Genomic DNA, 55,031 nt, shown 5'->3' with positions numbered 1-55,031 from the left:
CGACGCTCGCTAAACCAGAACCCATAGGAAAGCCTTTCGGAACTCACACTCAACCCGTGCAGAAGGGCCGGCACAGGCGTGTCTCAGCGTCCTTTATCCTGCTTTCCGCGCGCTTTTGCAAGATACGCATATGCCGTAGCGGCGGGCCCATGAAATCGCTGGCGCAGGGGGGCAGCCCGTGCTAGAAATTGCGCAATCTCTGACCAGCCCAAGCGGCGCTGGCATCCTCGCCTCAAGGAGGCACCCATTGAGCACACCGAACGCCCCCGATACCCCCTGCTACCCGTTGATCGGCATCAGTGCCTGCAGCCAGCACACTGACGGTGAGCACCCGATTTTCACCTTCGGCGAAAAGTACAGCCGCGCCGTGAGCGAGGGCGCCGACGGCATACCGGTCGCCATCCCGGCCCTGGGGACGGGATTGCCATTGCAACAGCTGGTGGACCGGCTGGACGGCATCCTGCTCACCGGTTCCCCCTCCAATATCGAACCCCACCATTACCGGGACCAGGGCAGCGAACCGGGCACCGCCCATGACCCCAAACGGGACGCCACCACCCTGCCCCTGATCCGCGCCGCGGTAGCCGCCGGTGTACCCATCCTGGGCATCTGTCGCGGCTTCCAGGAAATGAACGTGGCCCTGGGCGGCACCCTGTACCAGAAGCTCCACACCACCGGTCGCTTCCGGGAGCACCGTGAGGACAAGGGCACGCCACTGGCAGAACGCTACGCCACCGGCCATGACATCCGGATCCTGCCGGATGGTCGTCTTGCCCGGATCTGGCCCCAGTCGGACTCGGTCTACGTGAATTCGCTGCACGAACAGGGCATCCGAGACCTGGCCCCGGGGCTGCGGGTGGAGGCTGTTGCCGAGGATAACCTGGTGGAGGCGTTTTCACTCATCAACGCACCGGCCTTCACCCTGGCAGTGCAATGGCATCCGGAATGGCAGTGGCATCCCTGCCATGATGTGGGGGATTTCCCCTTCTACCGCGCGCTTCTGGGCGCGTTCGGCGAGGCCTGTGCAAAGCGGGCCCGGGCCCGTCAACCCTCACAGGAAGCGAAAAGCGTAGCGTCTTTGCAGTGACACCGTTCGGATAAGCACAAATCACCATGCCGGGCGTTAAATTTTTGATAGCGCCCTGCAAAAAGTCGTGATAAATATCGCGAGAATTCGGCAGGTTCCCACCGCCGTTTCCAGGACAAGCCTCAAAGGAGTCTCGGGCGACTTCCCAGCCGCCAGAAGGCCACCCTCAGCAGACCTGCACAACACTGCGTACCTCCTGTACGTTTTGCATTAATCCCTTTTCTATGAGGGACAACACCCATGTTGAAGTTGTGTAAGCCCGCGGCCCTGGCGGCCGCTATTGCTGTATCCCTTGGTTCGTCTGTCGCTCTGGCGGCCGGCGAGGTGCGTGTGTACAACTGGTCGGACTACATTGCCGAGGATACCCTGGCGAAGTTCACCGAAGAGACCGGCATCAAGGTCATCTACGACGTCTACGACAGTAATGAGATCCTGGAAGCGGCGCTGTTGTCCGGCCGTTCCGGCTATGACCTGGTGGTACCGTCCAACCACTACGTGGCCAAGCAGATCTCCGCCCAGGCCTTTGCGCCTCTGGACCACGACAAGCTGCCGAACATGACCCACCTGAATCCGGACCTGATGAAGCAGCTGGAAAAGGTCGACCCGGGCAGTCAGTACGCCATCCCTTATCTGTGGGGCACCAACGGCTACGGCTATAACGAAGCCCGTATCCAGCAGATCCTGGGTGACGACGCCCCCACGGACTCCTGGGCCCTGGTGTTCGACCCCGAAGTGACCGGCAAGCTGGCCGCCGGTGGCTGCGGCATTGCCATGCTGGATTCCGGTGAGGAAATGGTGCGTGCGGCCATGGCCTATATCGGCCTGGACCCGAACAGCAATAGCGCCGACGACATCAAAAAGGGTGGCGAGGTGATCAAGGCTGTGCGCCCGAATATCACCTATTTCCACTCTTCCCGTTACATTGCGGATCTGGCCAATGGTGACCTGTGCGTGGCCGCCGGCTATTCCGGCGACATCCTGCAGGCCGCTGCCCGCGCCGAGGAAGCCGACAACGGCAACGTGATCCTGTACACCATCCCCAAGGAAGGCGCGGTGCTGTGGTTTGACATGATGACCATTCCCGCCGGCGCCCCCAACGTGGATAACGCCCACAAGCTGATGAACTTCCTGATGCGACCGGAGATCATTGCCGACATCACCAACTACGTGTGGTACGCCAACCCCAACAGCGCTGCCAACGAGTTCGTGGATGCGGAGATCCTCAGCGACACCAGCATCTACCCCACCGATGAGGTGATGAAGAAGCTGTACCTGATGGAAGGCCGGCCCCAGGACGCCCAGCGCCTGATGACCCGCACCTGGACCAGCGTTAAGTCTGGTCGCTAGGCGTGGCGAGCAGCATCGACACCTCCGCGCAAGCGGAGGTGTTACTCAGCATCGACGGTATTTCAAAAAGCTTCGACAGCACACTGGCTGTAGATAACGTCAGCCTGGACATCCACCGGGGCGAGATCTTCGCTCTGCTGGGTGGTTCCGGCTCTGGCAAGTCCACCCTGCTGCGCATGCTGGCGGGCTTCGAAAGGCCTGACACCGGTCGCATTGTGCTGGACGGGCAGGACATCACCGATCTGCCGCCCTACCTGCGGCCCACCAATATGATGTTCCAGTCCTACGCCCTGTTCCCCCACATGACGGTGGAGCAGAACATCGCCATGGGCCTGAAACAGGACCGGCTGCCAAAGGCCGAAATCCGCGACCGCGTTGAGGCCATGCTCAGGCTGGTCAAGATGGAGCCCTTTGCCAGGCGTAAGCCTCACCAGCTTTCCGGTGGTCAGCAGCAGCGTGTAGCCCTGGCCCGCTCCCTGGCCAAGCGCCCGAAACTGCTGTTACTGGACGAGCCCATGGGTGCCCTGGACAAGAAACTGCGCACCGAGATGCAGCTGGAGCTGGTGGACATCCTGGAGAAGGTCGGCGCCACCTGCCTGATGGTGACCCACGACCAGGAAGAAGCCATGACCATGGCCAGTCGTATCGCCATCATGTCCCAGGGCTGGATTGCGCAGGTTGGCTCACCCATTGATATCTACGAAAGCCCCAACAGCCGTATGACGGCGGAATTCATCGGATCGATGAATATTTTCGAGGCCAGCATCCGCGCGGACGAGGCGGACAGCATCACTCTCACCAGCGACCTGCTGGATGCACCGGTGTTCATCGACCGGGGCGTCACCACGCCTGCGGAAACCACAGACACCCTGATTGCCCTGCGACCGGAGAAGATTTACCTCACCACCGACAAACCGGAGGGTGACAGTAACTGGAGCCAGGGTACGGTGGACAACATCGCCTATTTAGGGGACATCAGCTCCTATTACGTGAAGCTGGCCAGCGGTAAGCGGGTGCAGGCCACCATGGCCAACGTCGAGCGTCGCGGCGAACGGCCAACCTGGGGCGATAGTGTGTTCGTCTCCTGGGAAGCCTCCAGCCCGATATTGCTGTGGAACTGATACCGTGAAGCACAGACTGACCCCGACGCCCGTCATGGAGCGTGTGCGCGCCGTGCTGCTTCATCGCCGCGTGGTGTTCGGCATCCCGTTCCTGTGGCTGCTGCTGTTTTTCCTGCTGCCCTTCGCGCTGGTGCTGAAGATCAGCTTCTCCAGCGCGGTGATGGCGATTCCGCCCTACGAGCCGGTGGTGCAGTGGGCGGATGATACCTTTTCCATTGTCCTCAACTTCGGCAACTACCTGTTCCTGGCCTCGGACAGCCTGTACATCGCCGCCTACTGGGGTTCGGTGAAAACCGCCTTCCTGGCCACCGTGTTCTGTCTGCTGATCGGCTACCCCATGGCCTATGCCATAGCCCGGGCGCCGAAGCACTGGCAACTGGTCTTCCTGCTGATGGTGATGATGCCATCCTGGACCTCGTTCCTGATCCGGGTCTATGCCTGGATGGGCATCCTCGGCAACCAGGGCCTGCTGAACAGCCTGCTGCTGTGGCTCGGCGTGATCAGCGAGCCCCTGCGCATGCTCAACACCAATTTCGCGGTGGTGCTGGGCATAGTGTATGCCTACCTGCCCTTCATGGTGCTGCCCATCTACACCAACCTGGTGAAGCTGGATCTGCGTCTGCTGGAGGCCGCCTCAGATCTGGGGTGCCGCAGCCTGACCACCTTCTGGCGTATCACACTGCCACTGTCAAAGGCCGGCATCATCGCCGGGGCCATGCTGGTGTTCATCCCGGCAGTGGGTGAGTTCGTGATTCCGGAACTGCTGGGCGGGCCCGATACGCTGATGATCGGCAAGGTGCTGTGGGAGGAGTTCTTCAACAACCGCGACTGGCCGGTGGCCTCAGCGCTGGCCATCGTCATGCTGGCCCTGCTGCTGATTCCCATCGTGTTCTTCCACCGGTTCCAGGCCCGGGAGATGGAAAAGCATGGGTAGAATCAGCTTCTCGAAAGCCATGCTGGGGCTGGGACTGCTGTTCCTGTACCTGCCGATGGTGGTGCTGATCGTGTACTCGTTCAACGCCTCGCGGCTGGTTTCGGTGTGGGCCGGGTTTTCCACCCACTGGTACGGCGAACTGTTCCGCGACCAGCAGATCCTGGCAGCGGTGTGGATGAGCCTGCGTATTGCCTTCTATTCCGCCAGTATGGCGGTGTGCCTGGGCACCCTGTGCGCCTTCGTGATGACCCGCTTCCGGCGCATGCGAGGGCGCACCCTGCTGTCCAGCATGATCACCGCCCCGCTGGTGATGCCGGAGGTGATCACCGGTCTGTCACTGTTGCTGCTGTTCGTACAGATGGCCCAGCTCGTGGGCTGGCCCCAGGACCGGGGCATGGTCACCATCTGGATCGCCCACACCACCTTCTGCAGCGCCTACGTGGCCGTGGTGGTGAGCGCCCGCCTGCGGGAAGTGGACCGCTCCGTGGAGGAAGCTGCCATGGACCTGGGCTGCACGCCCCTGAAGACCTTCTTCGTCATCACCCTGCCAGTGATCGCCCCGGCCCTGGTGTCCGGCTGGCTGCTGGCCTTCACCCTGTCACTGGACGACCTGGTCATCGCCAGCTTCGTCTCCGGCCCGGGGGCCACGACCCTGCCGATGGTGGTGTTCTCGTCGGTGCGGATGGGGGTGTCACCCAAGATCAATGCCCTGGCCACGATCATCATCCTGGCGGTGTCGGTGGTGGCGTTTATCGCCTGGTACTGGATGCGGCGGGCAGAGAAGCGGCGGCTTACCGACCGGAGCTGACATAACCCCCTGGAGACGGGGCCTACTCCTTCCCGAAACAGTTCTGCAGGGAGTAGAAGTAGGCATCAATCACCTGTTCCGACTCGTTCTCCATATCAAAGGTTTCCGGAATCAGCAGCCAGGTGTAGATCAGGCCGGTGAGCTGCACGTGCAGGTGCACCACCGCCCGGTCCACGTCCAGGTTCCCGGGTAGCTGGCCACGCTCGATGGCATTGCGAAGTACCATGGCCATACGCTCGGAGGCTTCCCGGAAGTTCTCCCGGCGGCGGCTGCCCAGGGGTTCGTTCTCTTCGGTGAGTTCACTCTTCAGGAACATGATCTCGAACACCCTGTGCCGTCGGGGGTCGCGGGCGATCTCCTGGGTCAGGTAGAGCAGGAACTCCCGGAACCGGCCCAGGGGATCGCTCTCGTCCGGATCTTCCATCAGTGCCTTGAGCATTTCCAGCGGCAGCTTCTGCCGGTCCATCATCGCTTCGAACACATCGTGCTTGTTCTTGAAGTGCCAGTAGATGGCCCCCCGCGTGACACCCGCCTCCGCCGCAATGTCATTGAGTGACGTGCGCGACACACCCTTGCGATAGAACACCACCTCAGCCGCTTCAATCAGCTGCTCCCGGGTTTTCTGGGCGTCTTCTTTGGTGCGTCTGGCCATGGGTGCTCCTGTAAATAACGCGTAAGGGCAGTAAATGTCACTATACATACATTCATGAATGTATGTATCATCGTGTTTACCGTTATACGTTGTTGTGCCTTGTGCGCCGGGGAGCCCCGCCATGGACCCCGGCGCCTTTTTATTGGATAGAGGTCACTACCCATGCGCCATTCTACGCAATCCCTGCTCCTGTTGCTGATTGCTTCTGCTCTGCTGTCCGCCTGTGGCCAGCAGCAAACCGGTTCCGCCCAGGCCGCCGGTCAGCAACCACCGCCCCAGGCCGGCTTTATCACCGTCGAAGAAAAGCCCTTTATCCTGGTCAATGAATTGCCCGGTCGCACCTCACCCTATCAGGTGGCCGAAGTCCGCCCCCAGGTCACTGGCCTGATCGAGGAACGCCTGTTCGAGGAAGGGGAAACCGTGGAAGCGGGTCAGGCCCTGTACCGGATTGATGCCAAGCGTTACCAGGCCGCCCTGGCCAGTGCCCAGGCGGAACTGGCCAACGCCCGCGCCAACCGGGACAAGGCACGCCTTACCGCCAACCGCTATGAATCCCTGATCGGCAACGGCGCCATCAGCCAGCAGACCCTGGACGAGGCCCGCACCACCCTCAGCGCCGGCAACGCCCAGGTGGCCGCCGCCGAGGCCGCCGTGGAAAGCGCCCGTATCGACCTGGACTACACCACCATCCGCGCCCCCATTGATGGGCGCATCGGTCGCTCGACGGTCACCGCCGGTGCCCTGGTCACCGCCAACCAGACCACGGCCCTGGCCACCATCCGCCAGCTTGACCCGATCTATGTGGACCTGACCCAGTCCTACGAGGAACTGAGCCGCCTGCGATCGGCCATGGCCAGCGGCCAGCTGGAAACCGTGGGCGAGGGCAAGGCATCGGTGACTCTGGCGCAGCAGGACGGCACCGTCTACCCCCACGAGGGCACCCTGCAGTTCTCGGAGTTCGCCGTGGGCGAGGCCACCGGCTCGGTCACCCTGCGGGCCCTGGTGCCCAACCCGGATGGTGCCCTGCTGCCGGGCATGTTCGTCCGTGCCCGCCTGCCCCAGGCGGAGCGTGACAACGCCATCCTGGTGCCCCAGAAAGGCATCTCCCGGGAACCCAGCGGCCAGGCCACCGCCCTGGTGATTAACGAGGACAGCACCGTGGAGAAGCGCAACGTCACCACCGAGAAAGCGGTCGGGAACCAGTGGCTGATCAGCGACGGCCTCAGGGCCGGTGATCGCCTGATCGTTGATGGCCTGCAGAAAGTCCAGGTCGGCAGCCCGGTCACGCCGGTGGATGTGAACGACGGGGCAACCACCGCCGCAACCGACAACGCACAGGGCTGACACCATGGCACGCTTCTTTATCGACCGCCCCATCTTTGCCTGGGTGATCGCCATCATCATGATGCTGGCGGGGGCCCTGGCCATTACCAACCTGCCGGTGGAGCAGTATCCCACGGTAGCGCCGCCGGAGGTGACCATCTCCGCCAACTACCCCGGTGCCTCCTCCGAGGCGGTGGAGGACTCGGTAACCCAGGTCATCGAGCAGGAAATGAACGGCATCGACAACCTGCTGTACATGTCCTCCACCAGTGATTCTTCCGGCAATGTCCAGATCACCCTGACCTTCGCTGGCGGCACCGACCCGGACATCGCCCAGGTGCAGGTACAGAACAAACTGCAGCTTGCTACCCCGCGCCTGCCCCAGGTGGTGCAACAGCAAGGTGTGCAGGTCACCAAGTCGTCGGACAGCTTCCTGATGGTGGTGGCCTTCACCTCCAGCGACGACAGCCTGAGCCAGTCGGACATTGCCGACTATGTCGCCGCCAATGTGCAGGACCCCATCTCCCGCACCCAGGGTGTGGGCCAGGTCCAGCTATTCGGCGCCCAGTACGCCATGCGCGTGTGGCTGGACCCTAACAAACTCAACCAATACAACCTGACTCCCGCGGACGTGACCGGCGCCATCGAGGTGCAGAACAACCAGGTGGCCGGCGGCCAGTTGGGCGGTGCGCCCTCGGTGGAAGACCAGCAGATGAACGCCTCCATCGTGGTGCAGACGCTGCTGGAAACCCCCGAGGAATTCGGCGAGATCCTGCTCAAGGTCACCGCAGACGGCTCCCGGGTTCGCCTGGCGGACGTTGCCCGGATTGAGCTGGGTTCGGAGTCCTATAACATCGTTGGCAGCTACAACGGCAAGGCCTCCGCCGGCATCGGCATCAACCTGGCCTCCGGCGCCAATGCTCTGGACACAGCCGAGCAGGTCAGGGAGCGTATCGGGGAACTCAGCGAATACTTCCCGGACAGCCTGGAAGTGTCCTATCCCTACGACACCACGCCGTTCGTGGAAATCTCCATTATGGAGGTGGTGAAGACCCTGTTCGAGGGCATCGCCCTGGTGTTCCTGGTGATGTACCTGTTCCTGCAGAACTTCCGCGCCACCCTGATCCCCACCATCGCGGTGCCGGTGGTGCTGCTGGGCACCTTCGGGGTGCTCTACGCCTTCGGCTTCTCGGTGAACACCCTGACCATGTTCGGCATGGTACTGGCGATCGGGTTGCTGGTGGACGACGCCATCGTGGTGGTGGAAAACGTCGAACGGGTGATGGCGGAAGAGGGCCTGGGCCCGGTCGAGGCCACCCGCAAGTCCATGGGCCAGATTACCGGCGCGCTGGTGGGTATCGCCCTGGTGTTGTCGGCGGTGTTCGTACCCATGGCGTTCTTCCCGGGCTCCACCGGCGCCATCTACCGCCAGTTCTCCATCACCATTGTGTCCGCCATGGTGCTGTCGGTGCTGGTGGCGCTGATCCTGACACCGGCCCTGTGCGCCACCATGCTCAAGTCCCACAAGGGCGACCACAACACCAAGGGCGGCTTCTTCGGCTGGTTCAACCGCAGCTTCGACAGTGCCGCCAACCGTTACCAGGGTCGTGTGGGCAAGATCATCGGCCGCTGGGGGCGCTACAGCTTCCTCTATGTGGTGATTGTCGGCGTACTGGCCTTCAGCTTCATGCGCCTGCCATCCGCCTTCCTCCCGGAAGAGGACCAGGGCATCCTGCTGACCCAGGTGCAACTGCCGGTGGGTTCCACCCAGGGGCAAACCCTGGAGGTGCTGGACAAGGTGGAACACTACTTCCTGGAAGAGGAGTCCCAGGCGGTGGAATCCGTCTTTACCGTGGCCGGCTTCAGCTTTGCCGGCCAGGGCCAGAACTCCGGCCTCGCCTTCGTGCGGCTGAAGGACTGGAGCGAACGGGATCTGGAGCAGGACGGGGTAAATGCCGTCATCGGCCGTGCCATGGGGGCCTTCTCCCAGGTGCGTGAGGCGGTGATCTTTGCCCTCAACCCGCCGGCCATCCCGGCCCTGGGCGTGGCCAGCGGCTTCAACTTCCAGCTCCAGGACCAGGGCGGCCAGGGTCACCAGGCCCTGGTGGACGCCAGCAACCAGTTGCTGGGCCAGGCCAACCAGAACCCCGCCCTGACCCAGGTGCGCTACAACGGCCTGCCGGACGCACCCCAGTACCGTCTGGATGTGGACCGCCAGAAGGCCCGCGCCATGGGCGTCTCCCTGGCGGATATCAACACCACCCTGTCGGTGGCCTGGGGCTCCAGCTACGTCAACGACTTTGCCGACCGGGGCCGCATCAAGCGGGTCTATGTCCAGGCGGACGCTCCCTTCCGCATGCTGCCGGAGGATATCGACAACTGGTACGTGCGCAACGGCGATGGCGAGATGGTGCCCTTCTCCAGCTTCGCCACCGGCGAGTGGACCTACGGCGCCCAGCAGTTGCAGCGTTATAACGGCGTCTCGTCCATAAACATCCAGGGCAATGCCGCCGCCGGCTTCAGCACCGGGGACGCCATGGCCGCCATGGAGGAACTGGCCGCGGAACTGCCCGGCGGATTCGGCTTCGAGTGGACCGGTCTGTCCTACCAGGAGATCCAGTCCGGCGACCAGGCGCCACTCCTCTATGCCCTGTCGCTGCTGGTGGTGTTCCTGTGCCTGGCCGCCCTCTATGAAAGCTGGTCGATTCCGTTCTCGGTGATGCTGGTGGTGCCCCTGGGCATTATCGGCGCCGTGCTGGCCGCCAATCTCCGAGGCCTGAACAACGACGTGTTCTTCCAGGTGGGTCTGTTGACCACCATCGGCCTGTCGTCCAAGAACGCGATCCTGATCGCGGAATTCGCCCAGGATCTGGAGAAGAAAGGCCGTAGCCTGCTCCAGGCCACCCTGGAAGCCACCCGCATGCGGCTGCGCCCGATCCTGATGACCTCTCTGGCCTTCGGCCTCGGCGTTACCCCGCTGATGCTCAGCTCCGGGGCCGGGTCCGGCGCCCGTCACGCCATCGGCACCGGCGTGTTCGGTGGCGTGGTGGCGGCCACCGTGCTGGCCATCTTCTTCATCCCGCTGTTCTATGTGCTGGTACGCCGGATCTCCGGCGTGCCCCTGCACGGTCACCGGGACGACACCAACGACGACCATCAGGTCCTGGAATCACAGGAGAATCCGTCATGAAGGCCCTGATACCCGCGCTGGCCGTGGCCCTGACCCTCGGCGGCTGCAGCATGATTCCCGATTACCAGACACCGGACGCCCCGGTGCCGCAAGCGGTGGGCGACGGCAACCAGGATGTGGATACGGTGGTCCTGCCGGGCTGGGAAACCCTGTTCCCGGACCCGCAGCTACGGGCCCTGATCCACACCGCCCTGGCCAATAACCGTGACCTGGAACTGGCCATGCTGGATGTGGCCGAAGCCCGGGCGCAATACGGCATCGAGGGTGCCGCCCTGTTCCCGGAAATCGGCGCCAGTGCCGATGGTACCCGCCAGCGTTTGCCGGCGGACCTGAGCGGCACCGGTGACAGCACCATCACCAGTCAGTACAGCGTGGGCCTGGGCGTGGCCGCCTATGAGCTGGACCTGTTCGGCCGGGTGCGCAGCCTGGAGGAATCCGCCCTGCAAAGCTACCTGGCCACCGAGGCCGCCCGCCGCAGTGCCCGGATCACCCTGGTGTCCGAAGTGGCCAACGCCTACCTGACACTACTGGCCGATGGCCAGAAGCTGCGCATCAGCGAGGACACGGTGGAGGCCCAGCAGGCCTCGGTGGACCTGGTCCGCCAGCGCTTCGACGCCGGGCTGGCCGCGGAGCTGGATGTCCGCCAGGCCGAAATTGCCCTGGAAACCGCCCGCACCAGCCGGGCACAGCTACGTCGCCAGGTGGAACAGGATCGCAATGCCCTGTCGGTCTTGGTGAGCGGCCCGGTACCGGAAACGCCGGAAGGCAATGTGATCGACCCGTCGGTGACGCTGCTGGCCGGTGTGCCGGCGGGGCTGGACTCCTCCGTGCTGCTGCAGCGGCCGGACATCCGCCAGGCGGAGTTCAACCTACGGGCCGCCAACGCCAACATCGGCGCGGCCCGGGCGGCCTTCTACCCGAGCATCACCCTGACCGGGTCCGCCGGCACCGCCAGCGCCGACCTGTCCGGGCTGTTCGAGGGTGGCTCCGGCACCTGGTCCTTCGCCCCCAGTATCAACCTGCCGATCTTCACCGCCGGACGGCTGCAGGACAGCCTGGATGTGGCGGAGATCCGCCGGGACAAGGCCGTGGTCCGCTACGAGCAGGCCATCCAGACCGCCTTCCAGGAGGTGGCCGATGCCCTGGCCGCCCGCGCCTACCTGGCGGAGCAGGTGGAAGCCCAGGCCAGCCTGGTGCAGGCCACCGAGCGTTCGCTGACCCTGGCCCAGGCCCGCTATGAAGGCGGTGCTGACGATTACCTGGCAGTACTGGATGCCCAGCGGGAACTGCTCAGCGCCCGCCAGGCCCTGGTGGACACCAAACTGCTGCGGCTGGCGAACCGGATCACCCTGTACCGGGCATTGGGTGGAGGTGAGTATGCGTCGGAGTCCCTGGTGATTGGTGAGGGCGGAGACAACGTTCAGTAGCCTCCCCCGCAATGTAGAAACCCTCGCTCGCAGCGGCTGAACGAGGGTTTTCTTTCTACCGGGCGGCCGTCAGTGTCGGCAACAGGTGTCAATTGCCTGGATGTGGCGGACATCGGTACCGCAGCATCCTCCCAGCAGGGTCAGGTGATCAAAACGTTCACGCAACGACGCGTACAGCTCTCCCAGTTCCGCCGGGTTGCCGTCGTCCAGTTCCGTACTGTTATCCAGCTCCTGATGACTCTTGCGGCTGGCATTGGCACGCAGCCCCCGGATGCGGCGGGTCCAGTCGGCGCCAGGCTCCAGCCCCTTGCTGAAGTGCTCGGGATGAGCGCAGTTGATCATGTAGTAGGCTGGCGCAGCGTCCGTTACCTCGTCCACGGTGCGGATGGCCTCCCCCAGACTGACACCACTTGGCAGCCGGCCATCGGTTTCCGTGGTGAATGACACCACGGAAGGCATGCCGGCGGACACCGCCGCCTGGACGATACCGATGGCCTCTTCAACCGTGTTCAGGGTCAGTGCGGCCACCAGGTCGGCGGCGGTGTCCCTGAAGGTATCGATCTGGGACTGATGGTAGGCCCGGGCCTCCTCGATAGTCAGCTCTCCGGACGGGGTGTAGCCATCGCCCTTCGGGCCGATGCAGCCACTGATTACCATGGGCGTTTCCGGGGTCTCATGGCGCTCACGGATGCGCACCATCAAGGCCACGGCCCGGCGGTTGGCGTCCGCCAGTTCCGCCTCGCTGTAGCCAAGCTGTTGCCCCCAGGCCTTGCTGGCCCGCCAGGTGGGCGTCTCCAGGATCAGCCCACGCCGGGACTTGCGGGCAATGTCCACATAGGGCTCGAAGTACGCCTCCAGCTTCTGTTCGCCCTCCCTGGTGGACAACAGGTCAAAGGCGGCAAACAGGGGCAGTTCCACACCGTCCAGAAAGATCAGCGTGGATTCCAGTCCGCCGTCCAGCAGGAAGATCCGGTTGTCCAGTTGTGGCAGGTGGTTTCGGTATTTCGCAGTCATTTCGTTTCACTCCTTGGCCATTTGCCATGACGCGGGGTACCACGCCCGGGGGCGTAACCGGTATGGATACATTCCCCTTCCCCGCACTAATCGTTTACTATTTGCACAATGTTGCAATTCGAAGTATCCGGCCGGACAACAGACAGTCTAGGGAGGCCCGCGCCGGAAAGCAGTGGACCGGGAGTACGGACTTTTTCATTATTTTTCTGATTTATAATCAGTGGATTAGGTTCATTAGCCCCGGAAGTATGACGATCGGTGACAGGACAGGGTCTTTTACTGGACCGGAGGTACAGTTAAGGATGGCTACACGCACCAACAGCAGCCGTGAACGGATTCTGGCCACCGCAGAGTCGCTGATTCTCCAGAAGGGCTATGTGGGCACCTCCATTGAGGACATCCTTGAGAAGGCGGCCATTACCAAGGGCGGTTTCTTCTATCACTTCAACGGCAAGAGTGCCCTGGCGGAAGCGCTGGTGGAACGCTACCTGGAGCAGGACCGGCAGGTCTTCGGTGAACTGCTTGAACGCGCCGACAGCCTCAGTGAGGACCCACTACAGCGACTGCTGATCTTCCTCAACCTGCTGGCGGAGATGGTCGGCGGAATGACTTCCACCCACCCCGGGTGTCTGGTGGCGGCCTTCACCTACGAAATGCAGCAGTTTGACGACATTGTCCGCCAGCGCATGAAGGACGGGTTGATGGAATGGCGAACCATGGTGCTCGACCGGCTGACCATCATCGCCGGGCGCTATCCGGCCCGGGTTCCGGTTTCCATTGAGGCCCTGGCCGATATGTTCAGCTCCTGCCTGGAGGGAGGCATCGTGCTGGCGAGAGTGCTGGACGACAATAAGGCGCTGATTGAACAGGTGCATGCGTATCGCACACATCTGCGGCTGGTGTTTGATCCGGCCGTCACGGTAGCGGTCTCTGACCGGGCCGCGTCAGCCACTACCTCACCCTGATCGCCCCCGACCGTTACGAACTACAACCACTTCTGCTTTCGACCCGCAACGGTTTCCGCCATCTGCCTGCGCAGCCAGGGCACCTTGCGGGAGAGGGGCAGTGTCAGGTCCCGCAGACCGGCGGCACCCTTGAGGTTGGACTGGAACAGCGGCGTCAGCCACCAACTCATGCGCTGATAGAAACGGATGGCACCCCGGCGCTGGTTGGCATAATGCGGCCACACCTCCTCCCAGCGACGACAGTCGGCCAGGGCCCGGGCCATGGCCACGGCGTCCAGCAGGGCCATGTTGGCCCCCTGGCCCAGTTGCGGGCTCATGGCATGGGCGGCATCGCCGATGACCCCGATCCGCCCCTCGCCCCAGTGATCCAGGACCACGTCGCGATACGTGGCGGGCACCAGGTCACTGGCGGAACCGATGCTTTCCACCAACGGGCCCAGCTCCGGCCACAGGTCCGTGACTTCCCGCTTCCAGTGGGTCAGGGGAAAGTCATCTTCCTGCCAGGAAGCCATGTCAGCCACCGGCAGGCTCCAGAAAAAGCTGACCATGGGTTGGCTGCCATTGCCGGGAACCGTGCCCGTAGGCAGCATGCCCAGCATGCGGTGAGCGCCCTGGTAACGCTGTTGCAGCAGCGGCTTCGAAAAGGTCGCCAGGCCATCGGTCAGCGGGCGGATCAGCCACATGGCTCCCCAGGGATACTGGCGGTTATAGCGGACCAGGGATCGCGGGCGCAGGGTGCTGGCACTGCCGTTGGCTACCAGCACGCCGTCGAAACGTTCCTGGCTGGTCTGATCCTGCTGCCGGAAGGCCACCATGGTGCCGGTGGCCGCGTCACCCAGTGAGAGTACTTCACAGCCGAACCGGCGCTCATGGGGCAGGTCCGCCAGTGCCTCATCCAGCACATGGCACAGGGCGGCACGATGCACCCCCAGGCCGGCTACCTGCTCCCCCTGGCCCAGATCCCGGTAGGCCACATCCATGATGGCCCGCCCATCGGTGGTGCAGCCGTACAGGGCATCAACCCGCTGGCCATATTGCCGGATCGTCGCCAGGCACCCCAGCTCCGCCATGGCATCCAGCCCGGCGGGCTGCAACAGTAACCCGGCACCCACCGGCGCAAGGGATTCCGCTCGTTCAAACAGTGTGATGTGATGGCCCTGCCGGGCAAGCAGGGTGGCGGAGGCAAGCCCGGCAGTGCCGGCACCGATGATGGCAATGTGTTGAGGTTTCATTGGAATATCCCTTTCCCAGGCAGCGATAGGTGTCTTCTGTTGGCGAATACGCCACGACAACCTCCAGTTGGGTTAAACGACGGTTCTTTGCTGTCGGCGTCAGCCATTTAACTCCTTCAGCCTGTGTCCGACGCTGACAATGGCATCGATGGCCGGCTTGAGTTCACCGCCCAGTTCCGTCAACCGGTACTCCACGCTGGGGGGTGAGGTGGGTTCCACCCGCCTTTCCACCACGCCGTCGGCCTCCAGCTTTTTCAAGCGGGCGGTCAGCATCTTGGCGGAAATGCCGGGAATATCATCCTTAAGTTCGCTGAATCGTCGGGGACGCTCACTCAGGTACCAGATGATATTGGGGGTCCAGGCTCCGCCGATGATACTCAGGCATTCATTCAGCGGGCATTGCTCCGGTGGTTCTTCCACGGGGTTCTTGCGCCTTGGTAGCATGGTCCAGCGTCTCCTTCTGCGCGCCGATCGCCATCGGTATCCCCCAGACGATCGACTTTCGACAATGGGTAACTATAGATCACCTGGTTACCAGGCGGTAACCGGAGAATCATATAACTTAAAGAAACCAGGTATCTTTTGGTAACCACTGGATCTATGCTCCTCAAACACTGGTTGCCCCAGTGACATCATCAACGGAAGGAGCCCCACATGTACACACTTTACTACCTGCCCGGCGCCTGCTCGCGCGCCATTCATGCCCTGCTGATCGAGTTGGGCGCAGACGTTCAACTGGTCCATCGCAACCCGTCGCCGGACTTCGCCAGACTCAACCCCACCGGCCAGGTGCCGGTGCTGGTGGACAACGACCTGGTGTTGCGGGAAGGCGCGGCGATTGTACTCTACCTGCTGGAGAAGCATGCGCATGCCATGCTGCCATGCCCCGGTGCAGACCGGGCCCGTTTCACCCAGCAACTGATGTTCGCCAACGCCACCCTGCACCCGGCCTACGGCAGGCTGTTTTTCATCAGCCAGCACATCGACCATGAACCAACCCGCCTGGCGGCCCTGGAACAGGCTGCCCGGATGATCAGCGACCTGTGGCAAACCGTGGACCGCACCCTGGCCACTTCGCCCTTTGTCTGTGGCGCGCAACCGACCGTCGTGGATATGATGCTCACGGTGTACGCCAGTTGGGGCGAATTGTTTCCGGTGGATATCCCGGTCGGAGAGAACGTCCAGCGCCTGTTAACCGACCTCGCGCAACACCCCTCGTTTGTAAAAGCCGTGGAACAGGAACAGGCTCACCAGGCCGCCTGAATCCAGCGCCCCGCAGGATTGGCGGGGCACCGATCCAAGGAGAGACATCCATGCCATTCGTTAATATCCGCGTTACCGACACCGGCGTCACCCGGGAGCAGAAAGCCCGGCTGATTGAGGGAACCACACAGCTACTGTTTGAGGTCCTGGAAAAACCGCCTTCGGCCACATTCGTGGTGATTGATGAGGTCGATATGGACAACTGGGGCGTCGCTGGCGAACCGGTCTCCGAACGGCGGCGCAAACGAACCTGATCATACATCGGGGCCGACACATCGGGGTGAACGGCCCCATGAACCCATGGAATCTGTCATGAAGTTTCTCAAGGATCTGTCCCTGTCCGCCATCAACGCGGGTTTTGTCACGGTGCTGGTGGGTTACACCAGCTCGGCGGTGATCATCTTCCAGGCCGCCCGGGCCCTGGGCGCCTCACCGGAAGAGGTCGGCTCCTGGTTGCTGGCCCTTGGTATCGGCATGGCGGTGACCAGCATTGGTCTGTCCCTGCGCTACCGCATGCCCATTGCCACCGCCTGGTCCACCTCCGGCGCCGCCATGCTGATTACAGGGGCCTCCGGCATTTCCATGTCGGAAGCCATTGGTGCCTTTATCGTGTCGGGGCTGCTGATGGCCGTATCCGGCTTCTCCGGCTGGTTCGAACGGGTTATGAACCGCATCCCCCTGTCCATTGCCGCCGGCATGCTTGCGGGCATCCTGCTGCAGTTCGGGCTGGATGCCTTTGCCTCGCTGAATTCGTCGTTCGGGCTGGTGTTCGCCATGTTCGCCTCGTACCTGCTGGCCCGGCGACTGATCCCCCGCTACGCCATCCTGGTGCCACTGGTGCTGGGTGCGACCATCGGCCTGGTGCAGGGCTCCGTGGATTTCGCGGCGGTGGAACTGGCAGTGGCAACCCCCGTCTGGGTGACACCCACCTTTACCCTGGACGCCCTGATCGGCGTGGCTCTGCCCCTGTTCGTGGTAACCATGGCCTCCCAGAACCTGCCCGGGCTCACGGTACTGCGGGCGTCGGGCTATAACGCGCCGGCATCGCCGTTGATTGGCTGGACCGGCACCGCCACCGTGTTGCTGGCGCCCCTGGGCGGCTTCGCGATCAACCTGGCGACCATCACCGCCGCCATCTGCATCGGCCGGGAGGCCCACGAAGATCCCGGCAAGCGCTACGTTGCGGCCATGGCGGCCGGCTTTTTCTACCTGCTGGTGGGCCTGTTTGGCGCCACCGTGGGTGCGGTGTTCGCGGCCTTTCCGAAAGAATTCATCTTCGCCATTGCCGGTCTTGCCCTGCTCAATACCATCGCCAACAGCCTGGTGACGGCGCTGCGTGAGGAATCCCACCGGGAACCGGCCCTGATCACTTTCCTGGTGACCGCCTCGGGCGTGACCCTGTTTGATGTGGGATCGGCGTTCTGGGGCATGGTGGCCGGGGGGCTGGCACTGATGATATTGAATGCCGACAGCAAGCGTCCGTTACTGAAACCGTCAACGACCTCCGCAAAGCCGGAGGCCGGGAGTCCGCGGGAGTAACGGCAGCCCGCATTACAGGGAGTCAGGGAAGGCAGACACCAGGAAGTCCACCAGCGCCCGCACCTTGGGGGTGACGAACTTGCGGGTCGGATAGACGGCGTACACCCCCAGCTCCGTGGACGGATAGTCCGGCATCAGCTCCACCAGGGTGCCGGCCTCCAGCGCCTCGTTCACCAGGAACCCCGGTTGCAGCACAATGCCCTGGCCCGCCAGGGCCGTGGCGACGCAGGTTTCCCCGTTGCTGGCGACCATCCAGGGGCGGGTGCGGACACTGACCTCGCCCTCCGGTCCGCTGAAGGGCCAGTCGTTACCGCCGGTGAAGTAGCTGTAGGCAATAACCCGATGGTCCGCCAGCTCCCGGGGGTGGGTCGGTTCGCCGTGGCGCCGGAGGTAGTCCGGCGAGGCACAGGGTTTCAGGTGGGTGGTGGCGATGCGCCGGCTGACCAGGGTGGAATTCCGTAGCCTGCCTATCCGAACGGACAGGTCGTAGCCCTCCTCCACCACATCCACGGTGCGGTCCGAGAGGTCGATGGTCAGTTCCACCTCGGGAAAGCGTTCGTGAAACTGTCCCCACAGGGGCGCCAGATGACTGATCCCGAAACTGACCGGCACGTTGATGCGCAGCATGCCCCTGGCCACATCCCCCCGGGAGGTGACCTCCGCTTCCGCCTCCTCCACCGACGCCAGCAGCTCACGGCAACGGATATAGAACACCTCGCCTTCCGACGTCAGGGACAACCGTCGGGTGGTCCTGTGCAGCAACCTGACCCCCAGCCGGGATTCCAGCTCACTGACATAGCGAGACGCCGCCGCCTTGGAAACCCCAAGGTGTTCGGACGCGGCCACAAAGCTACCCGCCTCCACTACGGTGCAGAAGGTCTGCATTTCCAGCAATCGGTCCATGGTCGATTATCTCATTATCAGGAACAATTAATTCAATATAGGCTTATTTATCCCGAATATCGATACCGATAATCTACTCCCATATTCACACACCTGGGAGACCTGATTATGAACAACGCATTCATCAACAAACTGCTGTCCACCAACGCTGGCTGGGGTGCACTCGCCCTGCGCATTCCCGTAGGCATTATCTTTGTGGCCCACGGCGCCCAGAAACTGTTTGGCTGGTTTGGTGGCTACGGGCTGGAAGGCACCGGCCAATGGATGGATTCCATCGGCCTGGGCCCGGGCATCGTCATGGCCCTGCTGGCCGGGGCCGCGGAATTCTTCGGTGGCCTTGCACTCATTGTCGGCCTGCTGGTGCGTCCCGCAGCTGCCGTACTGGCCTTCGCCATGCTTATCGCGATCTTCAGCGTGCATATCGGTAACGGCCTGTTCATGAGCAACAACGGCTACGAATTCGGCCTGGCCCTGCTGGCGGTCTCGGTTTCGCTGCTGTTCAGTGGTGCTGGCCGGGCCTCGGTGGACCGTCTGCTGGCCCGAGCCTGATCACACCCACGGGAGGAGGCTAGAGGTATGAGTCTGTTCATTTCCCATGGCGCCCCCACCTTTGCACTGGAGCCGGGCCTGGCGGGCCCGGCCCTCACCCGGCTGGGCCGGCAACTGCCCCGGCCGGCTGCCGTGCTGGTGGTGTCGCCTCACTGGATGACCCGGGACCTGCAGGTGGGTCTCTCGCCAGCGCCCGCCACCATCCATGATTTCCGGGGCTTCGAGAAGGCGCTGTATGACCTGCAATATCCGGCCCCGGGACATCCGGACCTGGCCCGACAGGCACTGGAACACCTGGAGGAGGCCGGCTGGCAACCGGCCCCTGAGCCGGAGCGAGGGCTGGACCACGGCGCCTGGGTGCCCATGCGTTACCTGTACCCGGATGCCTCGGTGCCGGTGTTCCAGGTATCCCTGCCGATAGACCTGGATAGCCGTTCGGCCTGGCAACTGGGCCGGGACCTGGCCCCCCTGCAGGACGCCGACGTGCTGATCGTCGGCTCCGGCAGCCTGACCCACAATCTCCATGAGGTGAACTGGGGCAGGGAACGGGGAGCGGACTATGCCCGCGATTTCAGTCACTGGGTACGCCACGTCGTGCTGACCCGGGATCACCGGTGCCTGCTCAACACCCTCAGGGAGGCCCCCCATGCCAGCCGGGCTCATCCCACCAGCGAGCATTTCCTGCCACTGCTGGTGGCGGCGGGAGCGGCCGGCGAAGGCGCAGCCGCAACGCTGATTGAAGGCGGCATCGAACACGGCGTGCTGTCCATGGACAGCTTTGTCTTCGGGTCTGCTATCCCGCCTGCTTAAGGAGTCTCTGAATAACGCCTTAACGGCAGATCCCGAACCGGCTGGTATCCAGGTGGAAGTGGTTTTCGTGGGGCTGGTTGTAGTCCGGTCCCAGCACCGTACCGAAGTAGTCGCAGGCCGCCTGGTGAACATCCTTGAGGAACTCGCTCCGGGCCGGTTCCTGCTCATTGTCCCAGTCGTCCAGCACAGAAATACGCCGACCGTCCGCCAGGCGGAAGGCCGCTACATCCAGGGCGGCGGCACGGGCATGCTCGCTGCGCCGCGCGTTCTCGCGATGGTAGATATTGCGACAGGCAAAGGTCCCGTAGTGGTCCAGTTGTGCCACCGGGCTGCCCAGGTGTTGCCGGGCCAGGGGCTGGAGGTGCTGCTGCTCGAACATCACCCACGCCGCCACCAATGGGCAGGTGGCGGTAAAGGTGGAGCTGAGTTCGACACTGGTTCGGCTGACCCGGACCACATTGGTAAGCGGGCAGGATTCCACCGGGGTATAGTCCTCCAGCGGTAAATGATCCAGCCAGGCGTCCGGGGCGGTGGCCAGCAACTCCGTGCATTGTTGCTGGTCGTCCCGGAGACCGGTGAGTTTCAGGCGGGTAATCGGTGTCATGGGATGATCCAGTTCAACCCGGGCCCAGGGATTCCATTCCGGTGGGATATACTGCCAGGCCCGATAGTAGTCCACGGCCACCATGACCAGGATCAGCAACAGCCAGAAAATCAGCGCAGCTCTCGACAAGGACATGCTCCCTTACGGACACCGTCGTTCCGCCAACCCGGCATCTGCGGCGGCCTGGCGGAGCCCCGTACATCATCCCTGAAAACCATCGATTACAACAACCGGCCCTGGTGCATAAGCCCGTAAGGAAGCACTCACTTGTACGCTGACGGCAACTGACCTAGCATGTGTCGATTCGCCTCCGGCGCGTAAACATAGGTGTGTTGTGAAGTCTCCTGTTTACCATAGCCGTCGTGCCCGCTGCTGGCCGACCCTGTTCACATTCCTGTTGGTGCTGGCCTGGGGACCGACCCATGCCGCCCCCTCCGTGGTTCTGACCCTGGGCGACCTGAACGATTTCGACTACCTGTCGGACCTGCTCACCCGGGTACTGGAGCAGGAAGGTTACCAGGTCACCGTGGAGCAGGCGCCCAACATGCCCAACAATCGCCTGGAATGGATGCTGAAGCAAGGCGATATCAGCGTGATGATGCTGGGTCAGACGGCAAGCCGGGACCGTCGCTTCCTGCCCATTGAGGTAGGCATGACCAACAACCTGATCGGCCAGCGTATCCTGTTTATCCCCCAGGGCGAGCAGGACCGGTACGACGGTATCGAAAACCTGGACGATATCCGGGAGCGCCAGCTCACCGCCGGCATGGGCAAGACCTGGCTGGATTACCAGATATGGGAACATAACGATCTGCCGGTCACCGGCCTGGGCGGAGACTGGAAGCGCCTGTTCCGCATGGTCGCCGCCGGCAACCGGGGCGTCGACTACCTGCCCCGGGGCGCCAACGAAATCGCCGAGGAATGGCCCGAATACCCGGAACTGGCGGTGGAGGAGAACCTTGTCCTGGTCTACCGCAAGGACCATATCCTCTATGTCTCTCCAGAGCGCCAGGAACTGTACCGGACCCTGAACACCGCGCTACGTCGGGCGGAATCGGCGGGGCTGATCCGCCAACTGGTGCGCAAGCACTATTCCGAGGTGTACCAGCCCCCCGTTGACCTGGATGCGCGACGGGTGATTCACCTGGAACTGCCGCCAGGAACCGAACCTCTCTAAACGCCCTGGCGATCCACCGCAAACACCTGTTCCCGGACCAGCCGCCCCAGCCGATCAACCGGCGAACCCGCCCCATGCTGGTTGGCCAGCGTGCAGAAACTCAGCCGCGACCGGAACATGGGGCGCTCCAGCACCGTGACCTGACCACGGGCCTGCCAGTCACGGGCCAGCGCCCCTTCTACCACCCCGTAGCCAAGCCCGGCGGACACCATGGCCAGCGCGGTGTGTTCGTCCTCCGACGTGGCCACCCGGCGTCCACCAGATCCGCCCTTGGCCAGCAGCTTCTGTAGCAGTCCGTGGAAAGGGCAGGTATCCGACGGCCAGATCCAGGGCAGGTTGGCAATGTCGTCAGCGGCGTCCGGAAAGGCATCGGCGGCTACGCTGGCCGGCGCCACCACACAGACCTCGATATCCATCAGTGGTGCCAGTGACAGTCGTCGGTCCGACCAGTCTCCATAGACGAAACCGCAATCCATTTCGCCATGGAGTACCTGGTGAACGATCGTGTTTGAGGTGCTGGTGCGCAACTCCAGGGAAATCTCCGGCAGGTCGCTGGCGCACTGGCGGATCAGCCGGTCCACTCCCAGCTTTTCCGGCGGGGCATTGATGCCCAGGGATAGCGACACCGGTCGCGCCTGTCCAAGCTGGCCCGCCAGCTCGGCCATTTCCCGGACGCCCGCCAGAGCCTTGCGGGCCGGTGGCAGCAGCAATTCGCCTTCCCGGGTCAGTGTCATGCCCTGACGGGTGCGTTCGAACAGCGTCACCAGCAGGGTTTCCTCCAGTTGCCGCAAGTGCTCACTGACCGCCGATGGGGTGGTGTGCCGGCGCCGTGCGGCCCGGGTCAGGTTGCCTTCCTCCGCCACCAGTACGAACGACCGTAGCCGGTCGAGCTTGAGATTATTCATGTTCATGATTTACGAACGCTCCGTTGCCGAAATACTGATGGACCGGACTCCCGACCGTCGCCTAATGTGGCACTGAAGCCGGCTTCCACCTTAACCCGGACGTCCATTGGGAGGGAAGCATGACCATGACACTTCACCAGAAACTGAACGCCACACTCCACCAATGGTGGCAACGGAGCCGCTATCGGGCCGCCCTCAGGATCCGCCTGCGCGACATGGACCAGGCGCTGGTGGAAAAGGACATCGGAGTCCCCCGGGGCACCCTGTGCCGCGAGGCCCACAAGCCCTTCTGGCGCCCATGACCCGACAAGGAGCACGACAATGAAAACCCTGTACATCGCCAACCGGAACTACTCATCCTGGTCCCTGCGGCCCTGGCTCATGATGCGGGAACTGGGCCTGGACTTTCACGAACACCTGATTCCGTTTGGCCAGCAGGAAGCCTGGCAGGAGTATCGAGGCCTTGGCGGCAGCGGCAAGGTGCCCATGCTGGTGGACGGCAGCCGGATGGCCTGGGATTCCCTGGCCATCCTGGAAACCCTGGCGGAAGACCACGCCGGGGTCTGGCCTGAAGACAGCGACGCCCGGGCCTGGGCACGCAGCGCCTGTGCCGAGATGCATTCGGGGTTCGCCGCCCTGAGGGACATCTGCACCATGAATGTCGGTGTCACCGTGCACCTCAACAGGATGCCCGAGCCACTGGAACGGGACATCGAACGGGTCATTGCCCTGTGGCAACAGGGGCTGGCCAGCTTCGGCGGCCCCTTCCTGGCGGGCGACAGGTTCACGGGCGTGGATGCCTTCTTCGCGCCGGTGGTGTTCCGGTTCCGGGGTTATCAGCTCAAGGCCCCCGAGAACTGTCAGCAATACCTGCAACGGATGCTGTCATTGCCCGGCATGGAGGAATGGGAGAGGCTGGCCCTGGAAGAGCCCTGGCGGGATGCGGCCCATGAAAACGATCTCACCCGTTATGGCCATATCGTCGAAGACCGACGAAAGCCAGCCAACAGGTGAAGCCACTCAGTACGGTCCGTTAAACCTAATTTTACGGACCGTATTGTCAGTGCAGAACACGCGTGTCTTCAGGTTTTCCAAAGGGCCCACAAACCTGAACTCCCCGCAATAGTTTCCCATGGCGATTTCAAGTATGTTTAACGTGCAATTGTCAACGGAATGACTCACTAACAGACAAGGAGTGCAAATGGCACAGCAACACCGTTATGGCGGTTATAACTTCACCTCTGGAGATTCTGATTCGGATCGACGATGGGACGGGGCCCGGCGCACATCAGCCGGGAATCACGTCGCAAGGCTGCAAACTGATCTGGCGGAACTGGGGACATACTCCGGTGATATCGATGGCGAATTTGGCCCCAAGACCAGGCGCAGCCTCCGGATGTTTTCCTGGAATGCAAAGAGTCATTCCCAGCGTGTCGCCAACCAATCTGTAGTACAGGATACCCATCGGTTCAATGGATCACTTTCCTCCTCTCTGAATCCCTTGCTCTGTGAGGAGATATCGCGTTGGCTGAAGAGCGATTTCAGAACAACCGGTGATCTCATTCGAGTTCAAGCGGCCGATTTTGCAAACATCGAACTATCATCAGGTTTCCGCGTTCTTTCCCACAAAGCGGTTCAGCAGGGAGAGATCGTTATATCGCTGGGATTCCTGGAATCGCTTAAGTTTGCTGATCAGACCGCTGGCACACTCTCAGTCAAACTATTCCTCAATCAGGCTTTTCGGGTAAACGGAAATGCTGTGTCAGGTGCCGTGGTGCCACCGGCAACAAAATCCCAACATCTTATCGGGCATGCCATTGACTGCAATATTGTCGACGGTGGCTCCTGGAATACCTCCAGCGATTTCAGGAATGGTAATGAAACACAGGCGGCAACTCAGTTTATTGATGCCATGACCAAACACGGATTGCGCTGGGGAGGCAATTTCAGTCGCCCGGACACACCCCACTTTGACAAACGGGTTAATCCCGATAGCGACGACTACGACTTCAAGTTTGCTTTTAACCAACTCTCGATTTCCCGCAACCAGCCGATTCTGTTGAAAAAATGATGGTTCCGACAATGAAAAAGTTCATGCAACTGGTGGCGGCGCTCGCCGTATTACCATGGTTCAGTCCAATGGGTGCATTGGCGGAAGGGTTCGCCGATGTTGAAAAAACCTGGCAGGAAGGGCAGCCGGTAATGATTGTTATCGCGCCGGACGAGCAAACCCCTCAGGAAACTTACGGAGACTGGTCGTACTATCTGAATGAATTCGAAGCCGATGATCAGGCTGATTTCATCTCCATCTTCCCGATATCCTCTGAAAACGCCGAAGCCATCCCTGCTCGTTATAACGGCGAATACTCGGTTCTGGCCTTTCAAAAAGAGGGCCCCGCCTACTTTTACGAGGGGCCGATCGTAGAACCACAGGTATACGAATACCTTCGAGCGACGTTTGCCCGGGAGGAGGTTCCGGCGCATATCGAACCGTTCGCCCCGGAGCCCGTCAAGATCCGGTTCGAGAGGGGTTCACTGGTGATTGAGGACTGTGCGCAAAAGCAGTGACCGAGTATCACGGGCCTGCGATAGTAGCACCGGACGGAGCGGAACCCTGCTCCATCCGGCGATGGGACCTGCCCGACGGGCTATTCCGCTGTATCGAGCTTGTCCTGGGTCTTCAGCTCAAAGTCGCTGGCATCATGGCGCTCAGGTAGCTGACCGGCGGGATCGCCCCAGACCCGGTTGACCATCTGGCCGCGCTTCAGGCCCGGGCGCTGCTGAAGCTCCTTGCTCCAGCGGATCACGTTGGTGTAGGTATGGGCCTCGATGAATTCCTGGGCATCGTAGATGGTGCCGGTCACCAGTTGGCCGTACCAGGGCCAGATTGCCATATCGGCGATGGTGTATTCATCCCCGGCCACATACCGATTGTTGGCCAGTTGCCGGTCCAGTACGTCCAGTTGGCGCTTCACCTCCATGGTGTAACGGTCGATGGGATACTGGAATTTCTCCGGGGCGTAGGCATAGAAGTGCCCGAAACCACCCCCCAGGAACGGGGCGCTGCCCATCTGCCAGAACAGCCAGTTCAGGGTCTCCGTACGCCCGGCGATGTCCTTCGGCAGGAAGGCGCCGAACTTTTCGGCCAGGTACAGCATCATGGAGCCGGATTCGAACAGCCGCAGGGGCGGATCCTGGCTGTGGTCCACCATGGCCGGGATCTTGGAGTTGGGGTTCACCTCCACGAAGCCGCTGCCAAACTGGTCGCCATCCATGATCTTCACCAGCCAGGCGTCGTATTCCGCTTCCCTGATGCCCTTCTCCAGCAGTTCCTCCAGCAGGATGGTCACCTTGGCGCCGTTGGGCGTGGCCAGGGAGTACAGCTGGATCGGATGCTTGCCAACCGGCAGTTCCTTGTCATGGGTAGGACCGGCGATGGGGCGATTAACGCTGGTGAACTTGCCGCCGTCCTGCTGCTCCCATTTCCAGACTTTCGGGGGGGTATAGGTATCGTCAGACATTCACGGATCCTTTGTTGGTGTAACCGGAGGTAATGGTGGTGGGCCTTCCTGGCAGGCTATCCTGTTGTTGCACCACGGGGAGAACGTGCTGACTCATATCCTATAGGACGTGGATGACAAAGAGAACATACCGGATAAGGGCCCGCGCCGTGACAAAACCGGCACAGGTACCCAGCGCCTGCAGGACGCAGGCAACGATCAGCAGAGTAGCGGAGTCCGCCAGGGTTATGCGTTCATGATCCGACCTCCTCTGCCACGGTCCGACTGACCGGCAGGTACCGCCCCAGGAGTTCCAGACCAAGCTCAATCACCGCGCGATCGCTGATCACCCGACGATGCCCCAGTCCGGAAACGACGTGCAAGGTCGCCCCGGTCCAGGCGGCGTGAAGCTGCTGGCTTTCCTGGACGGGCACTTCGCGGTCGTCCGCGTCATGGACAATCAACGCCGGGTGACGAAACCCTTGGGCCAGCCGGGTCAGCTCCATCTCTTCCACTGACATGCCGGTTTCCGCTTCCATGAGGGTAATCAGACGATCCCGCTGCTCCGTATCCAGCCCGGCCATAGCGGCGGTCCGGTACAGCACCCCTCTGAGGGAGCTGGGGCCGGCAACATGAATGCTGGCGCGAACCTCAAGACCATGGGCAAAGGCGTACAGCAGTGCCGGCGACCCCATGGAATGCCCGATTGCCGCCTCCACCGGACCGGCAGTTTCCACGACGCGGAGCACCGCCTGTCCCAGGTCCACCACATTGGAGCGACCGCCTTCGGACTCCCCGTGGCCGGTCCCGTCGAACGCCAATACCTGGTAACCCGCTGCCAGCAGGGTCTGGATATAGTGGCCCAGATGACTCGCCCGGCTGTTCCAGCCGTGAACCAGCAGGACCCTGGGGCCTTCATGCCCCCATTGCCAGACCGCCAGTCTGTTGTCGCCGTGCCGTACCCGTAAGCTGACCGCTCCGGCCAGCAGCGCCTGTTCCTCCCCGGTGGCCGGAACCCGCTGCGGCGTCATCAAGGCCTGGAAAACCTCATCGGCCTGATGACCACTTCCGGTCCGGGGTGTCGGTTGTTCAGTGGCGGTTCTTTCAGCATTCATGACGTTTTCTCCATTTGATTACGACCATCATATGATGACTATCATCTATTCGGAGATCGCTGTCAATGGCCTGTTTCAGGCAAGAGCAGGAAGCGGGGTTGCACAATCCGTAAGCGCGGACGAAGATAAGCCTATAAAAACAACAGTAACCTACTCATCAGGATGACCCGGTCATGACCTCTCCAGACGATACCCGCCGCACCACCCGGCCCCTGCATAACGATACCCCAGGCCGTCAGCCCCTGTTCTATGGCTGGTACGTGGTGGCCGCAGCCTTTGCCGTGACCTTTGTGGGCTTCGGTGCCGCCTACAGTTTCAGCGCCTTCGTGGATGCCCTGCAGCAGGAGTTCAATGCGTCCCGCGGGGCCGTGTCGCTGGTGTTCTCGTTGGCGGGATTCCTCTATTTCGGCCTTGGTGTGGTCACCGGGCCCCTGGCTGACCGGTTTGGCTCCCGGCCGATGGCCATCATCGGGATGGTGCTGGTGGCGAGCGGCCTGGTGCTGGCCGGTTTCGCCCAGAGTCTGCTCCAGGTCTACCTGGCCTATGGCCTGGGTGTCGGTCTCGGGGTGGGCTTCGCCTACGTGCCATCGGTGGGCACCGTGCAGCGCTGGTTCGCGCGCCGTCGGGGTTTTGCCTCCGGTCTGGCAGTGAGCGGGATCGGCTTCGGCACCCTGATCATGCCCCTGCTGGCGGCCCTGCTGATTGGCACCCTGGGCTGGCGCAGCGCCTACATTTCCCTCGGCGTTCTCTCTGCCGTGCTGGGCATCAGCATGGCCCTGCTGATCGTGAATGATCCCCGCAGCCGCGGCCTGGGGCCGGATGGCGGGCCACCGCTTCAGCCCGCCCCGTCCGGCGTTTCCGAGGGCATCGAGCTGAAACAGGCGATACGCAGCCGCCCCTTCCTGACCCTGTACTTTGCCGGGTTGATTGCCTCCTTCGGCCTGTTCGTACCCTTTGTCCACCTGGTGCCCTTTGCCACGGACCAGGGCATGAGCGCGGGCGAAGGCGCCTTTTTGCTGGGCATGGTGGGAGTCGGCAGTACCATCGGGCGTTTCCTGCTGGGCAATGTGGCCGACCTGATCGGACGCCGTACCGCGCTGATCCTGGCCTTTGCCGGCATGGCGGCGACCCTGGTGATCTGGGCGGTCTCCGTCAGCCTGGTGCCGCTGGCGATCTTCGGGCTGACGTTCGGCACCTTCTACGGTGGTTTCGTCGCCCTGATGCCGGCACTGGTGATGGATTATTTCGGTGGCCGCCACGTCAGCGGCATCATCGGTGTGCTCTACACCAGCGTTGCCCTGGGCACCCTGGTGGGTCCGACGGCAGCGGGGTACGCCTATGACCTGAGCCAGGACTACACGCTGGCCATTGTGGGCAGCATCGCCGTCAACCTGGCGGCGGCCATGGCCGTCGCTACCCTTGGCAAGCCCGAAGTTGCCGCGAAATAGTCGGTGGGGAAGCTGAACGCCAGCCAGAAAAAAGGGGTACCAGGCTTTACCTGATACCCCAAAAGGCAACGATGACTAACGTTGCTGGTCGCTGAAAAGCGTGTGTGGCCTCAGTCCGAGACCGGTACCTCCTTCATTGCGGAGTTCATGCGCCGCCGCAGCAATGGGCCGACAATGTAGGGCAGGATCAGCCCCAGGCCGGCGAATACCCACAGGCCGACGGCCAGGCCGCTGTCCCACAGGGTGGTCCAGTCGCCGTCGGACAGGTCCAGCGCATGGCGCAGGTTCTTCTCCATCTCCGGGCCCAACAGCAGGCCGAGGATGATCGGCACCAGCGGAATCTCCAGCTTGCGGAAGACATAGCCCGCCACGCCGAAGGCCACCATGAAGTAGAGGTCGAAGGTGGTGTTGCTGATGGAATAGATCCCCACGAAGGCGACCATGGTCACCACCGGCAGCAAGTACTTGGGCGGCACCGACAGCAGCCGCACGAAGATGCCCACCAGCGGGATATTGAGCACCAGCAGCAGGAAGTTGCCGATCAGCAGCGCCGCGATCACGCCCCAGACAATGTCCGCGTTCTGGGTGAACATCAGCGGTCCGGGGGTGATGTTCAGGGAAATCAGCAGCGCCAGCAGCACCGCCGTCGTGCCGCTGCCGGGCACACCCAGGGTCAGCATGGGCACCAGGGCACCGCTGGAGGCGCCGTTGTTGCCCGCCTCGGGGCCGGCCACGCCGCGGGGGTCGCCCTCGCCGAAGTAGCCTTTCTTGCCCACCACCTTCTTTTCCAGGGTGTAGCCGATAAAGCTGCCCAGGGACGCGCCGGCACCGGGGAGCACGCCGGCAATGAAGCCCAGGATACCGCCACGAACACTGGACGGCATGATCTCGCGGATATCCTTCCAGGACAGCTTGAGCTTGTTCACCGCCATCTTCGCCTTGCCGCCGCCGGCCTTGTCCTCGATAAAGAACATCAGCTCGGAGATGGCGAACAGGCCCACGATGGCGATGATGAAGTCCACGCCCTCGTAGAGTTCCAGCGTGCCGAAGGTGAACCGCTGCACCCCGGTGTTGTCCATGCCCACGGTGGCAATCATCAGGCCGATACAGGCCGCCACCACGGTCTTCATGGGATTCTTGCCGGTGATCCCACCGAGGGTGGCAAAGGCCAGCAAAAACAGCGCGAAGTACTCCGCCGGCCCGAAGGTCAGCGCGAACTTCGCCAGCAGAGGGGCCAGCAGGATCAGGCCAATGGTGGCGATCAGGCTGCCCATGAAGGAGGCAATGGCGGAAATGGCCAGCGCCTCGGCGGCCTTGCCCTTCTGGGCCATGGGGTAGCCGTCCAGGCAGGTCATCATGGCCGGTTCGTCACCGGGAATATTCAGCAGGATCGACGAGATACGCCCGCCGTACATGGCCCCGGCGTAGACCGCCGTCAGCATGATCAATGCGGTTTCCGGCGCCAGCCCGAGGGTGAAGGCCAGCGGGATCAGGATGGCCACGCCATTGGCGGGGCCCAGGCCCGGCAGCGCACCGATCAGGGTACCCAGGAACGCCCCCAGCAGGGCGAACATCAGGTTCTCCGGCGCCAGCGCGACGGCAAAGCCGTCCATCAGGAATCCGAGGGTTTCCATCAGTTCACCTCCAGGATCGCCAGCAGGCCGGAAGGCAGTGCCAGATCAAGGGCAAAGGTAAAGACCAGGAACACCACCACGCCGGCAATGCCCCCGGTGGTAAAGGCATTGCGGGGCCGGGCGCCCATGCGCCAGCACAGGGTGCCCACCGCCAGCAGCGTGCTGATGATGAAGCCCAGCGGCTGCAGCAGCGCGGCGTAGAGCACCAGCACCACCACCGCAATCACCAGTTCCACCCCGGTACGGCTCCAGGGCCAGGCGTTGTCCGGGTCCGGCCGCACCACCATGTAGAGGCTGGACAGCCCCAGCACCACGGCCAGCACCAGCGGGAAGGTGTCGGGCCCGACGGCTTCGGAGCCGCCAAACGGTTCCGGCAGTTGCAGAGCGCCCCAGCCGTAGGCCACGGCCAGGACGATCATGACAACGCCGAAGATTCGATCGTTGAAGCCAGCCATCACCGCACCAGCCCTATTTCCCGGGACAGGTCCTCGATGTCCTGGATCTGCGTCTTCACGTAGCGTTCGAATTCGCCAGCACTCATATGGAACGGCATCAGGCCGTTCTGGCGCATCACCGCCTTCCACTCATCGCTCTGGTAGATGGTGTCCATGGCGTCGATCCAGTACTGCTGTGCCTCGTCGGAGATGTCCGCCGGCATATAGAAACCGCGCCAGTTGGCACCCAGGGCATCGATACCCTGCTCGCGGGCGGTGGGGATATGGGCGTAGTCGCCGGGCAGGCGTTCCTCGGACAGCACGGCAAGTACCCGCAGGTCGCCGGAATCCATAAAGCCCTGGGCCTCGGTGATGTCGCCGGTGAAGGCGTCCACGTGGCCACCCACCACCTGGGTCATGGCCTCGCCACCGTTGTTGTAGGACAGGTAGGGAATGCGCGGCAGGGCCTCCACTCCCGCTTCCTTCGCGGCAATCAGCACCTTGAGATGGTCCCAGCCACCCTTGGCGCTGCCGCCGGCAAACTTCACGCTGCGCGGGTCCTCCTCAAGGGCCGCCATCAGCGATGGCAGGTCCTGGTAGGGCGAGTCCTTGGCCACGGCGATGATGCCGTAGTCGGCACCCAGGGCACCGATCCAGTTCACCATGTCGGCGTTCACGCCCGGGAACTGCCCCTGGGCCAGGCGGGTGGTGGTGGCGGTGGAGGCGGCTACCAGCACCTGCTCCTCTCCGTTGCGCTTGCTGACGGTATGGGCGAAAGCCACGCCGCCGCCGGCACCGGCCATGTTGATGGTCTGCACACTGCGGGGAACCAGATCGAGATCTTCCATCACCTTGCCGACGCTGCGGCAGGTGAAATCCCAGCCGCCACCGGGATCGGCGGGGGCAATGCATTCGACTTTTCCGGAAGGTTCCCAGGCAAGGGCAGACAGGCTGAACGTGGCCACGGCCACGAATGACAGGCATCGTTTGATAAGCATCGTTGGCACCTCAATCTTGTTGTTGTGCCTTCCCGGGGCATGACTCCCTGTGAGTCGTGCCTCTGGCGTCAGGCGTGACAACCGGGGGAAGGCTCAAGGCGCAGGTTACGAATCGGTGACGGAACGATGAAGTTTGTGGGCGTAATGCCTTTAAAGAACTTAACGGGTGTTTTGTGCATATTGTTCACGGGCAAAACCCCCGTTCCTGACGTACCCTTTCTCCCAATACCGAATAACAAACGTTGTCAGTGAATGCCGTTCGCCTACCGCAAGCTCAAACTGAAAACCCGGATGATCCTCGTGCTGGGACTGGTCAGCGCCCTGCAGACCGGCCTGATCGGCGGTTTTGCCGGCTACTACCTGAGTGAATCCCTGTACGACGAGATCGGCCAGCGGGCGCTGATGGTCTCCAAGACCGTGGCGGCCATGCCGGCGGTGATTGAGGGCGTGCGTGAGCGGGATTCCAGCGCACTGGTCACCCTGACGGATCGACTGACGGAGACCAACCAGGCCCTGTTCATCGTGATCGGCGACCACAACGCCATCCGCCTGGCCCATCCCGACCCCACGCGTATCGGTCATTCCATGGCGGATGACGACGGTGACCGGGGTACCCTGGCACTGGAACAGGGGCAGGCGTATGTTGCCAGGGCCCGGGGCAGCCTGGGCGAGTCCATGCGGGGCAAGTCGCCGATTGTGGACCCGGCCAACGGCGAGATTATCGGCATCGTGTCGGTGGGCTATTCCCTGGAGCAGGTGTTCTCCGTGATCCGCCGCTACAACCTGGTGCTCTACACGGTGATGGGGTTGATGCTGGTGGGCAGCGTGCTGGCCGCCATGGTGATTGCCGGGCGCTTCAAGCGGGCCATCTTCGGCCTGGAGCCGGAGGAGATCGCCGGCCTGTTCCAGGAACGGGACGCCACCCTGCAGTCGGTGCGGGAAGGCATTATCGCCATCAACCGCGACGGCATCATCACCACCTTTAACCGCACCGCCATCAAAACCCTGGGGCTGGACCCGGACACCCGACTGGCGGGCCAACCCATTGGCGATATCCTGCCGGACAACAACCTGATGGCAGCGCTGGAAACCGGCGAGTCCGCCTTCGACCAGGAAGTGTGGCTCAAGGGCCGGCAGATGATCGTCAACCGGCTGCCGGTGCGACAGGGGGACGAAATTATTGGCGTAGTGGCCAGTTTCCGGCTGCGGGACGAGCTGGACCAGGTCAGCCGCCAGCTCACCCGCATCCAGCAGTACGCGGACACACTGCGCAGCCAGACCCATGAGTACTCCAATAAGCTGCACACCATTGCCGGGCTGATCCAGATTGGCGCCAACGACGAGGCCCTGGCGCTGATTGGCAGCGAAGTGAGTGATCACCAGGCCCTGATCCACCTGTTGCTGGAAGCGGTACCGGACCCGGTGCTGGCCGGCTGCCTGCTGGGCAAGTACAACCGCGCCCGGGAGATGGGCCTGCGCCTGGTGATCGACCCGGACAGCCAGATGGCGGACGTGCCCGACAGCCTGCCCCGGGACCAGCTGGTCAGTGCCCTGGGCAACCTGATCGACAACGCCCTGGAAGCCACCCGCCAGCACCGGGGCGAAGGTGGCATCGTGCACCTGAGCATGACCGACCTGGGCCATGACCTGATCTTTGAAGTGGAGGACCAGGGGCCAGGCGTTCCCGCCAACCAGCAGGACCGGATCTTCGAACGCGGCGTCAGTGGCAAGGGTGACGGCGACCGCGGCATAGGCCTGTACCTGGTGCGCCAGTTCGTGGACCGCTGGGGCGGCTCGGTGACGGTGGAGTCGCTGCAGCCGTCCGGCAGCCGGTTTACACTGTACCTGTCAAAGGTGCCCGAATCCGACCCGAACCGCCGGATGCAGCGAGGTTAACGCCGTTTGAACACCATTCGCCTGTTGATTGTTGAAGACGATACCCAGATTGCCGAGATCCAGCGGCGTTTTGTGGAACGCATGGACGGCGTGGAACTGTGCGGACTGGCCCACACCCTCGCCGACGCCCGGGACCAGATCGACGTGCTGCGCCCGGACCTGGTGTTGCTGGATGTGTACTTCCCGGATGGCAATGGCCTGGAACTGCTGCGGGAACTGCGGGCCAGCGACAGCCCCAGCGATGTCATCCTGATTACCGCCGCCAAGGAAGTGGATACCCTGCGCAGCGCCCTGCGGGGTGGCGTGTTCGACTATATCCTCAAGCCGCTGGTGTTCGAGCGCCTGCAGGCGGCGATCCAGCGTTATCGCGAGCACCGGGAGACCCTGGACAGCCTGGGTGATGTCGCCCAGAAGGAAGTGGACGCCCTGCTGCCCCGCACGCCGCCGGAATCCGCCGGGGAGCCCGCCGCCCCCCGCCTGCCCAAGGGCATCGACGCCCTCACCCTGGACAAGATCCGCGAGGTGGTCCGCACCAACGGGGACTGGAGCGCGGAAGCCGTGGGCCAGGAGATCGGCGCCTCACGCACCACTGCCCGCCGCTATCTGGAATACCTGGTGAGTACCGATGAACTGACGGCGGAAGTCACCTACGGCACCGTCGGGCGGCCCGAACGCCGCTACCGCCTGGCCCCGGGCACGGAGTAGACCGGACCATTTTCAGGTCCCGTCACCCTTCACGCCCAGGCGGTCCAGGTACAGGTGCAGCTCCTGCTCGGTGATATTGATGTACTCCACCACCCGACCGTAGAGCATGACGGTGGGCACATTGCGCCCGCCAAGCTCCTTCTGGGTCTCGCTCAGTACGTACAGGATCAGCCGCTCGGTACGGGTCAGCCCGTCACGGACGTCGGGGATGGCCTCCTCGATCAGGCGCTGGTGCTCGCGGTCGTTCATCAATGTGTCCCTCTGCTACCGACTGACCCCATTTGATCATCATTTCCCGATACCCGAGGGACACCGACGCAGCAGCAACAGGCCCATTGCCACTAATGTCCCTGATGGTGGCCATGCCCGCCCTGGTGCGGGTCGCCATCGACATAGCCCCGCAGCACGCTGTACCGGGCGACCTGGTGGTCATCCAGCAGGCCGGTCAGCTCAAGGTGGGCCTTCAGGTGAACCACCCGCAGTTGGGATTCGATGCGGGCGATGTCCGCGACCCGTTCCGACAACGTCGATTCGTCAACGCTACGGTCTCCGAACGCACGATCCAGGGCGCTTTCCGCCGCCACCAGCTCCGCGCCCAGCGCCTGGGCCGATGCCTGCATGCGGTCAAAAATGGCCTGGGTGCGTTCCCGTTGTGACGGCGTCAGGTTCAGTTTGTCGCCCAGTTCCAGGACATGGGCCGCCCCGGGGTAGCCATTGAGTTCCGCTGCCTTCGCGTAGCCCATGCCCTTGCCGCCCAGCAGGTCAGCGACCTCCGTTTCCGACAGCGCCTTGATCGCCCGATGCTCCTGCCCGGCGTAGTCCGACTTTTCTGCCGCCAACGCTGCCGGGCTCGTCAGTGCCAGCAACAGGATCGACACGGTGATGACATTGTTGTTCATGGGAAATCCTCCTTCGGCTTTATGAGCACGCACAACCTGGCAAGTTCCCGTGCGATGGTAGATCAGGCGACTGCAAGGCCATCGAGTTACTGGTCAGGCGCCTGCCGATACCTGGCCGAGTAGAGCCGATAGCAGCCTGCCAGCACCAGGCACACCGTGCCGGGCACCAGCAGGGATTTAAACTTCAGAGCCTCAAACAGCATGGCTCCCAGAGTACCCCCTGCAATAAATCCGGAGATAATGATCAGGAACAGCAATGCCTTGCGCCGATCAAAACCCTCCCCTCTCAGGAAAGCCCCCAGCATGATGCCCAGATCCGTGAAGATCCCGGTCAGGTGGGTGGTGCGCACCACAGCGCCGCTATACTGGGTGGCCATGGCATTCTGGAGGCCACAGGCCGCCGAGGCCGCGAACATGCCGTAGAAGGAGCCCCCGGACAGCAGATAGAACGCCCCGAAGAGCAGCAGCGACTCCACCACCAGCGCCGTGTCGTAATGTTGCCCCAGCCTCAGGGTACTGCCATGGAGCAGATAGCCTGACAACGAGGCGCCCAGGAAGAACGCGAACAGCACCCCGGCGAGGTGCAGGCTGACGGTGGCCGGGTTCCCCAACACCGAGGTACCCAGCAGGGTGGCCGTGCCGGACAGATGGGACACCGACTGATGCTCAAAGCCCAGCAGACCAATCGCATTGATACACCCAGCCACCAGGGCCAGCACAAAGGCCCCATACTCAATCCATTTTGGAAGTCTTGATATCAAATCAGTTACCCGCTGAACTGCCACCAACGCCTGTATCGCGCTCAAACCATACCACGAACCCAGCCCCACCTACCCCGATATGTCGCTGACACCCAAGGGTCATCAGACCGTCATGGAATTTACCTAACGTTACACAACATCACATTCGATAACGTTAAGCAGGAGGGATCCATGAAGTTGTCCGCCCTAACCCTTGGCCTTGGCCTGGCAATGTCCACTGGTGCACACGCCATACCGTTCTTCCAGCCCAACCTGTCCCTGGAACCGATTGGTCAGCACCAGACCGGCGTGTTCGATGAAAGCGCCGCCGAGGTGGTCGCCCACGATCCCCGCAACCAGCGCATCTTCAAGGTCAATGCCGCCGCCACAACCGTGGATGTGCTGGATATCAACGACCCCACCAACCCCACCCTGATGAGCACCATTGATGCCTCCGCCCTGGGCGCCAGCGCCAACAGTGTGGCGGTGCACAAGGGTCTGGTCGCCGTAGCCATCGAGGCCGAGGACAAGCAGGCCCCGGGCCTGGTCGCCTTCTACGACGCCGTGGACCTGTCACTGATCAACACCGTGACCGTGGGCGCCCTGCCGGACATGGTGACCTTCACCCCGAACGGCCGCTACGCTCTGGTGGCCAACGAAGGCGAACCCAACGACGACTATACCGTCGACCCGGAAGGCTCAGTAAGTGTCATCGACCTGCGCCACGGCGCGACCAATGCCTCCGTACGCACCGCCGACTTCACCCGCTTCAACGGCATGGAAGATGAACTGCGGGCCCGGGGCGTGCGCCTCTTCGGCCCCAACGCCAGCACGGCCCAGGATCTGGAACCGGAATACATCACCGTGTCCGGTAACTCACGCTTTGCCTGGGTCAGCCTGCAGGAGGCCAACGCCCTGGCCCTGGTGGACATCCGACGGGCCCGGGTACTGGAAATCCAGCCGCTGGGCACCAAGGACCACAGCCTGCATGGCAACGAGCTGGATGCCAGCAACCGGGACGATGGTATCAACATCACCAACTGGCCTGTCCAGGGCATGTACATGCCGGACGCCATCGACAGTTACCGCTTCTTCGGTCGGACCTATGTGGTGACCGCCAATGAGGGCGATGCCCGGGACTATGACGGTTACAGCGAAGAGACGCGGGTCAAGGACCTGACCCTGGACCCGGAGGTCTTCCCCAACGCCGAGGAGCTCCAGGATGACGCGAACCTTGGCCGGCTGAAAACCACCACCGCCAACGGCGATACCGATGGCGACGGCGACATGGATGTGATCTACAGCTACGGTGCCCGCTCGTTCTCCATCCGCGATGCCCGGGGCAACCTGGTGTTCGACTCCGGCGCCGACTTCGAGATGATCACGGCGGAGCTGCTGCAGGATGACTTCAACAGCAACAACGACGAGAACGATTCCTTCGATGCCCGCTCCGACGACAAGGGCCCCGAGCCGGAAGGCGTGACCCTGGGCCGGATCTGGGGCCATACCTACGCCTTTATCGGCCTTGAGCGGGTCGGCGGCATCATGGTGTACGACATCACCAACCCCTACCGGGTCCGCTTCGTCAACTACATCAACAACCGTGATTTCAGCGTTGACGCGGAACTGCCGGACGACAGCGTGAATCCGCTGGTGGGTGACCTGGGGCCGGAAGACCTGGTGTTCATCCCGGCCTACCAGAGCCCGAACCGGCGCCCCCTGCTGGTGGTAGGCAACGAGGTGAGCGGCACCACGACGGTCTTCCAGGTGGATGTGGAACTGGACCTGGGCTTTGGTCGGCGCTTCTGATTGGCATTTCCAGTAGGTGAAGGCACCGGGCCGGGCTCTCCTGGCCCGGTGTCAGACTTAAACAGCGCGTGAAGCGGTTACCTCGTAGGCCGTAAACACCCGGTCCATCAGGCCCAACTCCTTCGCCGCGTCCCTCCAGGGACCAATATGCGGTGCCACAAGGTGAGCATCCAGGGATTCCTGACTCGGCCATAGCTCGGAAAAGCGGATCAGCCCCGGATCGGTGAGATCCTCGGCAACGTCATAGGCGATACAGCCATCGTGGCGGCGAGTGGCCTCCACGAATTCCAGCAGGTGAGGCCTGACGGCCCCCATGGCTTCCGGTGGGAACCGAAGGTGGCCGAAAACGGCGACTTTTGCTTCCATGACTTCCAATCTCCTTTGTAAACACCAACTTCCTCAGTAGGAAAGAGACTCCCGGACTTCATAGTGCTGCGACCGGTCGTCGTATCGTGAAAGCACTTCTTGTGCCTTCGCAGGAACGTATGAGGCCGTCGGGTCCTCACCAACAAACGCCTTGATCGAATCCAGGGAGTCAAACGTCATGATCGTAATGAACTCCACTTCATCGTCATGTGCCCGACGTAACAACTGGATCTCCCGATAGCCCGGGATGTTCTTTGCGGCAATGCCCGGAAATATCTCCTCCCTGAGAAGCGTCTCGTATTTATCGGCATTGTCGTGGGTTGTCCAGCCGTGCCAGATTCTCTTGATCATCGTCGCTGTCTCCTTGTACCAGGGGTAGTCAGCGTTATAGCGAAACCCTGCCGAGGCCGGATGAATGCCTGGTATTCCCCCATTTTTTCAGTCGGCTGACGGCAGGTTGCCCCCCAGCATGTTTTCAACCACGGCCGCGTTATAGAAGGCTTCGACCGTCTGGATCTTGTCGTTCTGGACCCGGAACCAGACGGCAAGCCGCACATCACCGATCGGTTCAAAGTGGGTCTGGTAATCCAGGATGGCAAACACGTGCTCCCCGTCGGCACTGAGCTGGCGGACGATCAAGTCCTTCTGGATAGCCGCCATACCAAACTGGTACGACAGCATGTCATCCGCACTGAGAAAACGCATATTCGGGCCTACAAACTCAAACCCCTCAGCACCCAGCAAGGCCTTCGCCTCGTCAAAACTCTGGTCATGGATATGATCGATGAACTGCGCCACGATGTCTTTCGGCTGCATGAGCAGACTCCTGTCTTTAATGGATACACTCCTCCTCTCGGAGTGTAAGGACCTCATAACCATCCGATGTTACGGCAATCGTATGCTCCCATTGTGCAGACAGTTTCTTATCACTGGTGACAACGGTCCATCCATCTTTCTTCAATTTAACCTTTGCCTTTCCCTGCCGACAGAGAAAGACCCCGTCTCCGACGATCAGCGGCTTTCTGCAGGCAACAAATGTGGCACCGAGCGCAAAGCCTCGGGTATGAAATCGGACAGCAGCGGGGCCAGTCACGGGGTCCGGCAAACAAACCAGGCACCGTCGAGGGCGCCAACTCACTCCGGTGATGCGGAAACTCAGTCCGCACACATCCCGCCATCAATCCGGTACATCGAACCGGACACAAAGCTGGAATCGTCCGACGCCAGGAAGAGGACGCAGTTGGCGATATCAATGGACTCCGCGTAGCGGCCCAGGGGGATCCCCTGTTCCAGAGCTGCTTTGGCCTCGGCCCCATGTCCCGGGTTGAAGCCTTCCTCCAGCGACCGCATCATGCGAGTGTTCACCGGCGAAGGGTGAACCGAATTAACGCGCACGTTGTAGGGGCCTGCCTCCAGGGCGGCTGACTTGGTAATGCCGACCACTGCATGTTTGGAGCCAACGTAGGGGGTAACGCCTGCACTGCCAGTCAAGCCGGCAACGGACGACATGTTGATGACCGAGCCGGATTTCTGCTGGTACATCACCGGCAACACATGTTTGAGCCCGAGAAACACCCCCCGGACGTTTACACCAAAGACTTTGTCGAAATCTTCGATGGCTTGTTCGGGAATGGGGGCCACTTTGCCCTCGATGCCCGCGTTGTTGAAGAACACATCGATCCGGCCGTATGTATCGACGGCGGCTTTTACGTAGGCGGCTACCTCATCCTCCTTGCTGACATCCGCCTTGACGCCAGTGACCGGGCCGTGGACAGCCAGTTCTGACACGGTTTTATCGATGGCTGACTGGTCCAGGTCTACCACGACGACAGAGGCTCCCTCGTTCAGAAACAGCTCTGCGGTCACTTTGCCAATACCGCCCGTCCCACCCGTAATGACGACTACCTTGTCATTTAGTCTACCCATGCTGGTCGCTCCTGATTTTCCAGAAGGGGTCCCCAAAGCAGTCGCCCCTTGTTGGTGATTGACCGCGTGTCGAAGGTTCCTTCAGCGACTGCACAGACAAACCCGCCGACATTACGATCAGGTCGCTCGAATCACGTCCCCTGACATCCTAGTCCAACTTTGAGGTTTCTGAGAAAGCAAAATGACCTGGCGCGGCAGATAACGCCCAGTCTGGAAGGGGTAGGTTCGCAATGGACCTGCGATGGCCAGGTCAGGCATTGCAGAGCGCTCGAACGGCCTGGTTAGCTGTTCCCTGGCATGTATGCACGAAACAAGTGTCTGGTTAAGCGGCCCCGCCAGATTCCTGCACCGGTACTGTAATTGTTAACAGGCAATCTGTTTACACATGACGCTGACCATTACGCCTTTATATTCGCAACGTTCCATATGACGCCAGCCAAGTTTCTCATAGAGCCTGGACGCGAATTCCGTGTAGAGGTACCAGGTATCAGCCTTTGATTTGACGGCCTCCCTTTCGCATCGGGCGATCAGTTCCGTAGCGATTCCTTGATGCCGAAAGCCTTCTTTGACATAAACTGCGGCCAGCCAAGGAGATAAATCACGCCTGGTGTCCATGTCCTGCTGAACCAGGGCCGCTGAACCAACCAATTGATCTCCTGACATAGCAACAAATATTGACGGAACACCCTCTCGTCCCGCGGCTTTAGCAATTGCTTCAGCCCGCTTTTCCACAGTAAGCGACGGATTAAAATGACTCCACTCGCCATGGTGAAGCTCCGCCAACTCCGGAATGAACGCCTTCTTGTCAGCTAGAGGAACAATTTCCATAGTCTTCGCCTCTTAACGGTGACGTTGGGACAACTATGGGTGTTGGCACCACCAGTAGAAATACTCTGGCGTTTCAAGGATAAACGCGACCTTTCCACCCGCATCGCGTTTGGGGTAGCAACTACCCTTGTAGAGCTTCCGGGAAGGACGCTCTTCATCACTGTCGAACCACCACCCGACCATAAATGGATCGCTGGAGCGGAATTCCTGTAACTCCGACAACCGGATTTCGACAAAACCATGCCCACGGGGATGAAAACCCTTGGGACCTGATCGAAACCGTAACCAGACTTCATTGCTATCCAGATTATGCTGCTCGTGTATCTCCCGGATGTCCGACGGAAAGATGCGTGGCACCCACATCCCATCATAGAGAGCATCCTCGTGGCTCTCATAGTAGCGGTTCGGACTCTCCAGGTAGAGGCAACCAACCGGGAAAAGAACGGCCAAAAGGGACACCACCGCCAGCAGGCCAATAGCCTTCACGCAGATCCTCCTGTTCAACACTCTGGTTTTGCGGCGCATTACCCTTACCTTGTCGACATTCAGAGCAGACTCCTGAGCGACCTGGCAACCCGCATTGTCATACCGCTGGGCAAACGGTCCGCCTTTGGTGACGAAGCCATGCAAGGACTCACCCCGGAAATAAGTTTTGCCGATCAGGAACTGCTGCTGTTAACCCCGCAAGTTTCTTCGGTACCTGAAAAGCATCTCAGGAACCCTATTGGCTCCCTCTCGCATTTCAGAGATCAGATTGTTGGTGCGCTGGATCTTGCTGTTACCGGCATTTGACTCGTTGGTTCAACGGCGAACTTTCCGCAGCGAAGCGGAGAAAAGGGCGCCCGGTGGAGGGCCCATCAGAACTGGACCAACTTGCTACGAGTGAAACTCCATGATGAGCTCAGGGTGCCCTGTATGCTCATCAATTTGCTCACCCATATGAATAAACCCCTGTTTTTCATAGAAATCAACGCTCGGAATGTTCTCTTTGTAAACGGTGAGCTGCAAGTTCTTTCGCCTATTCTTCGCGTCATCAAGCAAGGTAGCACCTATCCCCTTGCCTTGTAATTCTGGAGCCACAAAGATTGCTGCCAGATTGTCTCCATAGAGGCTATAAAATCCGTTCACTTTCCCCTCGGACTCAAATATGAATGTCTCCGATGCTGGGATGTATACATAGCGCATGTCGTTGACCTTTGATTGCCAAAAATCAGGTGCGATAAAATTATGAGCTTTGATTGAGGCTGATAGCCAAATCTCTAAGATTTGATCAATATCTCCTGGCCTATACTCCCGAATCATCTGATCATTTCCTGGTATTTCTAAGGTCTGACTCATTTTTGCCGCCCAGCGCCGTCAAATGGAGAGACTTGTTAATTTCTTTTACGTAGCACGGACTGGAGCAAATCAGGAATCCATTCGGGCTTGAACTGAGACTCTTTTTCTTCGTGCATCTCCTCTAAACTCCACCATTTCCATTTTTGAATAGTACTCTTTTCCTCATCCGTCCATTTCGCCGCAAATATGTCCACACCTGAAGGCCATTCAACCAAGAAGTACTTTTCAAGCCAACGGGCTGGTCCCGACCTTGCTACAGCGTATACTTCATCACGATCTCTAAGCACCTCTCCGACCTCCTGTCTTAGCCCCGTTTCCTCATACAGCTCCCGCTTCGCCGCATCGGTATAGCCTTCACCGGGCTTCAGCTCTCCTCCAACTGTTGCCCAAAACGGAGACTGGTGCTCGTCTTTGTATAAAAATAGCAATAATCTTCCTGATTCGTCGACGATTATAAGCCGTGATGATTTTCGTGTTTCCATTATCCAGTATTCCATAATCGCTTCGGACTCTTAACGCCCGCAGCATGGGCAATTTTGGAGCGCAGCGGAAATTTTGTCCCTATGCCTGCGCTTGTTAGATGTGGTCGGGGTAAGTGCCATTTTTCCAGTCAAACTCTATTATATGATCTTGATGAAAAATACCATTATTAGCCCAGTGGTTCTTCTTACTATACAAATAGTCAATAACGTAGTTTTCCCAAAAATCTTCGATTGTTTCTACATTATCTACAAGAGCATTAACTGCAAGGCCTGAAACTCTAAAATTCAAGGCTTTCGTTAGATGATAAAACCAATCTACTTTATTAGGCTCTATTTCATCGGAACTTAAGTCACTTGAGCCATCATGCAAGATAGAACACCTGTAATGATACATCTCCTGAATAGACTTAACCCATGCCTTTGAGTTTTTATTTTTGTGTTGCTCAAAGAAGCCTTTTTTGAGGTCATCACCCATAATAATCTTAGAATCAGCTCCTCTAGGAGCTCCTACAATTAGCGAATAACGTCTGACTAGCGCACTTTCTTGGCACTCTCCCTGTGGCATCATTGCTTCTAGACCAATCCAATTAAACGCGAACTTGTGTGTAATATGGGATGAGAATTGTGACTCCCTCTCCCACTCAATGCACTTGTAGAGTGCTTCTCCCAGCTCTGACAGCTCATTTCTCAAAGAAGCCGCTAAAAGCCAATCCCAAAAATCATACTCTACTGCTTGAACGATTGCTGGACCTGAATGAGAAAAATTGCTCTTGATTGGCGCGATAACACCATCGGCATATGTAATGCCAATAGCTCGCCCTTCTTTCCTATCCCAATTTAAGAATCTAGCCTTTGCAGAAAAGTATTTCCTATTAAAAAATGCTAGCGCCATATCGCCAATAATTAGAGCATTCCTAATTGCTTCATCGGAAATTTCTGTAACTGGAACCAAAAGTAATTTTGGGTCGTTTAGAGTAATCCTTTCTGAAGCTTCAAAACCAAAATCTTCAAAGGACCCTTTTAAGGCTTCTTTTATCCCTAGTAGCTTTGCGTCGACAAGATGACTTTCCCGAAGGATGTACATATCAGGCCCGGCACCAAGAGGGATTATCGGTGCCGAGATAACACCAGTTATTACCAATGCAATCCAATTTTTATGTTTCGATAGGTTAATCTCTTGCAACTTCAACTCTCCATGCTTAATTGCGAACTCGAACATCTAACGCTGCCAACACGGACAGCTTTGTAGTGGAGGCGAAGCCGGAACGGAAAAGCTGTCCCCGTGCTTGGCCTGGTTAAACGGAACTGGCGCGCCTTAAGGCCCAAGCACTGACGCCCGACAGCAAGATGACGAGTGAAGACCAAACGACCAGGAATGTATGGGGGTTGATAAGCAGAATCCCGATCAATATAGCAATTGCTAGCAAGGCGTTTATTGCAAGTAGCAACAATTGATAGCTGGTTCTCGCATGGTGAATAGAAGCTACCAACAACCCTCCACTGAGAAGCATGGCAACGCCAACCAGAAGCGCAGGAGCGTTTCCCCACGCAGCGAAAATGACGGGGACGGAGACACCGAACATCAATCCCCCGCATATGGCCATCGTGATTTTTGGACTCATAGGGCCTAGCCTGACCTATACGTTTAACGCTTGGCTTTGCGGCGCAACGGAGCGGCAGCGTAGGTGCGTTGGACTTCCCCCAATAAAATGGACACGCCCCATCAGTTAATCCCCTTGAACTCTATCGGAGTCCGGTAACTAAGGCCACTGTGCAACCGGTGGCTGTTATAGAAGCCTTCAATATAGTCCTTGATGTGCTTTCGTAATTGTCTCAACGTCACGAAGCTGGTGGCGTGCAGCAATTCTCCCTTCAGGGTCTTGAAGAAGGACTCCACCTCGGCATTGTCCGTACATTGCCCTGGGCGGTTCATGCTGTGCCGTACCCGATGTTGGTTCAGCAGCGCCTGGGTTTTGTGCGCCCGGTATTCGATACCACGATCGGTATGGAACAGCAGGTCCGGTGCCGGTTGCCGGCTTGTAAAAGCTTCTCGCAGCGTTGCCTTGGCAAAGTCTGCGCTCAGGTTTTCGCCCAATCGCCAGCTGATGATGCGTCGTGAGAACAGGTCCAGCACGACCGCCAGGAACACGTACTTCTTACCCAGCTTGATGTAGGTGACGTCACTGCTCCAGTGCTGGTTCACTGCCGTCGGCTTGTCAGCCTCCAGTCGATGATTAGGCAGGGCCTTCAGGTCATCCCGTCGTTTCGTCATGCGTCGATAGACGCGTGCGACACGGGCCTTCATGCCCCATTCCCGCATCAATCTGGCCACCCGGTTCTCACCCACAACGAGACCTTCACGGCGCAGCGCCTGATAGACCCTGGGGCTGCCATAGCGACCCTTGCTGTCGTTGTAGACCTTGCGGACTTTCAACAGTAACTGGGCATTCTCAGACGCTCTCTGACTGGGCTTCCGGTTTGCCCAGGCATAGTAACCAGACCGCGAGATGTTCAGGTGACGACACAGCGCCTTTACTCCGTGTTCCCCTCGGTGCTTCCAGACGAACCGGAATGCTTCCGTCGTTCCTCGGCCTGAAAACGTTGAAACTTTTTTAGGATGTCATTTTCCTCCTGAAGCTCCGATATCCGGCGTTTCAGGCGGGCGATCTCATCCTGTTCCTGGACCTTCTGCTTAGCGTCGGCTGGCGCTTTCTTGACCCGTTTCATGGCGAACTTTCCCTCTCGGTATTCCTTGCGCCAGCGTGACAGCATGAAAGGGTGAATATCCAGCGCTTCGGCTACGCCCTTCACGCTCCGGTGGGCCTGGTGGCTCCATTCCACCGCTTTGACCTTGAACTCAGTGCTGTACTGCTGAGTTTTCTTCCCCGTGATCATCTCTGGCATCGCTCTGCTCCTCTTGCGGAGTTATCGATGCGTGTCCATTAGAGTGGGGGAAGTCCAGAACGAACTGCAACTACTTGTATGGATAATTTCTGCCGTGTTTGGGTAAATTGAGGCCCACCCCCAGCGGCCACTGGGGGCCTTCATGCAGCAGCTCGGTGTAGCGACGGCTCCTCTTTCGAGAGACCGATAACAAGTGCGTAGCGCTGCATGACTCTCAAGCGATAACTCGAACAGTCATCGGGGCCTCGAGCCCGTATAGCAAGGCAGAGTCAGCTTATTATGAAACACACGGAAGTCCAAACCCCAGTCAACATCGGTATCGACGTCGGCAAAGCCAACCTGGACGTTGCCATCCACCCCACCGGACAATCGCATTCCTTTCCCAATAACGACGCCTACATCCGCCATCTGGTCCAGGTCCTGAAGAAGTACGACATCGAGCGTATCGTTGTCGAAGCCACCGGGCGCTACGAGCATGCCCTGGTGTCAGCCTGCCACCAGGCGGGATTACCGATCATTGTCGTCAATCCCATCAGTGTCCGCCGCTACGCCCAGGCCATCGGTGTGCTGGCGAAAACCGACCGGATCGATGCCCAGGTCATCGCCCGATATGCCGCCACCATCAAGCCGGAGTTCAGACCGATCCCGGACAAAACCTCTCAGAAAATCAAAGACCTCCTGGCACGACGGGCACAGCTTTTGGAGATGTCCACCATGGAGAAAAACCGTCTCCAGATCATGCCAAAATCACTCCATCGCTCCATCAAAACCCTGCTCCGAGTGCTCCAGAATCAGATCGACACCATCACCCGGCAGATCGAACAGGAAGTGGCCAAAGTGGATCACTGGCGAACCAAAACCGAAATCCTGACCAGTGTCCCCGGCGTCGGCAAAGTGCTTGCCTATACGTTGCTCAGTGAGCTGCCAGAGCTTGGCTCTCTCAACCGAAAGGAGATTGCTGCCCTGGTCGGGGTCGCACCTATTAACCGGGACAGTGGCAAGCTCAACGGCAAGCGACGGATACGGGGAGGACGCCACAGAGTACGCACGGTGATGTTCATGGCCATGCTCTCATCGATCCAGTGCAACCCCGTGTTCAAGCGATTCTACGAGCGCCTGAAAGCCCAGGGGAAGATGCCGAAAGTCGCCCTCATCGCCTGCATGAGAAAGATGATCGTGGTGCTCAATACCATGATGAAAAACGGTGAGCCATGGCGTGAAAATATGGCCTAATTAATGAGTTTGACACCACAGTCACTTGTTAGCCAATTTTTAGTTGCCTCACACCATTCCACAGCATGTTTTCAACAATCTCTTTTGAACGCGAAATGGTTTTTTCTTTTCTCTCACCATAAGAAATAGAACCCCTGCTTATAGTTTTGAACTCGCTAAGATATTCGAGGTTAAAACGCTTCATGTGTGTCTTTGATTCTGTTGCGTCGTTCTTTTCTTGGTCACGCCACACAATGGTGATCCAAAATTCTAATTCGTTTTCCTGACCTAGATTTAGCTCGCCGATCTTTTTGTTGAATGATTGTTTTTTCTTGTCTAACGTCAGTGATATTGAAGGCCCAGCAGACGTACCTAAATCCTGATAATTAGTCCATTCAAGCGAAACACCAAGCAAATCCTTAACAACATCGACAAGATGTTCAACAGTGAGATCTGGAGAAAACGGAACTTCTAGTATCGCGGGAGTTCGATTGTTGGAGACGCGCATGACCAAGCTCGAATTCTTAACTTCTGATGTATATTGCGATACGTATTGTGGAAAGTAACGTTGATTTTCAAATGCTTGAGCTACGCGCTCTTTCGCAACAGGAATTCTATAGTCAAACCGATCGGAGATTAAATTTGCGTGGCGCACACAAAGCTTATCCCAATGCTCTGGGCCTAGAAATTCGATTTGCTTGTCGTTTAGACCCAGGTCTTTAGCTGCATCTATAATTGACGTGAACGCACTGCCAGTATAATTAGCGTTTGTGGCAAACGCGAAAGCTTCCCATGAGAGCCTTTGTTTCTCTGCAAAGGCAGTGCGTAGGGATTTTATACTTTCAGTTGAACTTAGAGACCCAAATGCGCCTTGTTCATTACTCTTACACTGAAAAGCTCTTTGTGCATTCCTGTGAAGTATGTCTACCCCCTTATCGGGTGGCCGAAGCCGAATCAAGGAAGAATCATTAAGTTCCGCATCCAACAAAGCAAAGCAAAGTGACTCCCAGGCGTCACCAAAGCTTGTGTCTGGTGGATTAACTCGGAGAAACTGTGCTGAAAAATCAAATTTCACGATGCTTCCTTGTTGTGTTGGGAGAGCTAACGCCGAAATTTGCGGCAGTTTTGGAGTGGCGAAGCCACGGAGAAACTGTCCGGCAACATTGACTTGTTAAACATTTCGACATTCCGCGAGTGTCTGAAATTCTCCGGTTTTTAGCTTGCCTTCAACGTAGCATAGTGCGCCAAGCATGAAGCCGATTGCGACTCTGAGTTTTGCAAGGCGGCTCATTTCAGGGTCGAGCTTCTGAACTTCCTCGTACAGCTTGATAACTTCGTCGAATTTCTTTTCAACCTTTGGACTATCAAGCTGGTGAGACAGCTCATTCCGCAGTGAATTTAGAGCTTCAGCCAACTTCCATAACAATTCGGGAACTCGATCCGAACCAACGAGAGCCTGTGCAAGCCGGAGCTTCAAAAAAAACGTGATTCGAATCTTTGAGATCACCTCAGGTTCGCGGCAATATTGAAGGACGATATCCTCAAGCACCTCCTCCACGAGCAAGTGCCCCTTGAGCGTAATCAACGTCATATCGTCGGATTCTGGGAGGTATTTTTCGGCCCGGTCGTAGCGGAGCTTATAGACCTCAAATTCGCCTCGATTCACGTGAGATACCTATGTTTAACAGCTAATTATACGAACACATTCGTATAACACCCGTTCGTATAATTCCAAAAATCGGCCAACCATGGATCCCGGAAAACGCTCGTAATTCATAAGATTAAGACTCGCCCCACGGATTCCGCCGGAGTTATACGCCCCGGCACGGACCACTCCCGGAGAGTATCAATGGCCGTATAACTCCACAGGTCCACCTTCTACTTTCAACCCTATCAGATGGTTATTAGCATTTCCTGTGCAATTTACGTAGTTTTACGAACGCGTTCGCTTAACTCCGGCCCTCAGGTATCCGTGCGCTGCAATGCCCGCCCGAGGCTTGAGAAGTAATCCCGGAAGGCGGCGTTGATAACCTCCCGTTGGGGTCCCTGCGGGTACAGGCCCATTTTTGCCTCGTCGGTTTCCCGGGTGCCTTTTACCAGGAAGTCGTTCTTGCAGTCGGCGTCCTGCACAAAGGCTTCGAAGGCCCGGGCGCAGAGTTCTTCGGGCTTGCTGAAGTAGTGGACGCCGGCGGCCTTGTCTGCCACTACGGACTTTTGAAAGAGCTCGCTGGGTTCGGTGCCTGTGTCGTTGAGCAGGATGGCCTGGTAGCAGGCCTCCAACCGTTGGTTGAGGGGGTGCTGGATGGCGTCGTCGCGGGTCAGCCAGAGAGTGGAGCCGAAGGCGCCCTTGCCGCTGCGCTCGAACAGTTTGTCGGCAATGTAGTGGTCGAAGGCGTGGAACCATTCGTGGGCGATGCTGCCGGGGCCGGCGTTCTTGGCCAGGGCGAAGCTGCGGGTGGCGGGGGTGTAGTGGGCGGACACGCCGGGCTGGCCGCCGATGCCGTATTGCAGGGCCAGGGTGCCGCGCAGGGAGATAAGGCTTTCGGTGCCGCCGAGGATGGTCATCAGGTCGCACAGGGCGTCGTAGAACAGGGCCGCGCTGCGCTGTTTTTCCGGTTCGGTGACCCAGCGGCCGATCTCGACGGTGCGGAACTGGAATCGTCGCCGAACGTGCAGGAAGGTAACGGTGGCGCCGCCGCGGTGGTCAGGGCCGCGGCGGTAGAACTGTCTTGGCATGAAGGTTCACTGAATAGAGTTTTCCAGACAGTCTACCTTCTACGCCGAACACCCAACACCGCCCACAACACATCCGTTACATCGTTGATGCGGTCAGTGCTTTTCTGCTGTTCCCTCTGATAGTCACCGTATTCCGGACTATTGAATTTTGCTTCGACAAAGTCCCTGCCGCATGCCAGCATGATGGTTTAGTTTCAAAGGGTCAGCAACATAACCTAGGGAATACTGAGTGCCTCCCCACCTTGGAGTAGAAGGTCGTCACCATCCCACCCCATGTAGATTTCCGGGTCATCAATATCGGGTTCTTTACCTTTCTCGCCCGAAAACTCAAGGGGGCCTTCGTACCAGATTTCACCATCTTGCCAGTAGATAGTGCCCTGATAGGATTCTCCCTTTTTGGAAACCGTCACAAACACACCGCCATCGTCGCCGCCCACCCAGAAAGCGGATTCAGGTACTGTCGCTGGCTTTTTCGGATCGGATACAGGCACCACATCACAGGCTGATAGCATAAAAATCAGCATTACAACCAGAACGGTCTTCATTGGTTGATAGCCCCCCTGCCTTCGATTTCCAGGACGCGGTTTTTTGGTGCAAAGTTCAGATCCACATAGTCATCCCGGAATTCGCCGATGTATGAATTTGGTCTTGGATCTATCATCCACGGTGTTTCAAAGCCGGCTTTTTCAACCACTTTGTGGCGGGGATGGAGAAATCGTCGAACTCAAACCAAGGGAGGAAGTCCACATTTCTTCTGGGTGTTGGGACGGAAATAAGGTACTCCGGAAAAACGATGGGGATGAGCAGATCATCACGCATAACAGTTCCTTGTTAAATCGCTAGTAGCACCGAAGAGGCGGCAGGGGTCGACAACGTACAAGGAAAAAGTTAATGCGTGCTTCCACTATTCCTTGTGCTACACCTGTTCCCTGAAGATCGCCAGGCGACAATCTTCAGCGAGCAGTTTGCAGCGACAAGTGAATCATTTCAAGAACCGACATCACAGATCCCAATCCATCTGCCATCGGGGGCCGGTGCTATTCCCCGACGCCCGATGGTCCCTGCTTACCACTCCAGTTGCGCCCCGGTCTGGTACTCGATCACCCGGGTCTCGAAGAAGTTCTTCTCCTTGCGCATGGTGGCCTGTTCGTCCAGCCAGGGGGAGACGTTCTTCGCCCCGGGGAAGGGTTCTTCCAGGCCCACGGTGCGTGCGCGGCGGTTGGCCACGAAGCGGAACTGCTCGTGGTGGTACTCGGCGGAGTACCCCAGGATCGGGTCCCGCAGGATGTAGTTGGCGTAGTCCCGCTCGGCGGCTTCGGACTCGTCCCACATGTCGCGCACGGCTTTGGGGTCGAGGGTGATGTTTTCTTCCTCCAGGATCTGGTTGACCACTTTCAGGCCGAAGGAGAAGTGCATGGCCTCGTCCCGCAGGATGTACTGGAGCTGTTCACCGGTGCCGCGCATCAGGCCCCGGCGTTGCAGGGCAAAGATGGGGCTGAAGCCGTTGTAGAACCAGGCGCCCTCGAACACGGCGGCGAAGAACAGGTAGGACATGATGAACTCCTGCAGGTCGTCGCGGTTACGCAGGTTCATGTCGGAGCGCATGGCAGCGTCCAGGCGGCGGTTGGCCATCTGGATCTTGCCGTTGATGGCCGGCACCACGCGGTAGCGGTTGTAGATTTCGCTCTGGTCGAGGTTGAGGGTTTCGATGCAGTGCTGGTAGGCCCAGGTGTGCATGGCTTCCTCGTAGACCTGGCGGGCCTGGTAGATCTGCAGTTCCGGGGCGCTCATCTTTTCCATGACGGCCAGGCCGATGTTGCGCATGGCGAGGATGTCGGAGGTGGTGAGGTAGGCCAGTACGTTCTCGTAGACGTGTTTTTCCGCCGGGTTGAGGCGGTGGTGGTAGTCGTGGACGTCCTGGGCCATGTTGACGTCCAGGGGGGTCCAGTGGTTCTTGTTAGCGTTCATGAAGTACTCCCAGGCCCAGGGGTACTTGAACGGGGCCAGCTGGTTGATGTCGGTTTCGCCGTTGATAACGCGTTTGTCGTCGACGTTGACCGGGGTTGGGCCTTCGGTGTTGGTGGGTTTGCTTTCGGGTTTTGGTTCGTCGTCCCAGTTAAGCATGGGGGATCTCCTTTGGAAAACGGGCTACCAGAATGCCGGTGTTAGCCCCTCTCCCTTGACGGGAGAGGGGTTGGGGAGAGGGTGGGGACATTAACTCCGCAGCTTGGCCGCCTTCCCCCTCTCCCTGGCCCTCTCCCTCCAGGGGAGAGGGGATGGTTACATCGAAGCTGCCGGTATACCTGCCAGCTTAAGCGGTTACTGACACGCTTCGCAGTCAGGATCGTCGATGCTGCATACCTGCGGCTGTGGCGCGGCGACCGGTGCCGTCTTTTCAGCGCCCGTGGCGCCCAGGGAGCGCAGGTAGTAGGTGGTTTTCAGGCCGCGTTCCCAGGCCAGCTGGTACAGGTCGTCCAGCTTGCGGCCGTTGGGTTCGGCCATGTAGAGATTGAGGCTCTGGGCCTGGTCGAGCCATTTCTGGCGGCGGGCGGCGGCTTCAACCAGCCAGCGGGCGTCGATCTCGAAGGCGGTGGCGTAGCGGGCCTTGAGCTCGTCGGGGATGCGGTCGATCTGCTGCACGCTGCCGTCGAAGTACTTGAGGTCGTTAACCATGACGTTGTCCCACAAGCCCTCGGCCTTTAGGTCTCGGACCAGGGAGGGATTCACCACGGTGAACTCGCCGGACAGGTTCGATTTGACGAACAGGTTCTGGTACGCCGGTTCGATGGACTGGGACACGCCAACGATGTTGGAGATGGTGGCAGTCGGGGCGATCGCCATGACGTTGCTGTTACGCATGCCGTTCCTGGCGATGAGCTCGCGCACCGGCGCCCAGTCCAGGCGGGTGGCGCTGCCAATATTGGCGTCCCCTTCCCGGCGGTTTTCCTTCAACAGTTTCAGGGAGTCGATGGGCAGGATGCCCTGGTGCCACAGGGAACCTTCGTAGCTCTCATAGGCTCCGCGCTCGCCGGCCAGTTCAGCGGAGGCGCGGAGGGCGAAATAGCTGAGCTGTTCCATGGACACATCAGCGAATTCAACGGCTTCCGGGCTGGCGTAGGGCAGACCCAGTTTGTAGAGGGCGTCCTGGAAGCCCATCAGGCCCAGGCCCACCGGGCGGTGCCTGAGGTTGGAATTCTTCGCCTGGGGCACGGCGTAGTAGTTGATGTCGATGACGTTATCGAGCATGCGGACGGCGCGGCTGACGGTGCGCTCCAGGCGCTGTACGTCCAGCTCGCCGTCTTTCACGTGGGCGGCCAGGTTGACGGAGCCCAGGTTGCATACGGCGATCTCGTCCTCGCTGGTGTTGAGGGTGATCTCGGTGCACAGGTTGGAGCTGTGGACCACGCCCCGGTGCTGCTGGGGCGAGCGCAGGTTGCAGGGGTCCTTGAAGGTGATCCAGGGGTGTCCGGTCTCGAACAGTACGGTAAGCATCTTGCGCCAGAGCTGCTTGGCGGAGACCTTCTTGGACAGTCTGATCCGGCCCTGCTCCGCCAGCGCCTCGTAGTGCTCGTAACGCTCACGGAACTCGTTGCCATACAGGTCGTGCAGGTCGCCCACGTCGCTGGGGGAGAACAGGGTCCAGTCCTGGTCGTTACGCATGCGTTCGATCAGCAGGTCCGGCACCCAGTTGGCGGTGTTCATGTCGTGGGTGCGGCGGCGTTCGTCGCCGGTGTTCTTGCGCAGTTCGAGGAACTCCTCAATGTCCAGGTGCCAGCTTTCCAGGTAGGCACACACCGCGCCCTTGCGTTTGCCGCCCTGGTTCACGGCGACGGCGGTGTCGTTGACCACCTTTAGGAAGGGCACCACGCCCTGGCTCTCGCCGTTGGTGCCCTTGATGTGGGAGCCCAGGGCGCGGACCGGCGTCCAGTCGTTACCCAGGCCGCCGGCCCACTTGGACAGCATGGCGTTGTCGCGGATGGCGCCGTAGATGCTTTCCAGGTCGTCCTGCACGGTGGTCAGGTAGCAGGAGGACAACTGGGAGTGGCGGGTGCCGCTGTTGAACAGGGTCGGCGTGGACGCCATGTAGTCGAAGCTGGACAGCAGATCATAGAATTCGATGGCGCGGGCGTTGGGGTCGTCCTCCCGCAGGGCCAGGCCCATGGCCACGCGCATGAAAAACACCTGGGGCAGTTCCAGCCGCGCCTTGTCCCAGTGCAGGAAGTAGCGGTCGTACAGGGTCTGCAGGCCCAGGAAGCCGAACTGCTGGTCCCGCTCCGGTTGCAGGGCCTCACCCAGGCGTTCCAGGTCAAAAGCCGCCAGCGCTTCGTCCAGCAGTTCGTAGCGGATGCCTTCGTGGATAAAGGCGGTCAGCGCCTGAGGATAGACCTCGGCGAGGCTCGACTGGGTCGACAGCCCCAGGGCGCCGGTGGTTTCCAGGCGGAGCTGTTCCAGCAGCAGGCGGGCGGTGACGGCGCTGTAGTCCGGCTCCTGCTCGATGCGGCCGCGGGCGGTCATGACCAGGGCGGAGAGCACCTCGGTTTCGTCGATGCCGTCATAGAGGTTGCGCAGGGCGTCTTCCACCAGGGAGTCGCCGTTGATGCCTTCCAGGCCGGTGGCAGCCTGTTCCACCTGCAGTTTCATCAGGCCCAGGTCCAGGGGGGCGATCTCGCCGCTGGCCTTTTTCACGGTGAGGTGCGGGTGGGCTTCCATGGGCTCATCGATGGCGCGCTGGCGGGCGTGTTCCTCCCGGTAGAGCACGTAGGCCCGGGCCACTTTCTGTTCGCCACCGCGCATCAGGGCCAGTTCCACCTGGTCCTGGATGTCCTCGATATGGACCTTGCCGCCGGCTTTCAGGCGTCGGCTGATGGCCTGCACCACCTGGTCGGTGACATCCTGGACGGCATGGTTGATATGGGCAGACCCGGCGGCCTGGTCACCTTCCACGGCCAGGAAGGCCTTGGTGACGGCGACGCTGATCTTGGACGCATTGAAGCTGACCAGGGTGCCATTGCGCTTGATAACCTGAAGGGATTCGGTGGCGGCCTGCGGGGCTTCGGCCAGGGCGGTGGACATGGGTGCTCTCCTTTACAACGCGTTGGGATTAGGAGACTTCGCGTTGCAGGAGATTCAGGGGGAAGCAGAGAGGTGCTTACCCTTAAAGGTTGCGGGTTACTTCTCCCTCTCCCCTGGAGGGAGAGGGCCGGGGTGAGG

Annotated in this window: 58 protein-coding genes and 1 pseudogene (1 of these 59 running past the window's edge); 25 read left to right on the top strand and 34 right to left on the bottom strand. The window is 60.3% G+C overall.

Annotated features, from left to right (window positions below; all coding sequences use genetic code 11):
• A protein-coding gene (locus ACJO2E_RS15475) for a glutamine synthetase family protein (protein WP_406965002.1) crosses the window boundary here: on the bottom strand, positions 1-25 show its 5' portion. The gene continues 1,340 nt to the left of window position 1, outside the view; the window shows 25 of its 1,365 coding nt (coding positions 1-25); the start codon lies at positions 23-25; the stop codon falls past the left edge of the window.
• Between the two features lie 222 nt (positions 26-247).
• Between ACJO2E_RS15475 and ACJO2E_RS15470 the strand changes: the two genes are divergently transcribed.
• The 5 genes from ACJO2E_RS15470 (at position 248) to ACJO2E_RS15450 (ending at position 5,297) form a co-directional block, all read left to right on the top strand.
• Positions 248-1,087: a gamma-glutamyl-gamma-aminobutyrate hydrolase family protein gene (locus ACJO2E_RS15470; RefSeq protein ID WP_406965001.1), complete on the top strand. Its 840-nt coding sequence runs from the start codon at positions 248-250 to the stop codon at positions 1,085-1,087.
• Positions 1,088-1,327: 240 nt separating this feature from the next.
• A complete protein-coding gene (locus tag ACJO2E_RS15465; protein WP_406965000.1) occupies positions 1,328-2,434 on the top strand; it encodes a polyamine ABC transporter substrate-binding protein in 1,107 nt (368 codons plus the stop codon).
• 2 nt (positions 2,435-2,436) lie between these two features.
• Entirely contained in the window at positions 2,437-3,555 is a 1,119-nt protein-coding gene (gene potA, locus ACJO2E_RS15460; protein ID WP_406964999.1) for a polyamine ABC transporter ATP-binding protein, read from the top strand.
• A gap of 34 nt (positions 3,556-3,589) precedes the next feature.
• Positions 3,590-4,489, top strand: coding sequence for an ABC transporter permease subunit (locus tag ACJO2E_RS15455; protein ID WP_406965288.1), 900 nt, complete (start codon positions 3,590-3,592; stop codon positions 4,487-4,489).
• Positions 4,482-5,297: an ABC transporter permease subunit gene (locus ACJO2E_RS15450; protein WP_406964998.1), complete on the top strand. Its 816-nt coding sequence runs from the start codon at positions 4,482-4,484 to the stop codon at positions 5,295-5,297. The genes ACJO2E_RS15455 and ACJO2E_RS15450 overlap by 8 nt, the downstream gene beginning before the upstream one ends.
• 22 nt (positions 5,298-5,319) lie before the next feature.
• Here the strand turns inward: ACJO2E_RS15450 and ACJO2E_RS15445 are convergent, their stop codons facing one another.
• A complete protein-coding gene (locus ACJO2E_RS15445; protein WP_406964997.1) occupies positions 5,320-5,949 on the bottom strand; it encodes a TetR family transcriptional regulator in 630 nt (209 codons plus the stop codon).
• 162 nt (positions 5,950-6,111) lie between these two features.
• Between ACJO2E_RS15445 and ACJO2E_RS15440 the strand changes: the two genes are divergently transcribed.
• The 3 genes from ACJO2E_RS15440 to ACJO2E_RS15430 are packed head-to-tail and all read left to right on the top strand — an operon-like array spanning position 6,112 to position 11,889.
• Positions 6,112-7,293: an efflux RND transporter periplasmic adaptor subunit gene (locus ACJO2E_RS15440; protein WP_406964996.1), complete on the top strand. Its 1,182-nt coding sequence runs from the start codon at positions 6,112-6,114 to the stop codon at positions 7,291-7,293.
• A 4-nt stretch (positions 7,294-7,297) separates the two neighbouring features.
• Entirely contained in the window at positions 7,298-10,462 is a 3,165-nt protein-coding gene (locus ACJO2E_RS15435) for an efflux RND transporter permease subunit (protein ID WP_406964995.1), read from the top strand.
• Positions 10,459-11,889, top strand: coding sequence for an efflux transporter outer membrane subunit (locus ACJO2E_RS15430; RefSeq protein WP_406964994.1), 1,431 nt, complete (start codon positions 10,459-10,461; stop codon positions 11,887-11,889). Before ACJO2E_RS15435 ends, ACJO2E_RS15430 begins: the two co-directional genes overlap by 4 nt.
• A 69-nt stretch (positions 11,890-11,958) precedes the next feature.
• Here ACJO2E_RS15430 and ACJO2E_RS15425 read toward each other — a convergent pair whose 3' ends face one another.
• The gene (locus tag ACJO2E_RS15425) at positions 11,959-12,903 is read right to left on the bottom strand and encodes a homocysteine S-methyltransferase family protein (RefSeq protein ID WP_406964993.1); all 945 of its coding nucleotides are present in this window, start codon (positions 12,901-12,903) and stop codon (positions 11,959-11,961) included.
• A gap of 302 nt (positions 12,904-13,205) precedes the next feature.
• On the opposite strand from ACJO2E_RS15425, the gene ACJO2E_RS15420 reads away from it, so the two are divergent.
• Positions 13,206-13,868 (top strand): TetR/AcrR family transcriptional regulator, encoded by a 663-nt coding sequence (locus tag ACJO2E_RS15420; protein WP_406964992.1) that lies wholly within the window; start codon positions 13,206-13,208, stop codon positions 13,866-13,868.
• Positions 13,869-13,888: 20 nt separating this feature from the next.
• Here ACJO2E_RS15420 and ACJO2E_RS15415 read toward each other — a convergent pair whose 3' ends face one another.
• Together ACJO2E_RS15415 and ACJO2E_RS15410 are read right to left on the bottom strand one after the other, a co-directional pair.
• Positions 13,889-15,100: an FAD-dependent oxidoreductase gene (locus ACJO2E_RS15415; RefSeq protein WP_406964991.1), complete on the bottom strand. Its 1,212-nt coding sequence runs from the start codon at positions 15,098-15,100 to the stop codon at positions 13,889-13,891.
• 99 nt (positions 15,101-15,199) lie between these two features.
• The gene (locus tag ACJO2E_RS15410) at positions 15,200-15,544 is read right to left on the bottom strand and encodes a winged helix-turn-helix transcriptional regulator (RefSeq protein ID WP_406964990.1); all 345 of its coding nucleotides are present in this window, start codon (positions 15,542-15,544) and stop codon (positions 15,200-15,202) included.
• A 210-nt stretch (positions 15,545-15,754) separates the two neighbouring features.
• On the opposite strand from ACJO2E_RS15410, the gene ACJO2E_RS15405 reads away from it, so the two are divergent.
• The 3 genes from ACJO2E_RS15405 to ACJO2E_RS15395 are packed head-to-tail and all read left to right on the top strand — an operon-like array spanning position 15,755 to position 17,902.
• Positions 15,755-16,363, top strand: coding sequence for a glutathione S-transferase family protein (locus ACJO2E_RS15405; protein WP_406964988.1), 609 nt, complete (start codon positions 15,755-15,757; stop codon positions 16,361-16,363).
• Between the two features lie 50 nt (positions 16,364-16,413).
• Positions 16,414-16,617 carry a tautomerase family protein gene (locus ACJO2E_RS15400; protein ID WP_406964987.1) on the top strand — a complete coding sequence of 68 codons (204 nt, stop codon included), beginning with the start codon at positions 16,414-16,416 and terminating at the stop codon, positions 16,615-16,617.
• A gap of 58 nt (positions 16,618-16,675) precedes the next feature.
• Complete coding sequence (locus ACJO2E_RS15395) at positions 16,676-17,902, top strand: benzoate/H(+) symporter BenE family transporter (RefSeq protein WP_406964986.1); 1,227 nt, start codon at positions 16,676-16,678, stop codon at positions 17,900-17,902.
• Between the two features lie 12 nt (positions 17,903-17,914).
• Here ACJO2E_RS15395 and ACJO2E_RS15390 read toward each other — a convergent pair whose 3' ends face one another.
• Positions 17,915-18,805: a LysR family transcriptional regulator gene (locus tag ACJO2E_RS15390; RefSeq protein ID WP_406964985.1), complete on the bottom strand. Its 891-nt coding sequence runs from the start codon at positions 18,803-18,805 to the stop codon at positions 17,915-17,917.
• 108 nt (positions 18,806-18,913) lie between these two features.
• Between ACJO2E_RS15390 and ACJO2E_RS15385 the strand changes: the two genes are divergently transcribed.
• Positions 18,914-19,354: a DoxX family protein gene (locus tag ACJO2E_RS15385; protein ID WP_406964984.1), complete on the top strand. Its 441-nt coding sequence runs from the start codon at positions 18,914-18,916 to the stop codon at positions 19,352-19,354.
• 27 nt (positions 19,355-19,381) lie between these two features.
• Positions 19,382-20,164, top strand: coding sequence for a dioxygenase family protein (locus ACJO2E_RS15380; protein ID WP_406964982.1), 783 nt, complete (start codon positions 19,382-19,384; stop codon positions 20,162-20,164).
• A gap of 19 nt (positions 20,165-20,183) precedes the next feature.
• On the opposite strand, the gene ACJO2E_RS15375 is transcribed toward ACJO2E_RS15380, so the two are convergent.
• On the bottom strand, positions 20,184-20,897 hold the full coding sequence (locus tag ACJO2E_RS15375) for an extensin-like domain-containing protein (RefSeq protein WP_406964980.1): 714 nt from the start codon (positions 20,895-20,897) through the stop codon (positions 20,184-20,186).
• A 205-nt stretch (positions 20,898-21,102) separates the two neighbouring features.
• Here ACJO2E_RS15375 and ACJO2E_RS15370 point away from each other — a divergent pair, with 205 nt between their 5' ends.
• A complete protein-coding gene (locus tag ACJO2E_RS15370) occupies positions 21,103-21,945 on the top strand; it encodes a transporter substrate-binding domain-containing protein (protein ID WP_406964979.1) in 843 nt (280 codons plus the stop codon).
• Here the strand turns inward: ACJO2E_RS15370 and ACJO2E_RS15365 are convergent.
• Complete coding sequence (locus tag ACJO2E_RS15365; RefSeq protein WP_406964978.1) at positions 21,942-22,856, bottom strand: LysR family transcriptional regulator; 915 nt, start codon at positions 22,854-22,856, stop codon at positions 21,942-21,944. The two genes, ACJO2E_RS15370 and ACJO2E_RS15365, sit on opposite strands and share 4 nt — an antisense overlap.
• Before the next feature lie 113 nt (positions 22,857-22,969).
• Between ACJO2E_RS15365 and ACJO2E_RS15360 the strand changes: the two genes are divergently transcribed.
• The 4 genes from ACJO2E_RS15360 to ACJO2E_RS15345 all read left to right on the top strand — a co-directional run bounded on the left by ACJO2E_RS15360 (position 22,970) and on the right by ACJO2E_RS15345 (position 25,418).
• Entirely contained in the window at positions 22,970-23,152 is a 183-nt protein-coding gene (locus ACJO2E_RS15360; protein ID WP_406964976.1) for a DUF1127 domain-containing protein, read from the top strand.
• 19 nt (positions 23,153-23,171) lie between these two features.
• Positions 23,172-23,864: a glutathione S-transferase family protein gene (locus ACJO2E_RS15355; protein ID WP_406964975.1), complete on the top strand. Its 693-nt coding sequence runs from the start codon at positions 23,172-23,174 to the stop codon at positions 23,862-23,864.
• 187 nt (positions 23,865-24,051) lie between these two features.
• On the top strand, positions 24,052-24,921 hold the full coding sequence (locus ACJO2E_RS15350) for a M15 family metallopeptidase (RefSeq protein ID WP_406964974.1): 870 nt from the start codon (positions 24,052-24,054) through the stop codon (positions 24,919-24,921).
• A gap of 11 nt (positions 24,922-24,932) precedes the next feature.
• Positions 24,933-25,418 (top strand): hypothetical protein, encoded by a 486-nt coding sequence (locus ACJO2E_RS15345; RefSeq protein ID WP_406964972.1) that lies wholly within the window; start codon positions 24,933-24,935, stop codon positions 25,416-25,418.
• A gap of 80 nt (positions 25,419-25,498) precedes the next feature.
• On the opposite strand, the gene yghU is transcribed toward ACJO2E_RS15345, so the two are convergent.
• Both yghU and ACJO2E_RS15335 read right to left on the bottom strand, forming a co-directional pair.
• Positions 25,499-26,371, bottom strand: coding sequence for a glutathione-dependent disulfide-bond oxidoreductase (gene yghU, locus ACJO2E_RS15340; RefSeq protein ID WP_406964971.1), 873 nt, complete (start codon positions 26,369-26,371; stop codon positions 25,499-25,501).
• A gap of 233 nt (positions 26,372-26,604) precedes the next feature.
• On the bottom strand, positions 26,605-27,465 hold the full coding sequence (locus ACJO2E_RS15335) for an alpha/beta fold hydrolase (protein ID WP_406964970.1): 861 nt from the start codon (positions 27,463-27,465) through the stop codon (positions 26,605-26,607).
• 173 nt (positions 27,466-27,638) lie between these two features.
• Here ACJO2E_RS15335 and ACJO2E_RS15330 point away from each other — a divergent pair, with 173 nt between their 5' ends.
• Positions 27,639-28,913 carry an MCT family MFS transporter gene (locus tag ACJO2E_RS15330; RefSeq protein ID WP_406964968.1) on the top strand — a complete coding sequence of 425 codons (1,275 nt, stop codon included), beginning with the start codon at positions 27,639-27,641 and terminating at the stop codon, positions 28,911-28,913.
• Between the two features lie 110 nt (positions 28,914-29,023).
• Here ACJO2E_RS15330 and ACJO2E_RS15325 read toward each other — a convergent pair whose 3' ends face one another.
• From ACJO2E_RS15325 to ACJO2E_RS15315, 3 genes are read right to left on the bottom strand one after another with little or no spacing between them, the layout of a single operon-like run.
• A complete protein-coding gene (locus ACJO2E_RS15325) occupies positions 29,024-30,547 on the bottom strand; it encodes a tripartite tricarboxylate transporter permease (protein WP_406964967.1) in 1,524 nt (507 codons plus the stop codon).
• Positions 30,547-31,002, bottom strand: coding sequence for a tripartite tricarboxylate transporter TctB family protein (locus tag ACJO2E_RS15320; RefSeq protein ID WP_406964966.1), 456 nt, complete (start codon positions 31,000-31,002; stop codon positions 30,547-30,549). Before ACJO2E_RS15320 ends, ACJO2E_RS15325 begins: the two co-directional genes overlap by 1 nt.
• On the bottom strand, positions 31,002-31,979 hold the full coding sequence (locus tag ACJO2E_RS15315) for a Bug family tripartite tricarboxylate transporter substrate binding protein (RefSeq protein ID WP_406964965.1): 978 nt from the start codon (positions 31,977-31,979) through the stop codon (positions 31,002-31,004). The genes ACJO2E_RS15320 and ACJO2E_RS15315 overlap by 1 nt, the downstream gene beginning before the upstream one ends.
• Before the next feature lie 252 nt (positions 31,980-32,231).
• Here ACJO2E_RS15315 and ACJO2E_RS15310 point away from each other — a divergent pair, with 252 nt between their 5' ends.
• Both ACJO2E_RS15310 and ACJO2E_RS15305 read left to right on the top strand, forming a co-directional pair.
• On the top strand, positions 32,232-33,875 hold the full coding sequence (locus ACJO2E_RS15310; protein ID WP_406964964.1) for an ATP-binding protein: 1,644 nt from the start codon (positions 32,232-32,234) through the stop codon (positions 33,873-33,875).
• 6 nt (positions 33,876-33,881) lie between these two features.
• Positions 33,882-34,580 (top strand): response regulator, encoded by a 699-nt coding sequence (locus ACJO2E_RS15305; RefSeq protein ID WP_406964963.1) that lies wholly within the window; start codon positions 33,882-33,884, stop codon positions 34,578-34,580.
• Between the two features lie 12 nt (positions 34,581-34,592).
• On the opposite strand, the gene ACJO2E_RS15300 is transcribed toward ACJO2E_RS15305, so the two are convergent.
• The 3 genes from ACJO2E_RS15300 to ACJO2E_RS15290 all read right to left on the bottom strand — a co-directional run bounded on the left by ACJO2E_RS15300 (position 34,593) and on the right by ACJO2E_RS15290 (position 36,240).
• Positions 34,593-34,829: a hypothetical protein gene (locus ACJO2E_RS15300; protein WP_406964962.1), complete on the bottom strand. Its 237-nt coding sequence runs from the start codon at positions 34,827-34,829 to the stop codon at positions 34,593-34,595.
• Between the two features lie 92 nt (positions 34,830-34,921).
• Entirely contained in the window at positions 34,922-35,479 is a 558-nt protein-coding gene (locus ACJO2E_RS15295; RefSeq protein WP_406964961.1) for a Spy/CpxP family protein refolding chaperone, read from the bottom strand.
• Positions 35,480-35,565: 86 nt separating this feature from the next.
• Positions 35,566-36,240, bottom strand: a complete 675-nt coding sequence (locus tag ACJO2E_RS15290) for a YoaK family protein (RefSeq protein WP_406964960.1) — start codon at positions 36,238-36,240, stop codon at positions 35,566-35,568.
• A 171-nt stretch (positions 36,241-36,411) separates the two neighbouring features.
• Here ACJO2E_RS15290 and ACJO2E_RS15285 point away from each other — a divergent pair, with 171 nt between their 5' ends.
• The gene (locus tag ACJO2E_RS15285; protein ID WP_406964958.1) at positions 36,412-38,028 is read left to right on the top strand and encodes a choice-of-anchor I family protein; all 1,617 of its coding nucleotides are present in this window, start codon (positions 36,412-36,414) and stop codon (positions 38,026-38,028) included.
• Between the two features lie 57 nt (positions 38,029-38,085).
• On the opposite strand, the gene ACJO2E_RS15280 is transcribed toward ACJO2E_RS15285, so the two are convergent.
• The 7 genes and pseudogenes from ACJO2E_RS15280 to ACJO2E_RS15250 form a co-directional block, all read right to left on the bottom strand.
• The gene (locus tag ACJO2E_RS15280) at positions 38,086-38,394 is read right to left on the bottom strand and encodes a putative quinol monooxygenase (RefSeq protein ID WP_406964956.1); all 309 of its coding nucleotides are present in this window, start codon (positions 38,392-38,394) and stop codon (positions 38,086-38,088) included.
• A 33-nt stretch (positions 38,395-38,427) separates the two neighbouring features.
• Positions 38,428-38,745: an antibiotic biosynthesis monooxygenase family protein gene (locus ACJO2E_RS15275; protein ID WP_406964955.1), complete on the bottom strand. Its 318-nt coding sequence runs from the start codon at positions 38,743-38,745 to the stop codon at positions 38,428-38,430.
• An 87-nt stretch (positions 38,746-38,832) separates the two neighbouring features.
• The gene (locus tag ACJO2E_RS15270; RefSeq protein WP_406964954.1) at positions 38,833-39,210 is read right to left on the bottom strand and encodes a nuclear transport factor 2-like protein; all 378 of its coding nucleotides are present in this window, start codon (positions 39,208-39,210) and stop codon (positions 38,833-38,835) included.
• Between the two features lie 16 nt (positions 39,211-39,226).
• Positions 39,227-39,352 (bottom strand): annotated as a pseudogene (locus ACJO2E_RS15265) (type I methionyl aminopeptidase); the annotation flags it as partial.
• 197 nt (positions 39,353-39,549) lie between these two features.
• Positions 39,550-40,320, bottom strand: a complete 771-nt coding sequence (locus tag ACJO2E_RS15260; RefSeq protein ID WP_406964953.1) for an SDR family NAD(P)-dependent oxidoreductase — start codon at positions 40,318-40,320, stop codon at positions 39,550-39,552.
• 363 nt (positions 40,321-40,683) lie between these two features.
• Positions 40,684-41,148, bottom strand: coding sequence for a GNAT family N-acetyltransferase (locus ACJO2E_RS15255; protein WP_406964952.1), 465 nt, complete (start codon positions 41,146-41,148; stop codon positions 40,684-40,686).
• A 33-nt stretch (positions 41,149-41,181) separates the two neighbouring features.
• Positions 41,182-41,778, bottom strand: coding sequence for a YbbD-related protein (locus ACJO2E_RS15250; protein WP_406965293.1), 597 nt, complete (start codon positions 41,776-41,778; stop codon positions 41,182-41,184).
• Here ACJO2E_RS15250 and ACJO2E_RS15245 point away from each other — a divergent pair.
• A complete protein-coding gene (locus ACJO2E_RS15245) occupies positions 41,692-41,940 on the top strand; it encodes a CcdB family protein (protein ID WP_406965287.1) in 249 nt (82 codons plus the stop codon). The two genes, ACJO2E_RS15250 and ACJO2E_RS15245, sit on opposite strands and share 87 nt — an antisense overlap.
• Positions 41,941-42,024: 84 nt before the next feature.
• Here ACJO2E_RS15245 and ACJO2E_RS15240 read toward each other — a convergent pair whose 3' ends face one another.
• The 4 genes from ACJO2E_RS15240 to ACJO2E_RS15225 form a co-directional block, all read right to left on the bottom strand.
• Positions 42,025-42,486 (bottom strand): N-acetyltransferase, encoded by a 462-nt coding sequence (locus ACJO2E_RS15240; protein ID WP_406964950.1) that lies wholly within the window; start codon positions 42,484-42,486, stop codon positions 42,025-42,027.
• Positions 42,487-42,521: 35 nt separating this feature from the next.
• Positions 42,522-42,983 (bottom strand): NUDIX hydrolase, encoded by a 462-nt coding sequence (locus tag ACJO2E_RS15235; protein WP_406964949.1) that lies wholly within the window; start codon positions 42,981-42,983, stop codon positions 42,522-42,524.
• A 79-nt stretch (positions 42,984-43,062) separates the two neighbouring features.
• Entirely contained in the window at positions 43,063-44,151 is a 1,089-nt protein-coding gene (locus ACJO2E_RS15230; RefSeq protein ID WP_406964947.1) for a hypothetical protein, read from the bottom strand.
• A 540-nt stretch (positions 44,152-44,691) separates the two neighbouring features.
• Positions 44,692-45,872 (bottom strand): IS3 family transposase gene (locus tag ACJO2E_RS15225; protein WP_406964946.1). Its coding sequence is split into 2 segments (ribosomal slippage): positions 44,692-45,573 and positions 45,576-45,872, totalling 1,179 coding nucleotides; the frame shifts between segments, so codons are not numbered across the junction.
• A gap of 279 nt (positions 45,873-46,151) precedes the next feature.
• Here ACJO2E_RS15225 and ACJO2E_RS15220 point away from each other — a divergent pair.
• Positions 46,152-47,105 (top strand): IS110 family RNA-guided transposase, encoded by a 954-nt coding sequence (locus ACJO2E_RS15220; protein ID WP_406964945.1) that lies wholly within the window; start codon positions 46,152-46,154, stop codon positions 47,103-47,105.
• Between the two features lie 28 nt (positions 47,106-47,133).
• On the opposite strand, the gene ACJO2E_RS15215 is transcribed toward ACJO2E_RS15220, so the two are convergent.
• From ACJO2E_RS15215 to ACJO2E_RS15185, 7 genes are all read right to left on the bottom strand, one after another.
• Positions 47,134-48,159: a hypothetical protein gene (locus ACJO2E_RS15215; protein WP_406964944.1), complete on the bottom strand. Its 1,026-nt coding sequence runs from the start codon at positions 48,157-48,159 to the stop codon at positions 47,134-47,136.
• 96 nt (positions 48,160-48,255) lie between these two features.
• Complete coding sequence (locus tag ACJO2E_RS15210) at positions 48,256-48,750, bottom strand: hypothetical protein (protein ID WP_406964943.1); 495 nt, start codon at positions 48,748-48,750, stop codon at positions 48,256-48,258.
• Between the two features lie 296 nt (positions 48,751-49,046).
• Positions 49,047-49,820: a CLCA_X family protein gene (locus tag ACJO2E_RS15205; RefSeq protein ID WP_406964942.1), complete on the bottom strand. Its 774-nt coding sequence runs from the start codon at positions 49,818-49,820 to the stop codon at positions 49,047-49,049.
• Positions 49,821-50,035: 215 nt separating this feature from the next.
• Positions 50,036-50,365: a hypothetical protein gene (locus ACJO2E_RS15200; protein ID WP_406964941.1), complete on the bottom strand. Its 330-nt coding sequence runs from the start codon at positions 50,363-50,365 to the stop codon at positions 50,036-50,038.
• 112 nt (positions 50,366-50,477) lie between these two features.
• Positions 50,478-50,639: a hypothetical protein gene (locus tag ACJO2E_RS15195; protein WP_406964939.1), complete on the bottom strand. Its 162-nt coding sequence runs from the start codon at positions 50,637-50,639 to the stop codon at positions 50,478-50,480.
• A gap of 246 nt (positions 50,640-50,885) precedes the next feature.
• Positions 50,886-51,944: a ribonucleotide-diphosphate reductase subunit beta gene (locus ACJO2E_RS15190; RefSeq protein ID WP_406964938.1), complete on the bottom strand. Its 1,059-nt coding sequence runs from the start codon at positions 51,942-51,944 to the stop codon at positions 50,886-50,888.
• A gap of 195 nt (positions 51,945-52,139) precedes the next feature.
• Entirely contained in the window at positions 52,140-54,893 is a 2,754-nt protein-coding gene (locus ACJO2E_RS15185) for a ribonucleoside-diphosphate reductase subunit alpha (RefSeq protein WP_406964936.1), read from the bottom strand.
• Positions 54,894-55,031: the final 138 nt, after the last annotated feature.

The organism is Marinobacter shunpengi, from assembly GCF_045449695.1.
Lineage (GTDB): Bacteria > Pseudomonadota > Gammaproteobacteria > Pseudomonadales > Oleiphilaceae > Marinobacter.
Note: the sequence above shows the minus strand (reverse complement) of the source record. Positions and strands in the feature narration are given on the sequence as shown.

What these genes read in the sequence shown, in the direction of transcription:
- ACJO2E_RS15280 (WP_406964956.1), bottom strand. Translation starts at nt 38,394, where the DNA reads ATGGAAGCAAAAGTCGCCGTTTTCGGCCACCTTCGGTTCCCACCGGAA.
- ACJO2E_RS15315 (WP_406964965.1), bottom strand. Translation starts at nt 31,979, where the DNA reads ATGCTTATCAAACGATGCCTGTCATTCGTGGCCGTGGCCACGTTCAGC.
- ACJO2E_RS15365 (WP_406964978.1), bottom strand. Translation starts at nt 22,856, where the DNA reads ATGAACATGAATAATCTCAAGCTCGACCGGCTACGGTCGTTCGTACTG.
- ACJO2E_RS15455 (WP_406965288.1), top strand. Translation starts at nt 3,590, where the DNA reads ATGGAGCGTGTGCGCGCCGTGCTGCTTCATCGCCGCGTGGTGTTCGGC.
- ACJO2E_RS15240 (WP_406964950.1), bottom strand. Translation starts at nt 42,486, where the DNA reads ATGAGTCAGACCTTAGAAATACCAGGAAATGATCAGATGATTCGGGAG.
- ACJO2E_RS15220 (WP_406964945.1), top strand. Translation starts at nt 46,152, where the DNA reads ATGAAACACACGGAAGTCCAAACCCCAGTCAACATCGGTATCGACGTC.
- ACJO2E_RS15235 (WP_406964949.1), bottom strand. Translation starts at nt 42,983, where the DNA reads ATGGAATACTGGATAATGGAAACACGAAAATCATCACGGCTTATAATC.
- ACJO2E_RS15390 (WP_406964985.1), bottom strand. Translation starts at nt 18,805, where the DNA reads ATGGACCGATTGCTGGAAATGCAGACCTTCTGCACCGTAGTGGAGGCG.
- ACJO2E_RS15345 (WP_406964972.1), top strand. Translation starts at nt 24,933, where the DNA reads ATGAAAAAGTTCATGCAACTGGTGGCGGCGCTCGCCGTATTACCATGG.
- ACJO2E_RS15355 (WP_406964975.1), top strand. Translation starts at nt 23,172, where the DNA reads ATGAAAACCCTGTACATCGCCAACCGGAACTACTCATCCTGGTCCCTG.
- ACJO2E_RS15440 (WP_406964996.1), top strand. Translation starts at nt 6,112, where the DNA reads ATGCGCCATTCTACGCAATCCCTGCTCCTGTTGCTGATTGCTTCTGCT.
- ACJO2E_RS15380 (WP_406964982.1), top strand. Translation starts at nt 19,382, where the DNA reads ATGAGTCTGTTCATTTCCCATGGCGCCCCCACCTTTGCACTGGAGCCG.
- ACJO2E_RS15205 (WP_406964942.1), bottom strand. Translation starts at nt 49,820, where the DNA reads ATGCCAAGACAGTTCTACCGCCGCGGCCCTGACCACCGCGGCGGCGCC.
- ACJO2E_RS15415 (WP_406964991.1), bottom strand. Translation starts at nt 15,100, where the DNA reads ATGAAACCTCAACACATTGCCATCATCGGTGCCGGCACTGCCGGGCTT.
- ACJO2E_RS15325 (WP_406964967.1), bottom strand. Translation starts at nt 30,547, where the DNA reads ATGGAAACCCTCGGATTCCTGATGGACGGCTTTGCCGTCGCGCTGGCG.
- ACJO2E_RS15270 (WP_406964954.1), bottom strand. Translation starts at nt 39,210, where the DNA reads ATGCAGCCGAAAGACATCGTGGCGCAGTTCATCGATCATATCCATGAC.
- ACJO2E_RS15195 (WP_406964939.1), bottom strand. Translation starts at nt 50,639, where the DNA reads ATGCGTGATGATCTGCTCATCCCCATCGTTTTTCCGGAGTACCTTATT.
- ACJO2E_RS15425 (WP_406964993.1), bottom strand. Translation starts at nt 12,903, where the DNA reads ATGACTGCGAAATACCGAAACCACCTGCCACAACTGGACAACCGGATC.
- ACJO2E_RS15330 (WP_406964968.1), top strand. Translation starts at nt 27,639, where the DNA reads ATGACCTCTCCAGACGATACCCGCCGCACCACCCGGCCCCTGCATAAC.
- ACJO2E_RS15285 (WP_406964958.1), top strand. Translation starts at nt 36,412, where the DNA reads ATGAAGTTGTCCGCCCTAACCCTTGGCCTTGGCCTGGCAATGTCCACT.
- ACJO2E_RS15310 (WP_406964964.1), top strand. Translation starts at nt 32,232, where the DNA reads ATGCCGTTCGCCTACCGCAAGCTCAAACTGAAAACCCGGATGATCCTC.
- yghU (WP_406964971.1), bottom strand. Translation starts at nt 26,371, where the DNA reads ATGTCTGACGATACCTATACCCCCCCGAAAGTCTGGAAATGGGAGCAG.
- ACJO2E_RS15445 (WP_406964997.1), bottom strand. Translation starts at nt 5,949, where the DNA reads ATGGCCAGACGCACCAAAGAAGACGCCCAGAAAACCCGGGAGCAGCTG.
- ACJO2E_RS15420 (WP_406964992.1), top strand. Translation starts at nt 13,206, where the DNA reads ATGGCTACACGCACCAACAGCAGCCGTGAACGGATTCTGGCCACCGCA.
- ACJO2E_RS15260 (WP_406964953.1), bottom strand. Translation starts at nt 40,320, where the DNA reads ATGGGTAGACTAAATGACAAGGTAGTCGTCATTACGGGTGGGACGGGC.
- ACJO2E_RS15410 (WP_406964990.1), bottom strand. Translation starts at nt 15,544, where the DNA reads ATGCTACCAAGGCGCAAGAACCCCGTGGAAGAACCACCGGAGCAATGC.
- ACJO2E_RS15360 (WP_406964976.1), top strand. Translation starts at nt 22,970, where the DNA reads ATGACCATGACACTTCACCAGAAACTGAACGCCACACTCCACCAATGG.
- ACJO2E_RS15300 (WP_406964962.1), bottom strand. Translation starts at nt 34,829, where the DNA reads ATGAACGACCGCGAGCACCAGCGCCTGATCGAGGAGGCCATCCCCGAC.
- ACJO2E_RS15395 (WP_406964986.1), top strand. Translation starts at nt 16,676, where the DNA reads ATGAAGTTTCTCAAGGATCTGTCCCTGTCCGCCATCAACGCGGGTTTT.
- ACJO2E_RS15255 (WP_406964952.1), bottom strand. Translation starts at nt 41,148, where the DNA reads ATGGAAATTGTTCCTCTAGCTGACAAGAAGGCGTTCATTCCGGAGTTG.
- ACJO2E_RS15190 (WP_406964938.1), bottom strand. Translation starts at nt 51,944, where the DNA reads ATGCTTAACTGGGACGACGAACCAAAACCCGAAAGCAAACCCACCAAC.
- ACJO2E_RS15465 (WP_406965000.1), top strand. Translation starts at nt 1,328, where the DNA reads ATGTTGAAGTTGTGTAAGCCCGCGGCCCTGGCGGCCGCTATTGCTGTA.
- ACJO2E_RS15295 (WP_406964961.1), bottom strand. Translation starts at nt 35,479, where the DNA reads ATGAACAACAATGTCATCACCGTGTCGATCCTGTTGCTGGCACTGACG.
- ACJO2E_RS15335 (WP_406964970.1), bottom strand. Translation starts at nt 27,465, where the DNA reads ATGAATGCTGAAAGAACCGCCACTGAACAACCGACACCCCGGACCGGA.
- ACJO2E_RS15350 (WP_406964974.1), top strand. Translation starts at nt 24,052, where the DNA reads ATGGCACAGCAACACCGTTATGGCGGTTATAACTTCACCTCTGGAGAT.
- ACJO2E_RS15185 (WP_406964936.1), bottom strand. Translation starts at nt 54,893, where the DNA reads ATGTCCACCGCCCTGGCCGAAGCCCCGCAGGCCGCCACCGAATCCCTT.
- ACJO2E_RS15435 (WP_406964995.1), top strand. Translation starts at nt 7,298, where the DNA reads ATGGCACGCTTCTTTATCGACCGCCCCATCTTTGCCTGGGTGATCGCC.
- ACJO2E_RS15450 (WP_406964998.1), top strand. Translation starts at nt 4,482, where the DNA reads ATGGGTAGAATCAGCTTCTCGAAAGCCATGCTGGGGCTGGGACTGCTG.
- ACJO2E_RS15400 (WP_406964987.1), top strand. Translation starts at nt 16,414, where the DNA reads ATGCCATTCGTTAATATCCGCGTTACCGACACCGGCGTCACCCGGGAG.
- ACJO2E_RS15430 (WP_406964994.1), top strand. Translation starts at nt 10,459, where the DNA reads ATGAAGGCCCTGATACCCGCGCTGGCCGTGGCCCTGACCCTCGGCGGC.
- ACJO2E_RS15200 (WP_406964941.1), bottom strand. Translation starts at nt 50,365, where the DNA reads ATGAAGACCGTTCTGGTTGTAATGCTGATTTTTATGCTATCAGCCTGT.
- ACJO2E_RS15275 (WP_406964955.1), bottom strand. Translation starts at nt 38,745, where the DNA reads ATGATCAAGAGAATCTGGCACGGCTGGACAACCCACGACAATGCCGAT.
- ACJO2E_RS15320 (WP_406964966.1), bottom strand. Translation starts at nt 31,002, where the DNA reads ATGGCTGGCTTCAACGATCGAATCTTCGGCGTTGTCATGATCGTCCTG.
- ACJO2E_RS15405 (WP_406964988.1), top strand. Translation starts at nt 15,755, where the DNA reads ATGTACACACTTTACTACCTGCCCGGCGCCTGCTCGCGCGCCATTCAT.
- ACJO2E_RS15385 (WP_406964984.1), top strand. Translation starts at nt 18,914, where the DNA reads ATGAACAACGCATTCATCAACAAACTGCTGTCCACCAACGCTGGCTGG.